This window comes from Amycolatopsis sp. ATCC 39116, from assembly GCF_000231075.2.
GTDB lineage: Bacteria > Actinomycetota > Actinomycetes > Mycobacteriales > Pseudonocardiaceae > Amycolatopsis_E > Amycolatopsis_E tucumanensis.
On sequence record NZ_AFWY03000005.1, the window covers coordinates 226087 to 281444 of the forward strand.

54 protein-coding genes and 1 pseudogene (1 of these 55 running past the window's edge) are annotated in these 55358 nt (G+C 71.4%); 27 read left to right on the forward strand and 28 right to left on the reverse strand.

Annotation, left to right across the window (positions count from 1 at the left end):
• The 3 genes in view from AMY39116_RS0308690 to AMY39116_RS0308700 are tightly spaced (at most 1 nt apart) and all read right to left on the reverse strand, a layout consistent with a single transcriptional unit that may run on beyond the window.
• A protein-coding gene (locus tag AMY39116_RS0308690) for a crotonase/enoyl-CoA hydratase family protein (protein WP_027935767.1) crosses the window boundary here: on the reverse strand, positions 1–141 show its start. It extends 624 nt beyond the left edge of the window; the window shows 141 of its 765 coding nt (coding positions 1–141); its start codon is at positions 139–141; its stop codon lies beyond the left edge, outside the window.
• On the reverse strand, positions 138–1307 hold the full coding sequence (locus tag AMY39116_RS0308695; protein ID WP_020417304.1) for an acyl-CoA dehydrogenase family protein: 1170 nt from the start codon (positions 1305–1307) through the stop codon (positions 138–140). The genes AMY39116_RS0308690 and AMY39116_RS0308695 overlap by 4 nt, the downstream gene beginning before the upstream one ends.
• Before the next feature lies 1 nt (position 1308).
• Positions 1309–2361, reverse strand: coding sequence for an alcohol dehydrogenase catalytic domain-containing protein (locus AMY39116_RS0308700; protein WP_193354341.1), 1053 nt, complete (start codon positions 2359–2361; stop codon positions 1309–1311).
• 115 nt (positions 2362–2476) lie between these two features.
• On the opposite strand from AMY39116_RS0308700, the gene AMY39116_RS0308705 reads away from it, so the two are divergent.
• Positions 2477–4447, forward strand: coding sequence for a pyruvate dehydrogenase complex E1 component subunit beta (locus AMY39116_RS0308705; RefSeq protein WP_020417306.1), 1971 nt, complete (start codon positions 2477–2479; stop codon positions 4445–4447).
• 24 nt (positions 4448–4471) lie between these two features.
• On the opposite strand, the gene AMY39116_RS0308710 is transcribed toward AMY39116_RS0308705, so the two are convergent.
• A complete protein-coding gene (locus AMY39116_RS0308710) occupies positions 4472–5131 on the reverse strand; it encodes a TetR/AcrR family transcriptional regulator (RefSeq protein ID WP_020417307.1) in 660 nt (219 codons plus the stop codon).
• A 232-nt stretch (positions 5132–5363) separates the two neighbouring features.
• On the opposite strand from AMY39116_RS0308710, the gene AMY39116_RS0308715 reads away from it, so the two are divergent.
• Genes AMY39116_RS0308715 through AMY39116_RS0308750 form a run of 8 tightly spaced genes read left to right on the forward strand, consistent with a single transcriptional unit; the run spans position 5364 to position 13765 of the window.
• Complete coding sequence (locus AMY39116_RS0308715; RefSeq protein ID WP_020417308.1) at positions 5364–5591, forward strand: hypothetical protein; 228 nt, start codon at positions 5364–5366, stop codon at positions 5589–5591.
• Positions 5592–5606: 15 nt separating this feature from the next.
• The gene (locus AMY39116_RS0308720; protein WP_020417309.1) at positions 5607–7637 is read left to right on the forward strand and encodes a hydantoinase/oxoprolinase family protein; all 2031 of its coding nucleotides are present in this window, start codon (positions 5607–5609) and stop codon (positions 7635–7637) included.
• Positions 7638–7647: 10 nt separating this feature from the next.
• A complete protein-coding gene (locus AMY39116_RS0308725; protein WP_020417310.1) occupies positions 7648–9579 on the forward strand; it encodes a hydantoinase B/oxoprolinase family protein in 1932 nt (643 codons plus the stop codon).
• 12 nt (positions 9580–9591) lie between these two features.
• Positions 9592–9993: a carboxymuconolactone decarboxylase family protein gene (locus AMY39116_RS0308730; protein WP_020417311.1), complete on the forward strand. Its 402-nt coding sequence runs from the start codon at positions 9592–9594 to the stop codon at positions 9991–9993.
• Complete coding sequence (locus tag AMY39116_RS0308735) at positions 9990–10733, forward strand: SDR family NAD(P)-dependent oxidoreductase (protein ID WP_157358486.1); 744 nt, start codon at positions 9990–9992, stop codon at positions 10731–10733. Before AMY39116_RS0308730 ends, AMY39116_RS0308735 begins: the two co-directional genes overlap by 4 nt.
• A 13-nt stretch (positions 10734–10746) precedes the next feature.
• Positions 10747–11520: an SDR family NAD(P)-dependent oxidoreductase gene (locus AMY39116_RS42515; RefSeq protein ID WP_020417313.1), complete on the forward strand. Its 774-nt coding sequence runs from the start codon at positions 10747–10749 to the stop codon at positions 11518–11520.
• Positions 11520–13031 carry a long-chain fatty acid--CoA ligase gene (locus tag AMY39116_RS0308745; RefSeq protein WP_020417314.1) on the forward strand — a complete coding sequence of 504 codons (1512 nt, stop codon included), beginning with the start codon at positions 11520–11522 and terminating at the stop codon, positions 13029–13031. The genes AMY39116_RS42515 and AMY39116_RS0308745 overlap by 1 nt, the downstream gene beginning before the upstream one ends.
• Before the next feature lie 2 nt (positions 13032–13033).
• Complete coding sequence (locus AMY39116_RS0308750; RefSeq protein WP_039791310.1) at positions 13034–13765, forward strand: SDR family NAD(P)-dependent oxidoreductase; 732 nt, start codon at positions 13034–13036, stop codon at positions 13763–13765.
• Positions 13766–13807: 42 nt separating this feature from the next.
• On the opposite strand, the gene AMY39116_RS0308755 is transcribed toward AMY39116_RS0308750, so the two are convergent.
• Positions 13808–14314, reverse strand: a complete 507-nt coding sequence (locus AMY39116_RS0308755; protein WP_020417316.1) for a MarR family transcriptional regulator — start codon at positions 14312–14314, stop codon at positions 13808–13810.
• An 88-nt stretch (positions 14315–14402) separates the two neighbouring features.
• Here AMY39116_RS0308755 and ctaD point away from each other — a divergent pair.
• Positions 14403–16159: pseudogene (ctaD, locus tag AMY39116_RS42520) on the forward strand (cytochrome c oxidase subunit I).
• Positions 16160–16244: 85 nt separating this feature from the next.
• On the opposite strand, the gene AMY39116_RS0308765 reads toward ctaD, so the two are convergent.
• The 11 genes from AMY39116_RS0308765 to AMY39116_RS42545 are packed head-to-tail and all read right to left on the reverse strand — an operon-like array spanning position 16245 to position 27220.
• Complete coding sequence (locus AMY39116_RS0308765; protein WP_020417317.1) at positions 16245–17213, reverse strand: NADPH:quinone oxidoreductase family protein; 969 nt, start codon at positions 17211–17213, stop codon at positions 16245–16247.
• Positions 17210–18079 carry a 2-dehydropantoate 2-reductase gene (locus AMY39116_RS42525; RefSeq protein ID WP_020417318.1) on the reverse strand — a complete coding sequence of 290 codons (870 nt, stop codon included), beginning with the start codon at positions 18077–18079 and terminating at the stop codon, positions 17210–17212. The genes AMY39116_RS0308765 and AMY39116_RS42525 overlap by 4 nt, the downstream gene beginning before the upstream one ends.
• On the reverse strand, positions 18076–19176 hold the full coding sequence (locus AMY39116_RS44635; protein WP_020417319.1) for a CaiB/BaiF CoA-transferase family protein: 1101 nt from the start codon (positions 19174–19176) through the stop codon (positions 18076–18078). The genes AMY39116_RS42525 and AMY39116_RS44635 overlap by 4 nt, the downstream gene beginning before the upstream one ends.
• On the reverse strand, positions 19173–20699 hold the full coding sequence (locus tag AMY39116_RS42535) for a class I adenylate-forming enzyme family protein (RefSeq protein ID WP_020417320.1): 1527 nt from the start codon (positions 20697–20699) through the stop codon (positions 19173–19175). Before AMY39116_RS42535 ends, AMY39116_RS44635 begins: the two co-directional genes overlap by 4 nt.
• A gap of 12 nt (positions 20700–20711) precedes the next feature.
• The gene (locus AMY39116_RS0308785; RefSeq protein WP_020417321.1) at positions 20712–21854 is read right to left on the reverse strand and encodes a thiolase family protein; all 1143 of its coding nucleotides are present in this window, start codon (positions 21852–21854) and stop codon (positions 20712–20714) included.
• Positions 21851–22120 (reverse strand): OB-fold domain-containing protein, encoded by a 270-nt coding sequence (locus AMY39116_RS42540; RefSeq protein ID WP_020417322.1) that lies wholly within the window; start codon positions 22118–22120, stop codon positions 21851–21853. The genes AMY39116_RS0308785 and AMY39116_RS42540 overlap by 4 nt, the downstream gene beginning before the upstream one ends.
• A 56-nt stretch (positions 22121–22176) precedes the next feature.
• A complete protein-coding gene (locus tag AMY39116_RS0308795; RefSeq protein ID WP_020417323.1) occupies positions 22177–22965 on the reverse strand; it encodes an SDR family NAD(P)-dependent oxidoreductase in 789 nt (262 codons plus the stop codon).
• A gap of 7 nt (positions 22966–22972) precedes the next feature.
• Positions 22973–24145 carry an acyl-CoA dehydrogenase family protein gene (locus AMY39116_RS0308800; protein WP_020417324.1) on the reverse strand — a complete coding sequence of 391 codons (1173 nt, stop codon included), beginning with the start codon at positions 24143–24145 and terminating at the stop codon, positions 22973–22975.
• A gap of 17 nt (positions 24146–24162) precedes the next feature.
• Positions 24163–24900 carry an SDR family NAD(P)-dependent oxidoreductase gene (locus AMY39116_RS0308805; RefSeq protein WP_020417325.1) on the reverse strand — a complete coding sequence of 246 codons (738 nt, stop codon included), beginning with the start codon at positions 24898–24900 and terminating at the stop codon, positions 24163–24165.
• The gene (locus tag AMY39116_RS0308810) at positions 24897–25685 is read right to left on the reverse strand and encodes an enoyl-CoA hydratase/isomerase family protein (protein ID WP_020417326.1); all 789 of its coding nucleotides are present in this window, start codon (positions 25683–25685) and stop codon (positions 24897–24899) included. The genes AMY39116_RS0308805 and AMY39116_RS0308810 overlap by 4 nt, the downstream gene beginning before the upstream one ends.
• Complete coding sequence (locus tag AMY39116_RS42545; RefSeq protein ID WP_020417327.1) at positions 25682–27220, reverse strand: class I adenylate-forming enzyme family protein; 1539 nt, start codon at positions 27218–27220, stop codon at positions 25682–25684. The genes AMY39116_RS0308810 and AMY39116_RS42545 overlap by 4 nt, the downstream gene beginning before the upstream one ends.
• A gap of 225 nt (positions 27221–27445) precedes the next feature.
• On the opposite strand from AMY39116_RS42545, the gene AMY39116_RS0308820 reads away from it, so the two are divergent.
• Together AMY39116_RS0308820 and AMY39116_RS0308825 are read left to right on the forward strand one after the other, a co-directional pair.
• A complete protein-coding gene (locus tag AMY39116_RS0308820) occupies positions 27446–27943 on the forward strand; it encodes a MarR family winged helix-turn-helix transcriptional regulator (protein WP_157358488.1) in 498 nt (165 codons plus the stop codon).
• Positions 27944–27947: 4 nt separating this feature from the next.
• A complete protein-coding gene (locus AMY39116_RS0308825) occupies positions 27948–29018 on the forward strand; it encodes an iron-containing alcohol dehydrogenase family protein (RefSeq protein WP_020417329.1) in 1071 nt (356 codons plus the stop codon).
• Positions 29019–29066: 48 nt separating this feature from the next.
• Here AMY39116_RS0308825 and AMY39116_RS0308830 read toward each other — a convergent pair whose 3' ends face one another.
• The 3 genes from AMY39116_RS0308830 to AMY39116_RS0308840 are packed head-to-tail and all read right to left on the reverse strand — an operon-like array spanning position 29067 to position 32026.
• The gene (locus AMY39116_RS0308830) at positions 29067–29855 is read right to left on the reverse strand and encodes a class II aldolase/adducin family protein (protein WP_020417330.1); all 789 of its coding nucleotides are present in this window, start codon (positions 29853–29855) and stop codon (positions 29067–29069) included.
• A complete protein-coding gene (locus AMY39116_RS0308835; protein ID WP_020417331.1) occupies positions 29852–31204 on the reverse strand; it encodes an MFS transporter in 1353 nt (450 codons plus the stop codon). The genes AMY39116_RS0308830 and AMY39116_RS0308835 overlap by 4 nt, the downstream gene beginning before the upstream one ends.
• A 27-nt stretch (positions 31205–31231) precedes the next feature.
• Positions 31232–32026, reverse strand: a complete 795-nt coding sequence (locus tag AMY39116_RS0308840; RefSeq protein ID WP_020417332.1) for an alpha/beta fold hydrolase — start codon at positions 32024–32026, stop codon at positions 31232–31234.
• Positions 32027–32137: 111 nt separating this feature from the next.
• Between AMY39116_RS0308840 and AMY39116_RS0308845 the strand changes: the two genes are divergently transcribed.
• Positions 32138–32854, forward strand: a complete 717-nt coding sequence (locus tag AMY39116_RS0308845; RefSeq protein ID WP_020417333.1) for an SDR family NAD(P)-dependent oxidoreductase — start codon at positions 32138–32140, stop codon at positions 32852–32854.
• Positions 32855–32990: 136 nt separating this feature from the next.
• Here the strand turns inward: AMY39116_RS0308845 and AMY39116_RS0308850 are convergent, their stop codons facing one another.
• Entirely contained in the window at positions 32991–33554 is a 564-nt protein-coding gene (locus AMY39116_RS0308850; RefSeq protein ID WP_020417334.1) for a TetR/AcrR family transcriptional regulator, read from the reverse strand.
• Positions 33555–33649: 95 nt separating this feature from the next.
• Between AMY39116_RS0308850 and AMY39116_RS0308855 the strand changes: the two genes are divergently transcribed.
• On the forward strand, positions 33650–34594 hold the full coding sequence (locus AMY39116_RS0308855) for an aldo/keto reductase (RefSeq protein ID WP_020417335.1): 945 nt from the start codon (positions 33650–33652) through the stop codon (positions 34592–34594).
• On the opposite strand, the gene AMY39116_RS44640 is transcribed toward AMY39116_RS0308855, so the two are convergent.
• Positions 34587–35789, reverse strand: coding sequence for a CdaR family transcriptional regulator (locus AMY39116_RS44640; RefSeq protein WP_020417336.1), 1203 nt, complete (start codon positions 35787–35789; stop codon positions 34587–34589). The two genes, AMY39116_RS0308855 and AMY39116_RS44640, sit on opposite strands and share 8 nt — an antisense overlap.
• Before the next feature lie 117 nt (positions 35790–35906).
• Here AMY39116_RS44640 and AMY39116_RS0308865 point away from each other — a divergent pair, with 117 nt between their 5' ends.
• From AMY39116_RS0308865 to AMY39116_RS0308875, 3 genes are read left to right on the forward strand one after another with little or no spacing between them, the layout of a single operon-like run.
• Positions 35907–36755: a mycofactocin-coupled SDR family oxidoreductase gene (locus AMY39116_RS0308865; RefSeq protein WP_020417337.1), complete on the forward strand. Its 849-nt coding sequence runs from the start codon at positions 35907–35909 to the stop codon at positions 36753–36755.
• Positions 36748–37722 carry a helix-turn-helix domain-containing protein gene (locus tag AMY39116_RS0308870; RefSeq protein ID WP_020417338.1) on the forward strand — a complete coding sequence of 325 codons (975 nt, stop codon included), beginning with the start codon at positions 36748–36750 and terminating at the stop codon, positions 37720–37722. The genes AMY39116_RS0308865 and AMY39116_RS0308870 overlap by 8 nt, the downstream gene beginning before the upstream one ends.
• A gap of 33 nt (positions 37723–37755) precedes the next feature.
• Positions 37756–38676 carry an alpha/beta hydrolase gene (locus AMY39116_RS0308875; RefSeq protein WP_020417339.1) on the forward strand — a complete coding sequence of 307 codons (921 nt, stop codon included), beginning with the start codon at positions 37756–37758 and terminating at the stop codon, positions 38674–38676.
• 85 nt (positions 38677–38761) lie between these two features.
• Here AMY39116_RS0308875 and AMY39116_RS0308880 read toward each other — a convergent pair whose 3' ends face one another.
• From AMY39116_RS0308880 to AMY39116_RS0308890, 3 genes are read right to left on the reverse strand one after another with little or no spacing between them, the layout of a single operon-like run.
• Positions 38762–39535: a cyclase family protein gene (locus AMY39116_RS0308880; RefSeq protein WP_020417340.1), complete on the reverse strand. Its 774-nt coding sequence runs from the start codon at positions 39533–39535 to the stop codon at positions 38762–38764.
• Positions 39535–40494 carry a fumarylacetoacetate hydrolase family protein gene (locus AMY39116_RS0308885; RefSeq protein WP_020417341.1) on the reverse strand — a complete coding sequence of 320 codons (960 nt, stop codon included), beginning with the start codon at positions 40492–40494 and terminating at the stop codon, positions 39535–39537. Before AMY39116_RS0308885 ends, AMY39116_RS0308880 begins: the two co-directional genes overlap by 1 nt.
• Positions 40491–41951: an amidohydrolase family protein gene (locus tag AMY39116_RS0308890; protein WP_020417342.1), complete on the reverse strand. Its 1461-nt coding sequence runs from the start codon at positions 41949–41951 to the stop codon at positions 40491–40493. The genes AMY39116_RS0308885 and AMY39116_RS0308890 overlap by 4 nt, the downstream gene beginning before the upstream one ends.
• Before the next feature lie 120 nt (positions 41952–42071).
• Between AMY39116_RS0308890 and AMY39116_RS0308895 the strand changes: the two genes are divergently transcribed.
• Entirely contained in the window at positions 42072–42950 is an 879-nt protein-coding gene (locus AMY39116_RS0308895; RefSeq protein WP_020417343.1) for a LysR family transcriptional regulator, read from the forward strand.
• Between the two features lie 56 nt (positions 42951–43006).
• Here the strand turns inward: AMY39116_RS0308895 and AMY39116_RS0308900 are convergent, their stop codons facing one another.
• On the reverse strand, positions 43007–43756 hold the full coding sequence (locus AMY39116_RS0308900) for an IclR family transcriptional regulator (RefSeq protein WP_027935772.1): 750 nt from the start codon (positions 43754–43756) through the stop codon (positions 43007–43009).
• Between the two features lie 159 nt (positions 43757–43915).
• On the opposite strand from AMY39116_RS0308900, the gene AMY39116_RS0308905 reads away from it, so the two are divergent.
• From AMY39116_RS0308905 to AMY39116_RS0308945, 9 genes are read left to right on the forward strand one after another with little or no spacing between them, the layout of a single operon-like run.
• On the forward strand, positions 43916–45181 hold the full coding sequence (locus AMY39116_RS0308905) for an MFS transporter (RefSeq protein WP_020417345.1): 1266 nt from the start codon (positions 43916–43918) through the stop codon (positions 45179–45181).
• The gene (locus tag AMY39116_RS44645) at positions 45178–45888 is read left to right on the forward strand and encodes an alpha/beta fold hydrolase (protein ID WP_020417346.1); all 711 of its coding nucleotides are present in this window, start codon (positions 45178–45180) and stop codon (positions 45886–45888) included. The genes AMY39116_RS0308905 and AMY39116_RS44645 overlap by 4 nt, the downstream gene beginning before the upstream one ends.
• Entirely contained in the window at positions 45885–46631 is a 747-nt protein-coding gene (locus tag AMY39116_RS0308915; protein WP_020417347.1) for an SDR family NAD(P)-dependent oxidoreductase, read from the forward strand. The genes AMY39116_RS44645 and AMY39116_RS0308915 overlap by 4 nt, the downstream gene beginning before the upstream one ends.
• A 17-nt stretch (positions 46632–46648) precedes the next feature.
• Complete coding sequence (locus AMY39116_RS0308920; RefSeq protein ID WP_020417348.1) at positions 46649–47272, forward strand: nuclear transport factor 2 family protein; 624 nt, start codon at positions 46649–46651, stop codon at positions 47270–47272.
• The gene (locus AMY39116_RS42560; protein ID WP_020417349.1) at positions 47269–48099 is read left to right on the forward strand and encodes a sugar phosphate isomerase/epimerase; all 831 of its coding nucleotides are present in this window, start codon (positions 47269–47271) and stop codon (positions 48097–48099) included. Before AMY39116_RS0308920 ends, AMY39116_RS42560 begins: the two co-directional genes overlap by 4 nt.
• Positions 48096–48965 (forward strand): intradiol ring-cleavage dioxygenase, encoded by an 870-nt coding sequence (locus AMY39116_RS0308930; RefSeq protein ID WP_020417350.1) that lies wholly within the window; start codon positions 48096–48098, stop codon positions 48963–48965. Before AMY39116_RS42560 ends, AMY39116_RS0308930 begins: the two co-directional genes overlap by 4 nt.
• A complete protein-coding gene (locus AMY39116_RS0308935; protein ID WP_020417351.1) occupies positions 48962–50032 on the forward strand; it encodes a maleylacetate reductase in 1071 nt (356 codons plus the stop codon). Before AMY39116_RS0308930 ends, AMY39116_RS0308935 begins: the two co-directional genes overlap by 4 nt.
• Positions 50029–51381 (forward strand): aromatic acid/H+ symport family MFS transporter, encoded by a 1353-nt coding sequence (locus AMY39116_RS42565; RefSeq protein WP_020417352.1) that lies wholly within the window; start codon positions 50029–50031, stop codon positions 51379–51381. Before AMY39116_RS0308935 ends, AMY39116_RS42565 begins: the two co-directional genes overlap by 4 nt.
• A 25-nt stretch (positions 51382–51406) precedes the next feature.
• Positions 51407–52159: an SDR family NAD(P)-dependent oxidoreductase gene (locus AMY39116_RS0308945; protein WP_020417353.1), complete on the forward strand. Its 753-nt coding sequence runs from the start codon at positions 51407–51409 to the stop codon at positions 52157–52159.
• Position 52160: 1 nt separating this feature from the next.
• Here AMY39116_RS0308945 and AMY39116_RS0308950 read toward each other — a convergent pair whose 3' ends face one another.
• The 3 genes from AMY39116_RS0308950 to AMY39116_RS0308960 are packed head-to-tail and all read right to left on the reverse strand — an operon-like array spanning position 52161 to position 55282.
• Entirely contained in the window at positions 52161–53030 is an 870-nt protein-coding gene (locus AMY39116_RS0308950) for an alpha/beta hydrolase (RefSeq protein ID WP_020417354.1), read from the reverse strand.
• 51 nt (positions 53031–53081) lie between these two features.
• The gene (locus tag AMY39116_RS42570; RefSeq protein WP_051123499.1) at positions 53082–54440 is read right to left on the reverse strand and encodes an MFS transporter; all 1359 of its coding nucleotides are present in this window, start codon (positions 54438–54440) and stop codon (positions 53082–53084) included.
• Positions 54437–55282, reverse strand: coding sequence for an alpha/beta hydrolase (locus AMY39116_RS0308960; RefSeq protein WP_020417356.1), 846 nt, complete (start codon positions 55280–55282; stop codon positions 54437–54439). Before AMY39116_RS0308960 ends, AMY39116_RS42570 begins: the two co-directional genes overlap by 4 nt.
• Positions 55283–55358: the final 76 nt, after the last annotated feature.

Genomic DNA, 55358 nt, shown 5'->3' on the forward strand with positions numbered 1-55358 from the left:
GTCCGCGCGCTCCTCCAGCTGATCCAGGGCAGCACTGACCGCCCGGGCGACAGCGGAGTCGATCGCGTTGCGCGCCTCCGGCCGGTTGATGGTGATGACCAGAACGTCGTCATGCTGGTCGACCAGCACGCAGTCTGTCACCGCGCCACACCCTTGCCCGACGGGACGAGGGTCCGCGCGATGACGTTGCGCTGCACCTCGCTGGTGCCTTCGCCGATCTCGAGGATCTTCGCGTCGGCGTAGAACCGGGAGATCGCCGATTCCCGGATGAACCCGTACCCGCCGTGGATCTGGACGCTCGCGCTGGCGACCCGGTTGGCGACCTCGGAGGCGTACAGCTTGGCCATGGCGGCGGCCTTGGCGTACGGACGTCCCTGGTCGCCCAGCCAGGCGGCGCGGTAGACCAGCCAGCGCGCGGCCTCCACCTCGGTGGCCATGTCGGCCAGTTTGTGCCCCACGGCCTGGAACTTGTTCAACGGGCGCCCGAACTGCTCGCGGTCCCCGGCATGGCGGATCGCGAGGTCCAGGGCGGCCTGCGCGAGCGACAGGGACAGCGCGGCGACGCTCACCCGCCCCGCGTCCAGCACCTCCAGGAACTGTCGCAGCCCGTTGCCCTCCTCCCCCAGCAGGTGGTCCTCCGGGACCCAGCAGTCGGTGAACACGAGCTCGCGGGTGTCCAGGGCGTGCCACCCCAGCTTGCTCAGCGGCCGCCCCTTCGCGTAGCCGGGAGTGCCGTCCGGCACGAAGAAGGTTCCGTACCTGTTCTTGCCGCTGGCATCCGTACCGGTGACCGCCAGCACCGTCACGCCGAGGCTCATCTCGGTGCCGGCGTTGCTGATGAACATCTTCGTGCCGTTGAGCACCCAGCCGTCTTCGGTCCGCCGCGCCCTGGTGCGGATGCCCGCCGCGTCCGAGCCCGCCGTGGGTTCGGTCAGGCCGAAGGCGCCGAGCTTCTCCCCGGTCGCGAGGGGGACCAGCCACCGCTTCTTCTGGTCATCAGTGCCGAACCGCGCCAGCGGCAGGGTCGCGATGGTGGAGTGGGCGTTCCACGCCGCCGCCACCGACTGATCGGCCTCGCCCAGGGCTTCCATCGCGGCCACATAGGACACCAACCCGGCATCGGCGCCGCCATAGGTCTCCTCGACGAGCATGCCCATCAGGCCGAGTTCGCCGAGACTTCGGAACACCTCCGCCGGGAAGTAGCACCGCTCGGACCAGTCCGCCGCGTACGGCGCGATCTCCCTGGCAGCGAAGTCCCGGCACATCCGTTGCAGGGCAACGGTTTCCGCGGGCAGGTCGAAGTCCATCTCAGCGCTCCTCCGGGGTCAGCAGGATCTTCAGGTGGGAACCCGAGCTGAGTTCGCCGAACGCGTCGAGCCCCTGAGCGAGCGGGTAGACACCCGTCAGCAGCGGAGTGGGGTCGAGCCGCGCGGTGGCGATCAGGTCCAGCACGCGGGGGATGTCGAAGTTGTACCCCAGCGATCCGAGCACGGTTCGCTCGAACGGCACGATCTGGGTGAGGGGGATCGACGCGGCGCCACCGCTGATGCCGGCGAGCACGGCCCGGCCGCCTCGCCGCACCGTCTTGACGGCGAGTTCGACCAGCTCGGGCCGCCCGGTGGCCTCGACGACGACGTCCGGCCCGACCCGCCCGGTTCGCAGGAACACCTCACGTCGCACGTCGCTGACGGCCGGGTCGTACACCTCGGTCGCGCCGAGCTCGGCGGCGCGCTTCGCCCGGCCGGGCACCGGCTCGCTGACGTAGATCCCCGCGGCGCCGGCGAGCTTGAGCGCCATGAGCGCCGCGATGCCGATCGGGCCGGCACCGAGGAGCAGCGCGGTGTCGCCGGGCCGAACTCCGGCCCGGCGGACCGCGTGCAGCCCCACCGCGAGGGGCTCGGCGAGCGCAGCCAGCTCGTCCGTCACCCCGTCGGGAACCGGCACCAGACCAACCGCGGGCACGGTGACGAACGGAGCGAACGCCCCCGGCGAGGCGACGCCGACCGAACCGCCCTTGGCGCAGATGTGGTACTCGCCGTGGCGGCACCAGCGACAGACCCCGCACCGCAGGCACGGATCGACCGCCACCCGCGTGCCGACCTCGATCCCCGGCACCGGCGAGCCCAGTGCGGCGACCCGGCCGCTGAACTCGTGCCCCAGCGTCATCGGGGGCGTGGCGCCGGTGAGCGGGTGGGGTGTGGTCCGGATGAGATTCGGACCCGCGGTGTACTCATGCAGGTCCGTTCCGCAGATGCCGGCGTAGGACACCGCCACCACCGCGTCGCCAGGCGCCGGGGCCGGTGGTTCCGGTACCTCGTCGAGCCGCAGATCACCTCTGCCGTGCCATCGCAACGCTCGCATCCGACCCACCTTCGCGTCAGAGTTGTTTTTTCGAACAATCGGTACAAGAATCGTGGTTCCCCGCCAGATGTCAAGGGGGCGGGCCGAAACCCCAGCAAGACAAGGGCAGAACAGGATGACTTCCACTCAGGCGAGCGACACCGCCCGCGAGGTCGGCGCGAAGACCGAGATGTACCGGCGGATGCGGCTCATCCGCCAGTTCGAAGACCGGGCGTCCCGGCTGTACCGCACCAACCAGATACCCGGTTTCCTGCACCTGTCGATCGGCCAGGAGGCCACGGCGGTCGGCGCGTGCTGGCCGCTCGACGACCGGGACGTCATCACCTCCACCCACCGAGGTCACGGCCACTGCATCGCCAAAGGCCTGGACGTGACCGGCATGTTCGCCGAGCTGATGGGCCGCAGCACCGGAACCTGCCAGGGGCGAGGTGGTTCGATGCACATCGCCGATCCCCGCAAGGGGATCTTCGGCGCCAACGGGATCGTCGCGGCGGGCCTGCCCATCGCCACCGGAGCCGCCACCGCGGCGCAACTGCGCGACCAGGGCGGCGTGGTGCTCGCGTTCTTCGGCGACGGCGCGGTCGCCCAGGGCATGTTCCACGAGGCGGTCAACCTCGCCGCGGTGTGGCGGCTGCCCATCATCTTCTGCTGCGAGAACAACCACTACGCCGAGTTCTCCGCCGCGAAGGACCAGCACCGTGCGACATTGGCCGACCGCGCCCGCGGGTACGGCACTGGCTACGCCCACGTCGACGGCAACGACGTCGTCGCGGTCGCCGAAACGACGACCGCACTGGTCCACGACCTCCGCCGTGGCGCCGGCCCCGTGCTGCTGGAAGCGGAGACCTACCGCTGGCACGGGCACTACGAGGGCGACCCGGAGCGCTACCGCGAGCCCGCCGAGCTCGAAGAGTGGAAGACGCGCGACCCGCTCGCACTGCTCGCCGCGCGGCTGGAGGCCGACCGCGTCGCGGAGATCGACCGCGAGGTGGACGAGATCATCGACAGGGCGGTCGAGCGGGCTCAGGCCGCCGACGAGCCCGCACCGGAGACGCTGCACCACTTCGTCGGCGTCCCCCGCGAGCCGGTGCCGGAACCGCCCGAACCCGACGGCGAGGTTTTCCGCACCATGGATGCCGTGCACGAGGCGCTCGAGCACGAACTGGCCGCCGACAAGGACGTGTTCCTCGCCGGCATCGACGTCGCCGCGGGCGGCAACGTCTTCGGGCTCATGCGAGGGCTGGCGGACAAGTACCCCGGACGCGTCCGCGACACGCCGATCTCGGAGAGCGCGATCGTCGGCGCGGCCGTGGGGTCGGCGATGGCGGGCCTGCGTCCCGTCGTGGAACTGATGTACCTGGACTTCCTCGGGGTGTGCCTGGACCAGCTGATGAACCAGGCGGCCAAGCTGCGGTTCATGACCGGCGGCGCGGTCAGCCTGCCGCTGGTGGTCCGCACCCAGTTCGGCGCGGGCAAGTCCTCCGGGAGCCAGCATTCGCAGAGCCTGGAGGCGCTGCTCGCGCACATCCCCGGGCTCACCGTGGTCATGCCGTCCACGCCGGCCGACACCTACGGCCTGCTCCGCGCGGCGATCCGGGACCCCAACCCGGTCGTGTTCATCGAGAACCGCCTGCTGTACGGGCGCAAGGGGCCGCGCCCGCGGCCAGGACACCTGGTGCCACTCGGCAAGGCCGCCATTCGCCGCGAGGGCACGGACGTCACCCTGGTGTCGTACTCGAAGCTGGTGCACGACTGCGTCGCGGTGGCCGGGGACCTGGCGCGGGAGGGCATCAGCGTCGAGGTCGTCGACCTGCGCACCATCGCGCCGCTGGACACCGGCACCGTGCTGCAGTCGCTGGCCAAGACGAACCGGCTCGTCGTCGCCCACCAGGCAGTCGAATCCTTCGGCGTCGGCGCCGAACTCGCCGCCGTCGCGGCCGAGCACGGGTTCTGGACGCTGGACGCGCCGGTTCTGCGCGTCGGCGCCGCCCACACCCCCGCGCCGTACGCGCCGTCACTGGAACGCGCGTGGCTCCCCGATCGGGACAGGATCGCCGCGGCCGTGCGGAAGTCCGTCCGTGGCTAGCGTGCGCGTGTCCGGGAGCCGGGGTCAGGCGCCCTCGCGCTCCCGGAACGAGCGCACCCGCTCCTCGAGGTCGTCGGCGTCGTAGGAGGGGCTCCGGAAGCCGGAGATCAACGTGGCGCAGTACTCGCGGGACAGGAACTCGGCGTCCCACCCCCCGCCGGGTTTGGCCCACTGGTAGGTGTGGTTGTGCATGTTGAGGAACTGCAGCATCGCCAGCCGCGCGTCCATCTCACGGAACGCTCCGGACTCCATGGCCTCCACCAGGAGGTCCTGCACGATCTTCTCGAACTCGTGGCGCTGGCGCAGAAGGCGCGTAAGGTTCGCACCGCGCAGGTGCCGGTAGTCGTGCTCGTAGACCCAGATGTGGTCCAGCCGAGCCAGGATGAGCTCCAGCAGCGTCTGCGACAGCAGGCGCAGCCGCAGCACCGGGTCCTCGTCCAGTGCCGCGATCCGCCGCGCGGCGGTCAGCAACGGGTTGAGAACGCGGTTCTGGATTTCGACCAGCAGGTTCTCCTTGGACCCGATGTAGTAGTACAACGCGCCCTTGGCCAGGCCGGCGACCTGACCGATCTCGGCGATGCCCGTCGCCGCGTAACCCTGCTTCGCGAACAGCTGCGCCGCCTGGTCGATGATCTCCTGCCGCTTGATCTCGTAGCCCGGCCCGTGTCCCGGTGGTCTTGGCATAAGCCCACAGCTTATTCCGCGTTCCCGGCGACGCGTGCGCCCGCCTGGGAGACCGCCCGCGCGCTTCCCCGGTCTCACCCGGTCCGGGCTTGTCAGGTCCCGGCCCGAGCCTTAGAGTGCTTCCCGTCACCGTTTCGTAGACCGACTGGTACACGAAACCCGCCACCGGCACAACACACTGGAGTGATGGCCCGTGAGTGATGAAAAATCTCCTGCTCAGCAAGGCCTTGCCGTGCCACGGGAGGAAGTCTCCGAAGAGGACCTACGCGCCCTGGGCGTCGACCTGGCCCGCGACTTCCCCGGCAGCACCGCCGCCGACTTCCGCCGGTACCCGGTCCTGTCCGAGGGCGGCTGGTTCATCGCCGTGAAGCACCAGAAGACGCTCGAGTCGGTCGCCCGCGAGCCGGGCCCGCTGCTCGGCCCGATCACCCTGGCCTCCGATGGCCTGGACGTGAACTGAGAGAGGAAGGTCATCATGATCGGAGTCGATGTCGGCGGCACCTTCACGGATGTCGTGGCGATTGAGGACGGGAAGATCAAGACCGTCAAGGTGTCCACGGATGTGCGGACCACCGAGCGGGGCGTGCTCAAGGGAGCCGAGGAGATCGGCGTCGAAGCCGCCGAGGTCTTCAACCACGCCAGTACCCACGGCCTCAACGCGGTGATCACCCGGCGCCTGCCCAAGATCGCCTTCCTCACCACCGACGGCCACCGCGACATCCTCGACATCGGACGGACGTGGCGCCCGGTCGAGGGCCTGATGAACCCCACCTGGCGACGCTCCTACGGCGACGCGAACCGTCCCCTGGTGCCCCGCTACCTCCGTCGCGGGATCCGCGAGCGCCTCACCGCCGACGGCGCCGTGCTGATCCCGCTCGACGAGGACCAGGCCCGCGCGCAGCTGTCGGTGCTGCGCCGCTGCGGCGTCGAAGGTGTGGCGATCTGCCTGCTCAACGCCTACGTCAACGACCACCACGAGGAACGCCTGCGGCAACTGGTGCACGAGGAGCTGGGCGACATCCCGGTCTCGATCTCCAGCGAGGTCTCACCGCTGGCCAAGGAGTTCGCCCGGGCCTCCACGACCGTGGTCGACGTGTTCATGCGCCTGATCTACGGCGACTACACCCGTCGCCTCGACGCGGGTCTGCGCGAGCTGAAGTTCACCGGCGACCTGAACTTCGCCGACTGCGCCGCTCAGTTGGTGCGCTCGGACGTCGCGATGGAGCACCCGTTCCGCATCGTGTTCGCCGGCCCCGCGGCGGGCACCGTCTCGAGTGCGCACTTCGGCAGCGTGATCGGCGCGCACAACCTGCTCTGCGCGGACGTGGGCGGAACTTCGTGCGACATCAGCATCGTCACCGACGGCAAGCCGTTCGTGAACACCACGTTCGAACTCGAACACGACCTCATCGTCAACGCGTTGTCGAACGAGATCTCCAGCATCGGAGCCGGTGGCGGCAGTCTGGTCACCATCAACGCGGCAGGCGAGCTGAAGGTCGGGCCGGGCAGCGCCGGCGCGGATCCGGGTCCCGCCTGCTACGGGATCGGCGGCACCCAGCCCGCCACGACCGACACCTGCCTGCTGATGGGGATCATCGACCCGGACGGCTTCGCCGGCGGCCGGATGAAGCTGGACCCGGAGCTGTCCCGGCAGGCGTTCGAGGCGCTCGACACGAAGCTTTCGTTCGAGCAGCGCGTGTCCTACGCGTTCAACATCGGGATCAACAACATCGCCGAGGGCGTCACCAACATCGCGATCCAGCACGGTGTCGACCCACGGGACTACAGCCTCGTCGCCTACGGTGCCGCGGGCCCGATGCTGCTGCCCGCCGTGCTCGATCTGGTGCACGCCGCCGAGGTGATCGTGCCGCCGCACCCGGGCCTGTTCTCCGCGCTGGGTCTGGTCAGCACCGACCTCGTCTACGCCGACAGCCGCAGCGCCTACACCCTGCTCACCGCCGAAGCCGCCGAGTCGATCGACAAGGTGTACCGCTCCATGGAGCAGCGCCTGTCGGAGCGACTCAAGGAGAAGGACCGCGGCAACGTCACGTTCGTCCGCAGCTTCGACGGACGCCTGGCGGGCCAGACGTGGGAGACGCCGTTCATCACGGTGCCCGACGGCGAGATCACCGCCGAAGGCGTCGAGCAGATGGTGGCCAACTTCCACGCGGCCTACGCCGAGCGCTCGGGCAACAAGTTCGAGGCGCTGCCGGTGCAGGGCGTGACCTACCGGGTCCAGGCCGTCGTGCACGCCGACAAGGTCGAGTACCCGGTGCTGCCCGAGCGGGCCGCGGGCGAACGCCCGGAACCGACCCGCACGCTGACCATCCGCTACCTCACCGACGAGGATCTGCCCGCCCACGAGTACCAGCGCGCCGACCTGCGCGCGGGCGACGCGATCGACGGTCCGGCGGTCATCCGCGAGCCGCTGTCCACGACGTTCCTGGTGCCCGGGCAGACCGGTCACGTCGGTACGCACGGCGAACTGCGCATCCGCAAGGCGTGAAGGGAAGACCATGACTGTTTCACTCAAGGACCTCGACGACGCGCAGTTCACCGAGCGGTACGGCGCCGACCGGTTCACCGCCACGGTCCTGTCCAGCCGGATGCGCTACATCGTGCAGCACATGTGCACGGGGCTGCTCAACAACGCGTTCTCGCTGATCCTGCGCGACTGGTACGACTTCGCCGCGACCATCTCCGGGCCGCCGGAGCAGAACTACCCGATGTCGTCGGTGAGCAACAGCCTCGCCATGTTCCTCGGCACCATGTCCGAGGCGGTGCGCAACACCATCGAGGAGTACGGTCCGGAGAACCTCCGCCCCGGTGACGTGGTGATCTGCAACGACCCGTACCGCGCCGGCAACCACGTGAACGACATCTGCTTCATCCGGCCGGTCTTCGCCGGCGACCGCATCATCTCGTTCGTGACCCTGCGGGCCCACCAGCTGGACATGGGCGGCGTGGTCCCGGCCGGGTTCAGCGGTACCAAGCGGAACGTGTACGAAAACGGCCTGGTGATCGCGCCGACCCTGCTCTACCGCGACGACAAGCCGGTCAAGTCGGCGTTCAACCTGATCTTCGACAACGCCCGGTACTGCGCCCTGCTGCTGCCCGACATCAAGACCATCTACGCGAACCTCCTGCTGGGCGAGCAGCTCATCCTGGAAAGCGTCGACCGGTACGGGACCGAGGCCTACCTGGGCGCGATCCGGTACAGCACCGACGTCTCCGCCGAGGCGATGCGCACCGCCCTGGCCGCACTGCCCGATGGCGTCTACGAGGCCGAAGAGGGCATCGACTGCGACGGCATCGACGACACCATCGACTACCGGATCAAGGTCAGGATCACCAAGACCGGTCCGCGCATGGAACTGGACTTCAGCGGCACCTCACCCCAGGCGCGCACCAGCATCAACGCCGGCATCCTGGACACCAAGACCGCCGTCGGCGTGGCGCTGAAGTTCCTCATCGACCCGGCCACGCCGTTCACCTCCGGCGCCTACCGCGACATCGACATCGTGCTGCCCGCGGGCACTTTCATCAGCGCCACCCCACCCGACGGCGCGGTCTTCCTCTACTGGGAGAGCACCGGCCCCGTCCTGCTGGCGGTGTTCCGCGCGCTGGAGAAAGCGCTGGGCCGCAAAGCGGTCGGCGGCGACTACGGCTCGCTCAACATCCACAACGCCAACGGCGTCCTCGAGGACGGCACACCGTGGGTCACCACCGCCCAGTGCGGCGGCGAGCACGGCCCGTGGGGCGCCACCGAAGCCGGCGACGCGGACAGCTACTCCGTGGTGTACCAGGCCAACAACCTCGACCCGGCGACCGAGGCGATCGAATCCGAGCTCCCGGCGGTCGTGCTGCGCAAGGAGTACACACCGGACAGCGGCGGCGCGGGAACCAACCGCGGCGGCGCGGCCGTCCTCAAGGACACGTTGTACCTGACAGCGGCCGAGCACTGGTCCAGCCCGCTGCACACCAAGAGCCCCAGCGGACTGGGGGTCTACGGCGGCCGGAACGGCGGGCTCGGCGCGACGTGGATCTTCCACCCCGAGGACGGGGATGTCGTGCGCCGCAAGGAGCTGATCGGGACCGCCGACGAGGTCTACGCCGGGGCGACCCCGGTCGCCGGCATGCTCGACCCCGCCACGAAATGCGTCGACCCGGACGGCGAGTACTTCTACTTCGCCAGCACGCCGGTCTGGCACACCAAACCCCACGCCGTGTTCCGCTACCTCACCAACGGCGGCGGGGGCTGGGGCGACCCGCTGCGACGCGACCCGGAGCGGGTCAAGAAGGACGTGCGCGACGAGTACGTGACCGTCGAGGGCGCCTACCGCGACTACGGGGTCGTCATCACCGGCGACCCGGTCAACGATCCGGAAGGGCTGCAGGTGGACGAAGCGGCCACCCGTCGGCGCCGCGCCGAGATGGCCGCCCGGTAAGGAGGAACCCGAATGACAGCCACCGAACTCACCGATCGGCAGCGCGAACTGCGCGAGCAGTTCCTCTCCGAACGCGGCTACTGGAACAAGTTCTGGGAAGGGCTGCTAACCCTCGATCCGGAGTTCTTCGAAGCCTACCTGAACTTCTCGGCCGTCCCCTGGCGCAAGGGGGTTCTCGAACCCAAGGTGCGGGAGCTGATCTACACCGCCATCGACGCCTCCACGACGCACCTGTACGAGCCGGGTCTGCGCCAGCACATCCGCAACGCACTCGGCTACGGGGCGACCAAGGAAGAGATCATGGAGGTCCTGGAGCTGACCAGCGTGCTCGGCATCCACACCTGCACCCTCGGCGTGCCGGTGCTGATGGAAGAACTCGAAGCCCACGAGCGGAAGAACGGCCAGGGTTCGTGAACGGAGTTCTCGCCGCGGGCGGTCCAGCCGGCATGCACGGACAGCAGGCCGTCGTGACCGGGGCCGCCCGCGGCATCGGCGCCCGGATCGCCAGGGAACTGGCGTGGGCCGGGGCTTCCGTGACCGTCCTGGACGTCAACGACCCCGCGGAGACCGTCGCCACGATCGCGGCGGACGGCGGTACCGCTTCCGGGCACGCCGTGGACGTCAGCGACCTCGCCGCCGTCCGGAGGGTCCTCGCGGGGTTGCCCCGGCTCGACGTCCTGGTCACCTCGGCCGCGGTGTACGGCGACACAGTGGCCCTCGACGACGTGGACGAGTCGGAAGTGGACCTCGTCCTCGGGGTCAACGTCAAGGGCACCCTGTGGACGATCAAGGCCGCGTTGCCGCTCCTGCGGCAACGCGGTGGCCGGGTGGTCTGCATCGGCTCCGTCGCGGGCAAGGTCGGCGGCGTGCTCGCCGGACCGCACTACGTGGCGAGCAAGGGAGCGGTGCACGCGGTGGTGAAGTGGCTGGCCAAGACCGAAGCGGCGCACGGGATCACCGCCAACGCGGTCGCTCCCGGCGTGGTCGACACCGAGATGGTCGCCGGGCGCGGGTACCGGCCCGACTACTGCCCGCTGGGCCGGCTCGCCCAGCCCGAGGAGATCGCGCGGGTGGCGGCGTTCCTCGCCTCCCCCGCGGCCAGCTACCTGACCGGCGCCGTCGTCGACGTCAACGGCGGATACGCGATGAGTTGAGCAAGGAGACACAATGGACTGCGCTGTCATCACGGGCGCCGCGTCCGGCATCGGACGAGCCTGTGCGCTACACCTGGCCACCACGGGGGCGACGGTAGCCCTCCTGGACCTCGACGGGGCGGCGGGGACCTGTCGCGAGATCGAGGAACGCGGTGGCAAGGCCGCGGAGTTCGCGGTCGACGTCACCGACGACGAGGCCGTGCGCGACGTCATAGGCCGGCTGCCCGCGGCCCCGCGGGTGCTCGTCAACGCCGCGGGCATCATCGTGCGCAAGAAGCTGCTGGAATGTTCCGTCGAGGAGTGGCGCCGGGTGGTCGACGTCAACCTCACCGGGTATTTCATCCTCCTCCGCAACGTGGTCCCGGCCATGTCCGCCGCGGGTGGCGGGTCCATCGTGCAGATCGCCTCGATCGCCGGGCACACCGGATACGGGTTCTCCTCCTACACCGCGGCCAAGGGCGGGGTACTGGCGCTGACCAAACAGCTCGCGGCGGAACTGGCCGAACACCGGATCCGCATCAACTCCGTCAGCCCCGGTGTGGTGGAAAGCGGCCTGAACCGGGACACCCTGGGAAACCAGGCGATCAGGACGGCCACTGTGGACAACATTCCACTCGGCCGGCTTGGCGAACCGGACGACATCGCCCGCGTCGTCGCCTTCCTCGCCGGCCCCGCAGCCGATTTCGTCACCGGCGCCGATCTCGTCGCCGACGGCGGCATGATCAGCACCATCCACTGGGGCAAGGCGGGCGCGGAACTGCACAGCTTCCACTCGGAGGATCGCTGATGTACAACTTCGCCGCCGTGCTCGAGCACAACGTGGGGCGGTACCCGGACAAGATCGTGCTCACCCAGGACGAGCGGCGGGTGACCAACCGTGAGTTGTCCGCCCGGGTGCACGCCCTCGCCGCCGGGTTGCGCGAACTGGGCATCGGACGCGGCGACATCGTGTCCCTGCTGCTGTACAACCACCTCGAGTTCGTCGAAACGGTGCTCGCGCTGAACCACATCGGCGCCGCCTTCCTGCCGCTGAACTACCGCCTCTCCCCCGCCGAGTGGGAGTTCATCCTCGGCGACTCGGAGGCGGCCGCGATCCTGACCGAACCCGAGTTCGCCGGCGCGGTACCCGAATCCGCGGTCCGGCACCGGTTTCTCCTCGGTGGAACACGGGACGGGTGGGTGTCCTACGACGAGCTCGTCGCCCGCCACCTCGGGGAGACGGTGCCGGTCGAGCCGGTCGGCCCGGACGCGCTCCAGCGCCTGATGTACACCTCCGGCACGACCTCCCGCCCCAAGGGCGTGTGCATCACCCACACCAACCTGCTGTACAAGAATCTGGGGCAGATCGTGGAGTTCGGGCTCACCAGCGCCGACACCACACTCGTGTGCGGCCCGCTCTACCACGTCGGTGGACTCGACCTGCCCGCGCTGGCCACCCTGCACGCCGGCGGCTCTCTGCTGCTGACCAGGAAGTTCGACGCCCGCGAGGTCGTCGACATCATCGAACGCGACCGTCCGACCAACGTCTGGCTCGCCCCGTCGATGATGAACGCCCTGCTGCACCTGCCGGGCATCACCGAACGCGACACCTCCTCGATCCGGTTCGTCATCGGCGGTGGCGAGAAGATGCCGGTCCCCCTCGTCGAACGCATCCGCGCCGTGTTCCCGTCGGCCTGGTTCGCCGACGCCTACGGGCTCACCGAAACGGTTTCGGGCGACACGTTCAACGACGCCGAACACATGCTGTCGAAGGTCGGGTCGGTGGGCCGGCCCGTCGTGCACCTGCGGGTGCGCATCGTGGACGAGTCGGGACGGGAAGTTCCGCGCGGGCAGCTCGGTGAGATCACGCTCTCCGGGCCCAAGGTGTTCGCCGGGTACTGGCGCGACCCCGATGCGACGGCGAAAGCCCTGCGCGACGGGTGGTTCCACACCGGGGACATCGGCCGGCTCGACGAGGACGGCTACCTCTACGTGGAGGACCGGAAGAAGGACATGATCGTCTCGGGCGGGGAGAACATCGCGACGCCTGAGGTCGAACGCGTCCTGTACGAACATCCGGACGTGGTCGAGGCCGCAGTGGTGGGCATGCCGCACGAGCGTTGGGGCGAGGTTCCCAAGGCGTTCGTCGTGTTGCGCCCCGGAGCCACGGTCGACGCCGCCGGCCTGGTGGCGTTCTGCCGCGACCGGCTCGCCAAGTTCAAGGTCCCCGCCGAAGTCCGGTTCCTCGACCAGTTGCCGCGCACGCCGTCGGGCAAGGTGCTCAAGCGCGACCTGCGGACCCTGCCGGTGATCGCGTGACGATGTTCGACCTCACCGGGAAGACAGCTTGGGTGACGGGGGCGGGCAAGGGTCTCGGCCGCACGATGGCCCTGGCCCTGGCCGCCGCGGGCGCGCGGCTCGCCGTGACCTCCAGGACTGAGCAGGACCTGCGCACGCTGGCGGACGAGACCGGCCCGGACACGATGGTGCTGCCGGGATCCGTCGACGACCCCGGCTTCGCCGACGAGTGCGTGGACCGCATCGGACGGGTGGACGTCCTGGTCAACTGCGCCGGGATCAGCCCGGTGTTCACCCGCAGTGAGTCGCTGGGCGACGAGGACTGGCACCGCGTGCTGCGGGTCAACCTCGACGGGACGTACCTCTGTTGCCGTGCCGCGGGGCGCCGCATGCTGGCACAGGGAGCGGGCAGCATCGTGAACGTGTCCTCGGTGCACGCCACAACCGGGTTCCCGCGGATAGCCGCCTACGCCGCGAGCAAGGGCGGCGTCGAAGCCCTCAGCCGCGTACTCGCCGTCGAGTGGGCCGACCGCGGCGTGCGGGTGAACACGCTCGCGCCCGGCTATTTCGCGACTGACCTGTCCGAGGGGCTGGTGAACAGCCACTGGGGTGAGGTCATCGTCAACGCCGTGCCGCAGGGCCGCATCGGCGACGCGAGCGAACTGGCCGGCGCGGCGGTTTTCCTGGCCAGCGACGCGTCGTCGTACGTGACCGGCAGCACCCTCCGCGTCGACGGTGGGTGGACCGCCCACTGAGGTCCGGTCCAGGTTCCTGAGCTGAGATCCCGGCCAACACCTTCAGCGGTCTTCGAAGCGCCGGAGCAGGAGCGTGAGCAAAGCGGCCAGGTCGCCCTTCTGCTTCTCGGTCAGAGGGGCGAGCAGGTCGTCCTCGAAGGCGAAGTGTTCGGCGATGTCCTGGTCCAGGTCCGCTACGGCCGCTGCGGTCAGCGTCACCAGGACGCTGCGCTGGTCGTCCGCCGAGGCTTCCCGGGTGATCCAGCCGTCACGCTCCAGCCGGTGCAGGCGGCCGGTCAGCCCGGAGGACGAGATCAGCATCTCCGCGCGCAGCTGGGACGGTGTCATCGCGTACGGCGGACCGATGCGCCGCAGCGCCCGCAGCACCTCGAAGTCGCCCACGTTGGCCACCATCCGTCCGCGCCGGCGGCGCAGCCGGGCGTTCTCCGCGCCCTCCACGTGCTGCGCGATCCGCAGGATCCGGGCCAGCACCTCCGACGCCGACACGTCCAGTTCGGGCATCTGCTCGGCCCACAGCGCCACCGAGCGGCCGACGACATCACCATCCATGTCGTGAAGTAGTACCTCGTGTGTCTCCGGACACTCGCATGACCCCTTGAGCAGATAGTTCGCTCGCGAGCGAGATAACCTGGCCTTCGTGACTGCCCCTACCTCGGCGCCCACCCGGCCGGTCGCGCGCCGCTCTCCCAAGGGCTCGGTGCTGCTGCGGTTGTTGCGCACGACGGACCACAAGCAGATCGGCATCATGTACCTGGTCACGTCGTTCGCCTTCTTCATGGTGGGCGGCGCGATGGCGATGCTGATCCGCACCGAGCTGGCGCACCCGGGACAGCAGTTCCTGTCGCAGGAGCAGTACAACCAGCTGTTCACCATGCACGGCACGATCATGCTGCTGCTGTACGCGACCCCGATCGTGTTCGGTTTCGCCAACTTCGTGCTGCCGCTTCAGATCGGCGCCCCGGACGTGGCGTTCCCCCGCCTCAACGCGCTGTCCTACTGGCTGTTTCTGTTCGGCGGCGTCATCACCGTTTCCGGCTTCCTCACCCCGGGCGGCGCCGCCGATTTCGGCTGGTTCGCCTACACACCCCTGTCGAGCGCGATCTATTCGCCCGGCGCGGGCGGCGACCTGTGGATCGCCGGGCTGACGGTGTCCGGTCTGGGCACCATCCTCGGCGCGGTCAACATGATTACCACGATCGTCTGCCTGCGCGCGCCGGGCGTGACCATGTTCCGGATGCCGATCTTCACCTGGAACACGTGCTGGTGACGAGCGTGATGACCCTGATCGCGTTCCCGATCCTGACCGCCGCACTGCTCGACCTGGCGGCCGACCGTCACCTCGGGGCGCACGTGTTCGACCCGGCCAACGGTGGTGTGATCCTCTGGCAGCACATGTTCTGGTTCTTCGGCCACCCCGAGGTCTACATCGTGATGCTGCCGTTCGTCGGGATCGTGTCGGAGATCGTGCCCGTGTTCAGTCGCAAACCGCTGTTCGGCTACAAGGGCCTGGTCTTCGCGACGCTGGGCATCGCGGCGCTGTCGGTCGCGGTGTGGGCGCACCACATGTACGCCACCGGCGCCGTGCTGCTGCCGTTCTTCTCCTTCATGACCTTCCTGATCGCGGTCCCGACCGGTGTCAAGTTCTTCAACTGGATCGGCACCATGTGGAAGGGCCAGCTGAGCTTCGAGACGCCGATGATCTTCTCGGTCGGCTTCCTCGTGACCTTCCTGTTCGGTGGTCTGACCGGCATCCTGCTGGCCGCCCCGGCCATCGACTTCCACGTGTCGGACAGCTACTTCGTGGTGGCGCACTTCCACTACGTGCTCTACGGCACGATCGTGTTCGCGACCTTCGCCGGGATCTACTTCTGGTTCCCGAAGATCACCGGGCGGATGCTGGACGAGAAGCTGGGCAAGCTGCACTTCTGGACCACGTTCCTCGGCTTCCACGCCACCTTCCTGGTACAGCACTGGCTGGGCGCCGAGGGCATGCCGCGCCGCTACGCCGACTACCTGGCCAGCGACGGCTTCACCACGCTGAACACGATCTCGACCATCGGCGCCTACATCCTGGGCGCGTCGACCCTGCCGTTCATCTACAACGTGTTCACCAGCTACCGCTACGGCGAGCTCGTCACGGTGGACGACCCGTGGGGCTACGGCAACTCGCTGGCGTGGGCCACCTCCTGCCCGCCGCCGCGGCACAACTTCACCGAGCTGCCCCGGATCCGTTCCGAGCGCCCGGCGTTCGAGCTGCACTACCCGCACATGGTCGAACGGCTGCACAACGAGGGCGAGATCACCTTGACCGGACGGGCGAAGGCCCCGTCGCAGGCCCTCACCGACGCGCTCATCCCGGGCGACCACGACAAGGACAACGCCTCCGAACAGTGACGGGCACGCCCAGAGCCTGAACCAATTCCCCTGTCCACGAGCAGCAACCGCCGCCTTAGAGCACCTCGCCGGGGTCCACGTCGTCTCAACTCTGGTGGAACGCGAGCACGATCTTGCCGGTCGCGGCCCGGTCTTCGAGGCGGCGCAGTGCGGCACCGGCCTCGGTGAACGGCAGCACCTCCGGCTCCGGGAAGACCAGTCGCCCACGCTCCAGCAGCGCCACCAGCTCCGTCCACTGTGTACCAGAGTAGTCGGGTTCGCGGACGGCGATCTCGCCCCAGCCGGCGCCCAGGACGGCGGTGTTGCGCAGCAGCAGGCGGTTCACCTTCGCCTCCGGGATGGCGCCCCCGGTGAAGCCGAGCACGACGAGGCGGCCTTCCGGTGCGAGGAGGCGCAGGCTTTCGGTGAACCGGTCGCCGCCGACCGGGTCCAGGACGACGTCCACGCCCCGTCCGGCCGTGTGGAAACGCACCTGGCCGGCCCAATCCGCACCGCACACCACCTCGGTCGCACCGGCCGTCCGGGCGAACGCGATCTTCGAGCCGGAGCTCACCACGGCGATCGCGCGCAGGTCCAGTGCGCGGCACAGGCCCAGCGCCGCGCTGCCCACCCCGCCCGCGGCGCCGTGCACCAGCACCGTCTCACCCGGCCGCGCCCGGGCCCGCCGGACGAGCGCGCAGTGAGCCGTGAAGTGGTTGAGCGGCAACCCGGCCGCGGTGGCCAGCGGAATCCCGTCGGGCAGCGGGAACACCATCGCCGGGTCCGCCGCGACCACCAACTGCCAGGTGCCCTCCGCGATCACCGCCACCCGCTGGCCGGGGTAGAACCCGCTCAACTCCGGCGCCGACCGGACGATGCCCGCCGCCTCGGCTCCGGGCACGAACGGCGGCGCCGACCGGACCTGGTAGCGGCCGCGGGTCCGCAGCAGGTCGGGGAACGCGACGCCCGCGTACCGCACGTCGACGACGACGCGGTCCCGCCCGTCCGGTTCCGCGATCTCCCCGGTCCGCAGTCCGTCCGGCCCGGTGAGCGTGGTCGCGAGGACGGCCCTCATCCGGGTTCGCCGGCGCCGAGCAGGGCGTAGACCGCCTGGTTGGCCGGGGTGGGGACACCGTGCTTGCGACCGAGCCGGGTCACGGCGCCGTTGAACAGCTCGTACTCGGTGGGCCGCCCGGCCAGGCGGTCGTAGAGCATCGAGGTGCCGTCCGCAGGCCCCAGCTGGTCGTAGAAGCTCACGGTGGCGGCCACGTCCGCCGGGCCGAGGTCCGCGCCCACCGCTTGCCCCACCGCGACCGCCTCGGTCAGCAGGGCGGTGACCAGTTCCCGGATCTCCGGCTCGGCGAGCACGTCCATGCGCCGAGCGGTCAGCGCCGTCACCGCGTTGGCGGCCACGTTGGTCAGCAGCTTGCGCCATGACGCGGTCCGGAAATCCGGCTCGGCGGTGACGTCGAGGCCAGGGGCGAGCCGGGCCAGCCGGACAGCGGCCTCCCCCTCCGGCACCACGAGCCGTGCGCCGCGGTGGTGGCGGACCCGCCCCGGCGCGATCCGTTCGGCCGCGATGTAGACCAGGGCGGGCAGCACCCGCGCGGGCCCGGTCAGGCCCGCGACCCGGTCGGCATGGCCGATCCCGTTCTGGCACACCACCACCGTCGTTCCCGCGGCGCACGAACCTGTCAGCCACGCGGCCGCCGCCGGTGTGTCGTGGGCCTTCGTGCACAGCAGCACCCAGTCCACAGGCGACAGTGCACCCGGTTCGGTCAGCACCCGCACGTCGAGCTTCGTCGACGTCCCGCCGCGTTCCAGGATCAGCGGCCCCGGCGTGGAACGGGCGCAGACGACCACGTCGTGCCCGGCGTCGGCGAACACCGACGCCAGCACGGTGCCGATGCCACCCGCCCCGACGACGGCCACGGACGTCATAGGACGACCACTCCCTCCGCCGCGAGCCGGGCGAGCTCGGCCGGGCCGAGTCCCAGCTCGGCGAACACCGCCGCGGTGTCCCGGCCGATCCTCGGCACGCCCCGCGCCGCGCCCGCGCGCCGCCCGTCGATCCGGAACGGCGCGGCGAGGTGATGCCCGTCGATGATGTGCCCGGCGAATTCCGCGGTGCGCACGACTTCCACGGGCTCGAGCACCGGTTCCGCCGGAACGCCCGCCGTGGCGAGGACCTTGCGGACATCCTCGGCGTGCCATTCCCGCATCCGGCCGGCGAGCGTCCCGTCGATCTCGTCGCGGCGCGCGACGCGTTCCTCGAACGGCAAGCCCGCCAGATCCGGCAGGTCGAGGGCTTCGCACAGCGCACGCCAGTGGTGCGCTTCGTAGGAGACCGCGAGGCACACCCGCGACCCGTCGCCGAGCCGGTAGACCCCGTACCCCGCGGGCGCGACCGGGGTGGCGTCCGCGGGCAACCCGGCGAGCTCGCGGGTCAGCGCGAAGGTGTTCAGGGCCAGTGCGCCGTCGAACATCGCGGTCTCGACCGTGCGCGCCCGCCCGTCCCGGTTGTGCCCCGCGATCGCGGCGAGGGCGGCGATCGCGGTGAGGAACCCGGACACCATGTCGACCACCGGCACCGCCCCCGGCGGCCCGTCGAGCAGTCCGGCGATGGCCTGGAAGACCAGGTCGTGGCCGGGCCGGGACGCGCCGGGACCGGTCAGCCCGAACGAGGACACGCTCACCACGGAGGCGTCCGGGAAACGGGCGCGCAACTGGTCCGGGTGAACGCCGAGCTTGCGTGCGGTCGCGGGCCGCTGGCCCACCAGGATCACGTCCGCGCGCTCGGCCAGGCGTGCGAAGAGCCCGAGCCCGCGTGGATCGGCCACGTCGAGCGACACCGCACGCTGGTTGCGCGACAGCGCGGCGAACACCGCGGGGAACCGCCGGGCCGGGTCCCCAGGCGGCGGGCGCTCGACGGTGATCACCTCGGCGCCCAGATCGGCCAGCAGCAGCGCCGCGAGCGGGCCGGGCACGGTTTCGCTGAGGTTGACCACCCGCACCCCGTCGAGCGGGCCGGCGGTCACGCCGGCACCTCGCGGAAGCGGGCCCGCAGGCCGCGCCGGTCGAGCTTGCCCGTCGCGTTGTAGGGCAGGTCGTCCAGCACGACCAGCCGCCGCGGAACCTTGAACCGGGCCAGCCGTGCACGGCAGAACTCCTGCACCTCCTCCAGCGCCGGGGCGGGACCGTCCACCGCGAGCGCGGCGCAGATGGTTTCGCCCCACCGCGGATCCGGCAACCCGAACACCGCGGCGTCCCGCACGCCGGGCATTGCGGCGAGCACGCGCTCCACTTCGGACGGCATCACGTTGAACCCGCCGGTGATGATCACGTCGCTGAGGCGGTCGACCAGGTGGAGGTGGCCGTAGGGGTCCAGGTAGCCGACGTCGCCGGTGTGCAGCCAGCCGTCCGGTTCCAGCGCCTTGGCCGTGGCCTCGGGGTTCTCGAAGTACTCGGTCATCACCGTGTCACCCCGCAACTGCACCTCGCCGGGTTCACCGGCGGGGCACGGTTTCCCGGTGGGGTCGGCGATGCGCAAGTCCAGGAACGGCACCGCCCGCCCCGCGGAACCGGCGAGTTCCGGTCTGGATCCGGCCGCGGCGCGGTGGTCGGCGGGGGTGAGCACCGTGACCGGCAGCAGGCTCTCGCTTTGCGCGTAGACCTGGTACAGCGCGTGCGGAAACGCCTCGACCGCGGTCGCGAGGTCGGCCCGCCCGATGGGCGACCCGCCGTACACGATCGCCGACAGCGCCGACACGTCGTGCCCGCCCGCCAGCGCCGCCCGGGCCAGCGGCCCCACGACGGTGGGCACCGCGGAGACCACCGACACCCGGTCCCGCACGATCCGCCGCAGCACCTCGTCGACCACGAAGGCGGGCAGCACCTCCTGGTCCGCGCCGTGGCAGGCGAAGGCAGGCACGAGGTGCCCGGCGGCGTGGCTCAGCGGAATGGCCTGCAGCACCCGGTCGCCGGGCTGGACCGGGAAGGCGACCAGCACGTTGCGGACCATCGACGCCATCGCCCGTTGGGTGGCGACCACCGCCTTCGGCTCCCCGGTGGTGCCGGAGGTGAACAGCAGGGCCGCCGGGGCGTCCGGCGGCGGCAGCGGGGCGGGCCCCGGGTCCGCGCGGTCGGTGAGCGCGGCGAAGTCCCGCTCCAGGTCGAGCACCGGCAGATCGCCCCGCACGGACGGCTCGGCGTCGAGGCGGGCGGCCCACTCCGCGTCGGCGCACAGCAGCGCGGGCTTCGCGGTGGCCAGGATCGACGGGAGTTCGTGGGGGTTCAGCCGGCGGTTGACGCCGACCCGGACGAACCCGCCGAGGAAGCAGGCCTGGTCGAGGACCGCGTACGCGAGGGAGTTCGCGGCGATCGTGACCACCCGGTCACCGGGCCGCAGTCCGCGCTCGGCGAGCCCGGCGATCGCGCGGCGCACGAGCGAGCCCAGCTCGCCGTAGGTCAGGGCGGTGGTTCCCTCGCGCAGGGCGGTCAGCTCGGCATATCGGTCGTGAGCGCGGCCGAGCAGACCGGCGAGGGTCGGCGTGACAGTCATCGCGGGCCCCGTTCACACACCGGCGATCACGACGCCGCTGGCGATCGCGTCGAGCGTCGCCACCCCGCCGCCGACCGTGTGGGACAGGCCGATCCGGGCGCCGCCGACCTGCCGCTCCCCCGCGCCGCCGCGCAGCTGGGTGGTCAGCTCGACGACCTGGCCGACCCCGGTCGCGCCGACCGGATGTCCCTTGGCGAGCAGCCCGCCGCTGGCGTTGACCGGCACGCGGCCGCCGGGGCTGAACTCACCGGCCACCACCGCGGCCAGCGCCTTGCCCTGGCTCGCCAGCCCGAGCGCCTCCACCGAGGTGATCTCGCCGATGGTGAAGGCGTCGTGCACCTCGGCGAAGTCGATGTCGGCCGCGGTGATCCCGGCCGCCGCGTACGCCTGCCCCGCGGCCAGCGCCGACGGACGCGAGGTGCCGAACTCCGTCTTCGGGCCCGTCGCGGTCCCCGAGGCGAGCCCGGATCCGAGCAGCCACACCGGATCGTGCCGGGACTCCACCACGTGCTCGGCGGCCAGCACCAGCGCCGCCGCGCCGTCGGCGTTGGCGCAGCACTGCAGGAGGGTCAGCGGATCGGCGACGGGACGGGAGCCGAGCACGTCCTCCCGTGTGACGGGTTGCCGGAACATCGCGTGCGGGTTGCGCGCCCCCGCGGCGCGGTTCTTCACGCTCACCTCGGCGAAGTCGTCGAGAGCGGCGCCGGTGTCGTGGGCGTAGCGCTGGGCGTTGAGCGCGTAGATGGCGGGCATGGTCAGGCCCAGCAGGGTGGGCCGGTCGGTCCGGTCCAGAGTGATCCCGCCCTGGAACTTCCCGGTCATCTTCTCCGCGCCGATCACGAGGACCACGTCGTGCCGGCCGGACTCGATCGCCAGGCGGGCCAGGTGCACGGCGGTCGTCCCGCTCGCGCAGGCGTTCTCGACGTTGACCACGGGCACGCCGGACACGCCCACACCGGCCAGGATGCGCTGCCCGGCGCCACCACCGCCGAGGACGTTCGACGAGAAGACCGCGCAGATCCGGCCGGGTTCGCACCCGGCTTCGGCGAGCGCGGCCTCGGCCGCCGTGATGCCCAGTTCTTCGAGGCCGGTGTCCTCGTGTTTGCCGAAGGGCACCAGACCGGTGCCGATCACGGCGACGCGCCTGTTCGTCATGGCTTCTCCTCCGGCTCGAAGACGTAGTGGTCGGGTTCCGGCGCGGGCACCAGCCGGACGGTCGAGCCGATCGGCGCGGCGCCGCGCACCCGCGCGAACAGCCGCGCACCGGGCGCGAAGTCGGCGTAGGCCAGCGTGTACGGCACCTCGGTGCCGGGTGGCGCGACGCGGACCACGGTGCTGGTCACGACCGTCCCGGTGGACGACAGCGTGGTGTCGGAGAGCCAGGTGTTGCCGCAGAACGGGCAGCGGCCGGGGCTCTCCACCGACGGGAATGCCGCTTCGCAACGCGCACAGCGGCGGGCGGGCAGGCCGGGCGCGCTCACAACGTCACCGAGTAGCCGCCGTTGACCGGGATCGTCTGCCCGGTCACCCACGAGCTCGCGTTGGAGCTGAGGAACAGGATCATGTTCGCGATGTCCTCCGGCTCGCCGAACCGGCGGATGACGTACCGCTTGAGCTGCGCCTTGGCTGCCGCCTCGTCGTTGAGGATGTCCTCGACGAAGGGTGTGCGGGTGGCGCCGATCGACACGGCGTTCGCGGTGATGCCGAACCGGCCGGTGCTGCGCGCCACGGCCCGGGTGAACCCGGCCGCCCCGGCCTTGGCGGCCGAGTACACCTCCAGCCCCGGCTCGCCCTGGCGTCCGGCGTCGGAGATCACGGTGACCACGCGGCCGGTGCCGTGCTCGCGCATCAGCGGCACCCCGTGCCGGACGCAGTTGAGCACGCCGTAGAGGTTGGTGCCCAGCCAGCGGTCCCAGTCCGCCGGTTCCTCGGACCAGAAGTCGGAGAACCCCGCCCGGCCGGCGGGTCCGGCGTTGCCGGCGTTGTTGACGAGCGCGTGCAGTTCGCCGTATTCCTTCTGCACGCGCGCGAACGCGTCGGCGACCTGGGCGTAGTCGGTGACGTCGAACGCCAGCGGGAGGGCCTCCACGCCTTGACCGCGAACCTCTTCGGCAACCTTCTCGGCGCGGTCTTCGTAGAAGTCGTTGATCACCACGGCGCGGGCGTCGTGGGCGGCGAAGTGCAGGGCGACGGCGCGGCCGACGCCTTGGCCTGCGCCGGTCACCAGGGCGACCCGGCCCCGCATGGACAACACGTTCTGGTTCATCAGTGCCTCACAGGTGCGTGGGTTCGAAGATGGACGGACCGCGCAGGGTGGCGCCGTCCAGGAGGTTGCGGGCGATCACGAACTGCTGGATGGTCGGCGGGCCTTCCTCGACGACGTTCGCGCGCGCGTCGCGCAGCATGCGTTCGATCGGGTACTTGCGGGTGAACCCGATCCCGCCGAACACGAGCAGGGCCCGGTCGGTGACGCGGCAGACGGCTTCGGAGCCGAACAGCTTGCAGGCCGAGGCCTCGATGGGGATGCGCAGCCCGGCGTCGAGCTTGGCCGCGGCGTCCTCCAGCATCGCGCGCAGGGCGTAGACGTCGGTGGCCATCTCGGCGAGGTAGCGCTGGACGGCCTGCCGGGTGCCGATGGGCTTGCCGAAGGTGACCCGCTCGTTGGCGCGGGCGACGCTGAGCGCGAGGGCCTCTTCGGCGGTGCCCAGGGACGAGGCGGCGACGAAGACGCGGCTGACCTCCATGCCGTGCTCGATCAGGCCGAGTCCCTGGCCCTCCTCGCCGAGCCGGTTGGTCACCGGCACGACCACGTCGTCGAAGGTGAGGTGGCCGTGCTGCAGCCCGCGGGTGCCCAGGGTGCCGGGCAGCGGCGCGATCGTCAGGCCGGGCCGGTCCCGCTCGACGAGGACGGCGCTCACCCCGCGGGCCCCGGCGGCGGGGTCGGTCTTGGCGAAGACGATGAAGTGGCTCACCCAGTCGGAGTTGGTGGTCAGCCACTTCTGCCCGTCGATCCGGTAGTTCTCGCCGTCGCGCAGGCAGCGGGTGCCGATGTCGGCGCCGGTGCCGTGGTCGGGTTCGGTGATGCCCATGCCGAAGGACGCGTGCCCGGTGGCCACGAGCGGCAGCAGCGCGTCCTTCTGCTCCTCGCCGGCGAGCATCTCGAAGACGTGCGCCGACGAGTTGTGCGCGTGCACGAAGCCGCGCAGGCCGCCGTGGATGCGGGAGAGGTCGGCGAGGATCGGCAGGTACTGCGACACGGTGAGGCCGGATCCGCCGTACCGCTCGGGCAGCAGCAGCCCGAACGCGTTCACCTCGCGTAGCGCGGGCACGAGGACGTCCTTCGGGATCCAGTCGGTGTCCTCGATCCGGTCCTCCATCGGCGGGATCAGCTCGGTCATCGCCCGCACGATGGCCTGGCGCAGTTTCTGGTGGTCGGTGTCGTCCATGTTCGTCCTTGTCGTTGTCAGGAACGCAAACTCTGTCCGCCGTCGAGCGGGATGACGGCCCCGGTGAGGTAGGCCGAGGCGTCGGAGGCCAGCAGCAGCACCAGCCCGGTGAGGTCGTCGAGCCGGCCGAGGCGGCCGAGCGGGATCCGCCGGGTGATCCGGTCCCGGAAGCGCTCGTCGGCGAGGAACTCCGCGTTGATCTCGGTCGGGAAGTGGCCGGGGCAGATTGCGTTGACCCGGATCCGCAGCGGCGCCCATTCCAGGGCGAGCTGCCGGGTCAGGTGGATCAACGCCGCCTTGCTCGTGCCGTAGGCCGCGGTGTCGGCCACCGGGTTCAGCCCGGCCGCGGAGGCGACGTTGACGATGCTCCCCGGCCGCCCGAGCCGCCGCAGGCCCTCGGTGACCACAGTGGACACCGTCCAGGCCCCGGTCAGGTTGACCGCCAGCGCGTGGTCCCAGTCGGCATCGGTGTGTTCCAGGGCGGGTTTGACGGCGCCGCCACCGGCGTTGTTCACCACGATGTCCGGCCAGCCGGTCGTCTCGGCGATCCGTGGAATCGCCTCGCGCACCGCGACACGGTCGGTGATGTCCAGTTCCAGTGGCACGATCCGGTCGCCGTGCCGGGGCACGCGGTCGGCGCGGCGTGCCGCGCCGATCACGGTGGCGCCGTGATCGGCGAAGATGCGGGCGGTGTGCGCGCCCAGTCCGGAGGAGGCGCCGGTGACCAGGGCGACTTTGCCGTCGAGGTTCGTCATCGCCCGGTGAACCTCGGTGCGCGGCGGGCGGCGAAGGCCCGCACCCCTTCGGCGTAGTCTGCCGACTTCTGGTGTGCCTGGGCGACCTCCAGCGCGTGCGCCAGTCCGGTCCGCCGGTCCTGCTCGAGCCCGTCGCGGACCAGTTCCTTCATGCGGCGCAGGCCGAGCGGGCTCTTCCGGCTCAGCCCGGCCGCCAGCCGCCCGGTCTCGGCGAGCAGCTCCTCCCCCGGCACGACGCGGTGGACCAGGCCCCAGCGCTGGAAGTCCTCGGCCGGTGCGGTGTCGCCGGTGAACAGCAGCCACAGCGCGGGATTGCGGCCGACCCGCCTGGGAAGGCGGTAGGTCCCGCCCGCGCCGGGCAGGAGCCCGGCGTTGGCGTGCAGGTCGCCGATGCGCGCGCCCGCGGCGGCGAGCACGATGTCGCAGCAGAGCAGCAATTCCAGCCCGCCCGCCGCGGCCGTGCCGTTGACCGCGGCGATCACCGGCTGCGGCTGGCGTTCCAGCAGGCCGAACACCGCGTCACTGCGGGCGAGGTCGACGTCGGGCAGCGCGTCCGGGTCGTCCGGGTCGACGGTGAGGTCGGCGCCGGCGCAGAAGGCGCTCCCGGCTCCGGTGACCACCAGCGCCCGGACTTCGCTGTCCTCGGCCGTGTCCTTCAGGACGGCTTCCAGTTCGTCGAGCATCAGCGGGGAGATCGCGTTGCGCCGCTCCGGCCGGTTCAGCGTGATCCAGCGGACCTGGTCGCGATCGGCGACGAGGATGGTGTTGAAATCCGGCACGGTCACACCGCCTCGGCCCGCGCGCCGAGCTGATCCCGGAGGGCGCGTTTGAGCACCTTGCCGGAGGCGTTGCGCGGCAACTGGTCCACCAGGCGCCACCGCGTCGGCCGCTTGTAGCGGGCGATCCGTTCCGCGACGTGCACGCCCAGGTCCTCGGCCGTCGCCTCCGCTCCCGGGACCAGGACGACGGCCGCGGCCACGCACTCGCCGTACACCTCGTCGGGCACGCCGAACACCGACGCCTCGGCGACCGCGGGGTGGCTGTGCAGCGCTTCCTCCACCTCGCGCGGGTAGATGTTCTCCCCACCGGAGATGATCACGTCGCTGATGCGGTCGACGATGGTGAAGTACCCATCCGTGCCGCGCACGGCGAGGTCGCCGGTGTGCAGCCACCCGTCGCGGATCGCCTCGGCGGTCGCCTCGGGCTGGTGGTGGTAGCCGACCATGCAGGTCCCTGCCGCGCTGACGACGACCTCACCGGTCTGTCCCACCGCCACTTCGGTGCCCGACGGATCGACGATGCGGGCGTCGACCCCGTAGACCTCGCGGCCGGTCTGGTCGGCGCGATCCCGGTGGTCCTCGGGGCGCAGCACCGCGATCGTGGTGGCTTCGGTGGTGCCGTACCACTGGTAGAACCCCGCCTGCGGGAAGGCTTCTCGCGCCCGCTCCAGGGTGGTCGCCGCGATCGACGAGGAGCCGTACCAGATCTTGGTGAGCGAACCGGTGTCGTGGGCCGTCACGTCGGCGTCACGCAGGATCATCGCGAGCATCGTCGGCGACCACAGCGTCACGGTCACCCGCTCGCGCTCGACGAGTTCCAGCACGCCGTCGGCGGAGAACCCGCGGCCGGTGAGCACGACCGTGGCGCCCAGCGCGAGCGCCGGCAGGAGCTGGATCACCAGCCCGCCGCCGTGGAACAACGGCATCGAGATCAGCATGACGTCACCGGCGCCCAGGTCGCCTTCGATCGCGTAGACCGGCAGCAGCCGCACGGTCGCGTCGTGCGTGGCGAGCACGCCCTTGGGAAAACCCGTGGTGCCGCTGGTGTAGAGGACCGTGGCGATGTCGCCCGGTTCGCTGAGGTCCTCCGGTGCGGCGCCGGTGTGCGCCGCCAGGAGGTCGCGATAGGGCAGCCGCCCGGTCACCGCCTCGCCGTCGTCGACCACGACGAGCGCCGGACGCTCGGCCGGCAGCGCGGCGTCCAGGGCTCCCGCGTAACCCGGTCCCGCCACGACCACGCGGGGCGTGGTGTCGGCCAGGACGTAGGACAGCTCCTCCGGGCCGTACCGGAAGTTGAGCGGGACGAACCAGGCGCCCGCCTTCATCGCGGCGAAGGCCACCACGACGAGTTCGACGCAGTTCTCCGCCAGGATCGCGACGCGGTCGCCGCGCCGGACGCCCAGTTCCCGGAACGCCGCCGACAGCCGGTCGGCGTCGCGGTCGAGTTCGGCGTAGGTGAGGGCGGACCCGCCCGTCGACACCGCCGTCCGGTCCGCGAACCGCCTCGCTCCCCGGCGCGTGACATCGGTCAGTGTGCGCACGCCAGCATTCACTTCCTTCCCGGCACCGTTGCACGTGGTCGGCGCCCGGGCTGCGGCCCGGACTCCTCTACGGTCCCCCATCGACCCCAAACTCGTCAAGAATCAAATCATCTCAATTCTGATGATCTCGATTTGCTCGATCCCGTACGATGGCGTGGACCCGGATGAAGTGGGTGCTGATGGTCAGATCTCGACCGGTGCGCCCGAGCGACGACAGGGGTGTCCGTGAACCACATCCACGCCAAGGAGTACGAGGAGCTCATGGTGGAGCGCGCCGAGCGCTCCGGCGTCGAGGTCGACCTCGACGTGCTCGCCGTGACGTTCAACCTCGTGCGCGCGGCGAACAAGCTCGTCGCGGACCTGGAGCAGAACGTCTACCGGGCGCGCGGCGTGAGCTACGCGGGCTTCCGCGTGTTGTTCGCGTTGTGGGTCGTGGGCGAGAGCGAGCCGCGGCAGCTCGCCCAGCTCGCCGCCGTCACCAGGTCGAGCGTGTCCAGCGTGCTCAACACGCTGGAGGACGCCGAGCTCGTCGAACGGCGCCGGGACTCCACCGACCGCCGCATCGTGACGGTGGAGCTGACCAAGCGCGGCCTGGAGACGGTGCTGGAGACCTTCGGCAGCCACCACGACCGCGAACGGGAGTGGACGAGCGGGCTGTCGCCGGCCGAGCGCCGCACGCTGGCCGACCTCCTCCGCCGCGTCGTCGAGCACCACGCCGGATAGCGCCGTGGACGCCTACGACTGGTCGCCGCCCGCGCCCGGGCGGATCGTCTCGGGTCCGTCCGCGCTGGACTCGCTGCCCGGCCTGCTGTCCGAACTGGACCTGGCCCGGGTCGTGCTGGTGACCAGCCCGTCCATGGCGCGCAGCCCGGTGTTCGCGATGGCGCGGGAGCGGGCCGGGGACCACGTCGTGCACGCCACGGTCGCGCCTCATTCGCCGATGGCCGACGTGCGGACGCTGCGGGACCTCGCGGTCGCGACCGGGGCGGACGGCTACGTCGCGCTCGGCGGGTCCAGCGTGATCGACACCGTCAAGGCGGCTGTGTGGCTCGATCTCGGCACCACGCGCCGCCGGTCGGTCGCGGTCCCCGCGATGTTCGGCGGCGCGGAGGTCACCTCGCGCGCCGGGGTGACCGACGAGGGCCGCAAGGTCGGGATCGGCGACGAGCGGATCGTGCCGGACGTCGTCGTGCTCGATCCGCGGGTGCCGGCGGCGTTGCCGTCGCGGCTCACGCGCGTCTCCGTCGCCAACGCGCTGGCGCATTGCGTCGAGGGTCTGGTCGGCACGGGCCGCTCGCCGCTGTCGGACGCGTTCTACCTGCGTTCACTGGCGCTGATCCGCGACGGGGTGGACCGGCTGGACGATCCGCACGGAGCGTTGAGCGCGTTCCAGTCCGCGGCGGTGCTCGCCGCCCTCCCCCGCGTCCGGATGGCCGCCGCGCACGCCATCGTGCACGTGCTCGCCCCGGTCCTCGGAGTTCCGCACGCCGTGGCCCACGGGGTGGTGTGCCGGACGGTGATGAGCTACACCGCCCCGGCGGTGCCGGACCGGCACGCGCTGATCGCCGAGGCGCTGCGCGCCCCGGCCGCGCTCGACGGCGTCACCGCGGTGCTCGACCGGCTCGGCGTGCCGCGGGGCCTGTGCGCGGCCGGGGTGGATCGCGGGCAGCTGCCCCTGGTCGCGGACGCGCTCCTGAAATCCGGCCCGCCCGGCAACCCCCGTCCGATCGGCGGGCGGGACGATCTGCTGCGCATCCTCGACCGCGCCTGGACCGGCGAGCTACCGCTGACCTGGTGACGCGAACGGGCCGGGCGCGCGCACGCCCCCGGCCCGCTCCCTCCCCCGTCAGTCCAGGAGATCCGGTTCCAGCTTGAGGATCTTCTGGTGCAGCGGCTGGAAGTTGAACCACCCGAACCCGGGCGTGCCGGTCACGCTCGACACCTGACGCGCCTCCGCCTCGTCGATGAGGATCGGGTCACCGGCGGCCATCGCGAGCAGCTGCGACTGGCAGGACCGCTCCATCGAGATGAACCACCACGCGGTCTCGGCCACCGTCCGCCCGACGGTGAGCAGGCCGTGGTTCTGCAGGATGACGGCCTTGTGGTCGCCCAGGGCCTTGGCGATGCGGTTGCCCTCCTCGGGGTCGAACACCAGGCCGCCGAACCCGTCGTAGACGCTGTGATCGTCGTAGAATGCCAGCGAGTCCTGGGTGATCGGGTCGAGCAGCCGGCCGAACGCGGAGAACGTCTTGCCGTGCAGGGAATGCGCGTGGGCGACCGCCTGCACGTCCAGGCGGGCGGCGTGCACGCGCGAGTGGATGTAGAAGCCGGCCAGGTTCACCAGCCCCGCACCCTCCACCAGGCGCCCGTTCTCGTTGACCAGCAGCAGATCCGACACGCGGATGTGCTCGAACGGCACGCCGAACGGGTTCACCCAGAAGCAGGTGGGGTGGATCGGGTCGCGGGCGGTGACGTGACCACCCACCCCTTCCCCGAAGCCGAACTTCCCGAACAGCCGGAAGGTGGCGGCCAGTTCGCGCTTGCGGCGGAGGCGTTCCTCCTCCGGTGAGGCCGCCACGGGCGGCGCCGGGACCCGGTAGGCGGGGTCGTCGAACGTCGGCAGGGCCGTGCTCATACTGTTTCCTTCCTCTCCTGCGACTGCGCTGGGGATTCGGTGTTCATCCGCTCGATCCGGGGCCCGACGGCCAGCACGGTCACCACACCCAGCACCATGACGAGCGCGATGAGCAGCAGTGCGTAGCGGAAGCTGCCGGTGGCCTGCTGGATGCTGCCGGTCAGCAGGGGGCTGACGATGCCGGTCAGGTTGCCCGACGAGTTGATGACGGCGATGCCGGCCGCCGCGGCGGCGCCGGTCAGGCCGAGCACCGGGATGCGCCAGAACTGCGACAGCGACGTGTAGATACCGGCGAAGCTCAGGCAGGTGCCGACGAGGAACGCGATGCGGTTGTCGGTCATCGCCGCCAGCACCACGCCGGCCGTGCCCACGCACAACGGGAGCGTCGTGGAGAAGACGGCGCTGCGCCGGGCGAACACCTTCGGCCACACCAGCATGACCAGCAACGCGAAGGCGGACGGGATGGCCGACAGCAGCACGCTGGTGACGTCGGTCGGGGACGCGCCGCGTTTGTTGGTGAGCAGCTGCAGCATCTGCGGCAGGAAGTAGCTGAACGCGTAGATGCCGAAGGTGAGCGCGAAGAACGCGAACGCCAGGGCCCACACGCGACCGCTCTTGAGCGCGTCGGTGATGCGGGCAGGCACCGCGCTGTTCCGCTTGAGCGCCGCCTCGGCGTCCAGCTGTTCCTGGATGTATCGGCGCTCCGAAGTGGACAGCCACTTCGCCGTGGCCGGGCTCTTGGCGAGGCGGGCCATCAGCAGGATCCCGACGACCACCGTGATCACGCCCTCGACGAGGAAGACCGATCGCCAGCCGACCATGCCCGTCAGGTGCTGCCCCCATTTGAGCAGCCCGGCGGACAGCGGCGCGCCGACGATGCCGGACACGGCGATCACCGACACGAACACCGGGTAGGCCCAGGCGCGTTGTTTCGCCGGGAACCAGTAGGTGATGTAGAGCAGGACGCCGGGAGCCAGGCCGGCTTCGGCGAGTCCGAGCAGGACGCGCAGGACGTACAGGGCCCCGGCCGAGTCGACGGCCGCCATCACCGCGGTGACCGTGCCCCAGGCCAGCAGGGTGCAGCCGATCCAGGTCGGTGCGCCGAAGCGCCGCAATGCCAGGTTGCTCGGGACCGTCGCGATGATGTAGCCGATGAAGAACAGCGTCGAGGTCAGTCCGATCTGGACGTTGGTCAGGCCGAGGTCGCGGGACATCGGGGCGGCGACGAAGCCGATGTTGACCCGGTCGATGTAGCCCAGCACGTAAGCGGCGCCGAGCAGGGGGAACGTGCGGAGGGCGACCTTGCGCCACAGTTTCGTGCGGTCGGGCGCCGAGCCGGTCTCGGTCATGGTTGTCTTCCGTTCGCAGAGCAGGGGTCAGAACGCGGGCACGCGCTTGGACAGGAAGCGGCCGAGTGCGGCCGCGACTTCCCGGGGATGGGTGGCCGGGCTGGCGTGCGGTGCGCCGTCGATCACGGCGACCGGATCCGCGTGCGGCAGGAGCGCGGCCCACTGCCGCGCCTCGGCCACGGTGATGGCCGAGTCCGCGCCGCCGTGCACCACCAGCGCCGGTGCGGTGATCTCGCGCAGCCGGGGCGACAGGTCGTCTCGCTCCATCACCGCGCGGAACGGGGTGGCGAACTCCGCGGGGCGCTGCTTCATCCACTTCTCGATCCAGGGTCCGACGTCACCGTCGCCGAAGACCATCGCGCCGAGGACCTGGCACAACTCCGGAGTGGGCCCGTCGGCCTGCCAGGCGTCGGCGAACGCGGTCAGCTCACCGAGGGCGCTGCCGTCCTGGCCGGCGGGCGTGGTGTCGATGAGCACGAGGCCGGCGACGCGGTCGGGGGCCAGCAGGGCGGCCGACAGGGCGACGAAGCCGCCCTGGCTGTGCCCGCCCACAACGGCCCGGTCGATGCCGAGCGCGTCGAGGAGGGCGAGGAGGTCGCGGGCGCTGTCCCACAGCGTGAAGGGTGCTCCGTCGTAGGTGGTGCGTCCGTGGCCGCGGGCGTCCCACGTGACGAGGCGGCACCGGTCGGACAGCGGCGCGGCCACCTCGTCGAACAGGCCGGAATCCAGCATGAACCCGTGCCCGAGCACGAGCGGGATCCCCTGCCCGGTGTCCCGGTAGGCGATCCGGGGCCCCGTGGCGACGGGGGCGAAGCGCGTCATCTCTGACCTCCAGCCAGGTCGACGTTGACCAGCGACCTGCTGAACGGTAGGAAGTGTCACCTGAGATTGTCAAGGATCACATCATTTGATCTATGATGAATGGAGCTTCGCGTGAGCGGTGAGTTCGAGGGCAGGATCGGCGTGGTGACTGGCGCGGCGAGCGGACTGGGGGCCGCGGTGGCACGCCGGCTGCACGACCAGGGCGCGACGGTGGTGGCCGCGGACCGGAGCGAGATCCCCGGCGCCGACTGGGTTCCCGCGCGGTGCGACGTCAGCGACGAGGGGGACGTCCGGCAACTGTTCGAGCTGTGCCGGGAGCGGTTCGGGCGGGTCGACGTGCTGTTCAACAACGCCGGCATCAGCGGCGCCCCGGCCCGCCGCGTGCACGAGTACGAGGCGGCCGAGTGGGACCGCGTGCTGGCAGTCAACCTGCGGGGCGCGTTCCTGGTGCTGCGGGCCGCGCTGCCGCTGATGCTCGCCGGCGGGGGCGCGGTGGTGAACACCGCGTCGGTGGGGGCGGTCCGGGCGCGGCCGGGGTTCGCCGCGTACACCGCCTCGAAGGCCGCGGTGAGCATGCTGACGCGCCAGGCCGCGCTGGAGTACGCCGGCGACGGGATCCGGGTGAACGCGGTGGCGCCGGGTTTGATCGACACCCCGCTGGCCGGCGACCTGACGCCTCAGATGCGAGCCGAAACCGCGGCGCGGACGCCACTGGGCCGGCTCGGCACGCCGGAGGAGGTGGCCGACCTGGTGACGTTCCTGCTCTCAGGCGCCGCGTCCTACATCACCGGCCAGACCTACCTGATCGACGGAGGCCGGTGCGCATGACCTCCTGAGCGCGCTGCGGGCGGCGCCGTGAATACACGGGTGGCGATCCACGATTCCACCGCACTCGCGGGCGATACCGCCGGGAGATCAGCGCACCGCACCGCGCCCGCCAAGTCGCGCCGCGCCCCTGCAGCGATCATCGCGCGGCCAGCCCGGCGATCAGCAACTCGATGATCCCCTCGGCCTGCCCGGCCCACTCGCCGTCCGGGTCGAGCTGCCACAGGCTGCCCAGCGCCAGCAGCACGATCTCCGGATCCAGACCCGGCCGCACGGTGCCGGCCGCCTCGTTCGCCGCCAGCAGTTCGTCCAGCGCGTCGCTCATCGCCTGGTAGGTGTCGGCCAGCTGGGCTCGGTCCGGGCCCGTCGCCAGGCGCAAGGCGTCGCCGAGGCCGCGGCGCGTCAGCACGCACCGGGCGAGTTCGCGCATCCACTCCCGCAGCGCCTCCATCGGGAACCGCTCGGCCAGCAGCCGCGTCGCCACCTCGCGGATCTCCGCCACGTCGCGCCCGTACACCGCCAGCACGAGAGCCTCGCGCGTCGGGAAATGCCGGTACAGCGTCGCGTTGCCGACGCCGGCCCGCTTGGCGATCGCGTTCAGGGAGATCTCCGGCGATTCGGCGAGGGCCTGCCGCGCCACGGCCAGGATGGCGCCCCGGTTCTCGCGCGCGTCGGCACGCCGCTTCGGTGTGCTCGCGGTCACCCTCACCCCTCGCAGGTTGCGAAACGGGGAACTCCCCGCTTACTGTCGGAGTAACGGGGAGTTCCCCGTTTAGTTCATCCTACAAGGAGCACACCATGCCCGTTCTGGGATCGTCCGGCCTGGACGTCTTTCCGCTCGCCCTGGGAACCAACACGTTCCGGTGGACCGCGAGCACCGCGGAGTCGCACCGCATCCTGGACGCCTTCACCGACCGCGGCGGCAACTTCATCGACACCGCGGACGTGTACTCGGTCTGGGCGCCTGGCAACAGCGGCGGCGAGGCGGAGAGCGTGATCGGCGAGTGGCTCGCCGCGGGCGCCGACCGCGAGCGGGTGATCATCGCGACCAAGGTCTCCGGCCACCCCGCCCACCCCGGCCTGAGCGCGGACAACATCACCGCGGGCGCCGAACGATCGCTGAAGCGGCTGCGCACCGACCACCTCGACGTCTACTACGCCCACGTCGACGACCCGGCCACCCCGCTGGAGGAGACGGTCGCCGCGTTCGACCGCCTCGTCCAGCGCGGCCTCGTGCGCCACGTGGCGCTGTCGAACTACTCCGCCGAACGGGTCCAGGAGTGGGTGGACGTCGCCGAGGACCTGGGCGCCGCGCCGCCGGTGTCGCTCCAGCCGCACTACAACCTGCTCACCCGCACCGCGTTCGAGCGCGACCTGCGGCCGGTCGCCGAGCGCAACAACCTCGGCGTGGTCCCCTACTACGGCCTGGCCTCGGGCTTTCTCACCGGCAAGTACCGCTCGGCGGCGGACGCGGCGGGAACCGCCCGTGGCGCGCTGATCGGCGACTACCTCACCGACGCCGGGTTCGCCGTGGTGCGGGAACTCGAAGCGGTCGCGTCCGAAGTGGACGCCGCGCCGGCCACCGTGGCCCTGGCGTGGCTGCGCGCCCAGCCCACGGTCGTCGCGCCGATCGCCAGCGTCAGCGCGGCCGGCCAGCTCGACGCCCTGCTCGCCTCGGCCACCCTGGACCTGTCCCCCGAGCAGCACAAGCGGCTGACCACGGCATCCGACGCGGTCAGCTGACCAGGCCAAGCTGGTCGGCCAGGTGGAGCGCCAGTTCGAGTCGCAGGCGGTGCTCCCCGGGCGCCTGACCGAGCAGGGCGGCCGCCTGGTCCACCCGGTACCGCACGGTGTTGTGGTGCACGCCGAGCCGCGCGCCCGCCGCCCGGAAATTGCCACCGGCGTCGAAGAACACCGCGAGCGTGGCGCGCAGGCGGCGGGCGTCCTCAGTGCCGGCGGCCAGCGGCCCCAGCGTCTCGGCCACGAACGTGCGGCAGACGCCGGGATCGGTGCTGCACAGCGCCGCCACCTCGACGTCCGCGAAGTGGGTGACGGTTCCCGCCGGACGGCCCGCGAGCTGCGCGACCCGCAGCGCTTCGCGGGCCTGCCGGTGGCTGCGCCGGAACCCCTCCGGCCCCGCCGCGGGCAACCCCTGCCCGGCCAGCACCGGCGCGCCCGCGGACGGCAGCCGGGCGGCGTCGCGCGTCGGCACCCAGCACCACGTGGTGTCCACATCCACCCGCACCACCAGCGGCGCCGCCGCGGTCAGTGAGGCCGCCAGCGCCCGCGCGGTCGATTCCAGCGGCTGGCGCTTGCCCTCCCGCGGGTTCTTCAAAACCAGCGCGACGTGGCTTCCGGTGAGGTCGTACCCCAGCCGCAGCCGGACCTCCGCGACGTCGGTCTCCCCCGCGAGCACGCGGCGCACGAACTCCGCGCGTTCCAGCGAACCCTCCCTGGCCAGCCGCTCGGCCTCGTCGCGGTACTCGGCGCTGAGCCGGTCGCTGACCAGTTCCAGCCAGGACAACAGGAACGTCGTGCCCTGGTTGACGACCGGCACCGCCAGCGCCACGTCGGGACAGTGCTCCTCGACCGCCCGCCCCCACCGCGTGCACCAGTAGGTGATGCCGAGCCGGTAGCCGCGCATCACCGCGTCGTGGCTGAGCCCGTGCTGCACCATCGACCGTGTCGAGCGCACCACCTCGGGCGAGGTGGTCACGTCCTTCGGCTGGTCACCGCGGACGAGGGCGTGCAGCAGCGCCTCGCTGTTGGCGAAGGCGGTCGCGCGGGCCAGGTCCAGCGCGTCGCGCTCGGCCAGCTCGGGCATGCCCGCCGCGATGTGAGCGACCGTGCCGTCGGCGATCGCGGTCAGGTCGGGCAGCATCGCCGCCGCCACATGCCTGGTGGCCGCGCGGATCGCGTCGTCGGTCGCCGCGGACATGGCCTCAGCGTATCCGCCAGATGGTCAACCGGGCGCCCCGCGGTTGACCGGTTGACCGAAGACACCGCGCGGCGTCGCGGTCACGCTGACGGTCACCCCGATCCGTGGAGGACACCCATGAAGCGAGCCGAAGGCAAAGTCGCCTTCATCACCGGAGCCGCCCGCGGCCAGGGACGCGCGCACGCGCTGCGCCTGGCCGGGGAAGGCGCGGACATCATCGCCGTCGACCTGTGTGAGAGCGTCGGCACCACGCCCTACGACGGGGCGACCGACGCGGACCTGGCCGAAACCGCCAAGCGCGTCGAGGAACTCGGCGGGCGGGTGCTGGCGCGGCAGGCCGACGTCCGGGATCTCGCCGCCCTGCAACGGGTCGTCGAGGAAGGGCTGTCCCGCTTCGGCGGCATCGACGTCGTCTGCGCCAACGCCGGCATCGCGAGCTTCGGGTCCGCACTGGACCTCAGCGAGCAGATGTGGCACGACGTCCTCGACATCAACCTCACCGGCGTGTGGACGACGGTCCGGGCCACGGCACCGTCCATGGTGGAGCGCGGCCGCGGCGGCTCGATCATCCTGACCAGCTCGATCGCCGGCCTGATCGGCTTCCCCAACCTGGCCCACTACACCGCCGCCAAACACGGCGTCACCGGGCTGATGCGGGTGCTCGCGATCGAGCTGGCGCCGCACCACATCCGCGTCAACTCCATCCACCCGGCCACTGTGGACACCCCGATGGTGGCGAACGAGGCGTCCTGGAAGCTGTTCCTCGGCGGCATCGACGGCGCGACCCGGGAGCAGGCCGCCGTCGGCATGAAGGCGCTCAACGCGCTGCCGATCCCGTGGCTCGACGTGGACGACATCAGCAACGCCGTCCTGTACCTGGCCTCCGACGAGTCCCGCCACGTCACCGGCACCACCATGGTGCTCGACGCCGGCGCCACCCAGCCGTTCAAGATCCCGCATGGCTGACTTCCACGACCTCACCGCGGTGCCCGCCGCCGAACGCGAGACCCGGTTCGAGGAGCTGGTCGCCGAGACGCACGTCGACATGGCGGTGCGGCTCGGCAGGCCGGCGGAGTCGTTCCGGGCCTCGATCCGGCGGCGGCGCATCGACGACGTCGTCCTCGTGGAGACCGCCTGCGACCCGTGCAGCGGCCGCCGGGGGCCGCGCCGCGCCGCCCGCACCGGACGCCCGTACCTGGGGGTGATGGTCGTCCGGCGCGGGCGGGAAACGGTCGCGCTCGGCGACACCACCGCCGACCTCCGGCCGGGCGACGTGGTGGTGTGGCGCAGCGACCGCCCGGCCCGGTTCGAAGTGCACGCGCCGCAGCGGAAGCAGACCCTCATCGTCCCGCTGGCCGCGCTCGCCGACGTGCCCGGCGGGCACCGTCTGTTCCGGACAGTCGTGCTCGACGGGTCGGCACCCGCGGTCCGGCTGTTCACCGGCTACCTCGGCGTCCTGTCCCGCACGCTGGACCGGCTGGGTCCTGCGGAACTAGCCACAGCCCGGTCCGCGGCGCTGGACCTGTTCTCGGCGGCGGCCCAGCACGACTCGGCGCCCGCCCCGCTGGCGTTGATGGAGGCATGGATCGAACGGCACCTGGCGTCGGGCGAGGTCACCCCGGCGGCGATCGCCGCCGCACACGGCATGTCGGTGCGCAGCGTGTACCGGGTCTTCGCCGAAGCCGGGACGACGGTGGCGGCGTTCGTCCGCGACCGCCGCCTCGCCCGCGCGCGCCGGGACCTCGCCACCGGCGCGGACCCGATCGCCGACATCGCCCTGCGCTGGGGTTTCGCCGACGCCAGCCACTTCACGCGCGCCTTCCGCGCGCGCTACGGGTGCACCCCACGCGACCACCGGGCCGGGGCCGGCACGAATGGGCCACCGGCTGGCAGGCAGATGCAGGCGCTGGCGGCGGCGCCCGGGCCAGGCTGATCGGCGTAGCCGCTGTGGATCGAGGAGGATTTCGTGGCACGTGAGGACATCGAGTTCACCGCGCAGGGCGCGACGCTGCGCGGCTGGTTCTACCCGGCGGAGGGAGCGACCGGCGAGGCGCCGTGTGTGGTGCTGCAGCACGGGTTCTCCGGCGTCAAGGAGATGTACCTGGACAGCTACGCCGAGTTGTTCCAGGCGGCCGGGCTGGCGTGCCTGGTGTACGACCACCCCGGATTCGGCGCCAGTGACGCCGTGCCCGGGTGCCCGCGGCTGGAGATCGACCCGTGGCAGCAGGTCCGGTTCGTGCAGCACGCGATCACCTACGCGCAGTCGCGGCCGGAGGTGGACGCCGAGCGGATCGGCCTGTGGGGTTCCAGCTACGCCGGCGGGCACGCCCTCGTCGTGGCCGGCATCGACCGCCGGGTGAAGGCCGTGGTGAGCCAGGTTCCGCCGGTGTCGGGGTCGATGGCGTTCAAGGAGCTGATCCGGATCGACCGCTGGGCCGAGATGGACGCGGTGTTCGCGGCCGAGCGCCGGGCCCGGCTGGCCGGCGCGGAGCCGTCGATGCTGCCGGTGGTGACGACCGATCCGGCCGGTGCGGCCGCCCTGCCGACCCCGGACGCCTACGAGTGGTGCACGACCACCGCGCGGCAGCGGGCTCCGGAGTGGCGCAACGAGGTCACGCTGCTGTCGATGGAGTTCCTGCGCGGGTACGAGCCAGGACGCTGGGCGCCGCTGATCGCGCCGACGCCGCTGCTCATGATCGTCGCACCGCTGGACCGGCTGGCCGACGGGCAGCTGGCCACGCAGGTCTACGAGGAGGCCCTGCACCCGAAGAAGCTGGTCCTGATCCCGGGCGGCCACTTCGACGCCTACCACGGACCCGGATTCGAGTGCTCGGCGCCGCCGGCCCGGGACTGGTTCGTCGAACACCTGCTGGCCAAGCGCGTGTGACCGGCCGCGCGCCCCGCCGAGCACCCGCGGGGCGCGCGTCCAGACCTTCGCCGGGCGCACGCCCCTGGCGAACCGGGTGAGCGGCTCAGGAGTCGAAGATGGCCACCGCGCGGGTCCAGCCGGCGGAGGCGGCGTGCACCTTGACCGGGAAGCACGAAATCTCGAACCCCGTGGCGGGCAACTGCTCGAGGTCGTGCAGTTTCTCGAGGTGGCAATAACCGATCTCCCGGCCTGCCCGGTGTCCCTCCCAGATGATCGAGGCGTCCTGCTCGGCCGCGTACCGGGCGGCGGTGTGCACGAAGGGGGCGTCCCAGCTCCACGCGTCGGTTCCGGTGAGACGCACGCCCCGTTCGAGCAGGTACAGCGTCGCGTCCCGGCCCATGCCGCAGCCGGAGGACACGTAGTCGTCCTGGCCGTAGCGCTCACCGGCGCTCGTGTTGACCACGACGATCTCCAGGGGCGAGAGCTCGTGCCCGATGCGCTCGAGCTCGGCCTCGACGTCGGCCGCGGTCGCCACGTAACCGTCGGGGAAGTGACGGAAATCGAGCTTCACACCCGGTTGCAGGCACCACTCCAGGGGAACCTCGTCAATGGTCATCGCGCGATCGCCGCCGTTCATGGTGGCCGAATAGTGATAAGGCGCGTCGAGATGCGTGCCGTTGTGGGTGGTCAGCCGCACCCATTCGGACGCCCAGCCCTCGCCGTCGGGCAGGTCGTCGACGGTCGCGCCGGGAAAGAATGCCAGGAGGTCCTTGGCGGTCTGCGCGTGTGACTGGTACTCGATCTCCGGTGTGAGCCCCGGGGGGTCGGACGCGATTCCGGCCCGCAGGGGCGCGGAAATGTCGACGAATCTGCGCATCAAACTTCTCCTTCCGGCCGGCACGGCCGCAACGGAATGACACCGGTCCCCTCGACGACGGTCTGCCGGGTCGAGCCGAGTCCCTGCCCGTGCAGGGACACGACGTCGCCGGGCCGCAGCCAGCCGGTGAAACCGGCCAGGTCCGGGGTGTCGACATGCTCGAGCAGGCAACCGCCGGGCACGGTCCCGGAACCGATCACGTCCCCCGGCGCGAGATCCACGCCGCGGGAGACGTAGGCGAGCAGCTCGCCGAACGTCCAGTCCATCCGGTCGAGGCGGCCGCGGGTGATCTCCTGGTCGTTGACCGTGGCCCACAGCTCGATGGCGAGCCGTCCGTCCACGCGGTACTCCGCCAGCTCGTCCACGGTGACCAGCGCGGGCCCGAGCGTGAGGGCACTGTCCTTGCTCTTGCCCATGCCGATGCCCGTCGCCAGGTCGTGCAGCTGGTGATCACGAGCGGTCCAGTCGTTGAACAGCGTGTACCCCAGGATGTGGTCCTCCGCGCCGGCCGGGTGCAGGTCCCGCCCGCCGCGCCCAATCACCACACCCACCTCGAGCTCCAGGTCGAACATGCGGGAGCCGGGCGCGACCGGGACCGGGTCGTGCGGCCCGACGACCGAGGCTGCGTTGCCGAAGTAGAACGCCGGCGCCTCGGACCACGCCGGGTGCAGTTCCTCGCTGCGCCCGAGCGCGCGGTAACAGCCGCGCAGGTGGTCCAGGAAGCACAACCCGTCACGCACCGACGGCGGACGCGGCAGCGGCGCGAGCAACCGAACCTCGTCGAGCGGACGGACCTCCTCCGGGGCACGACGAGCGGCCTCCCCCGCCTCCGCCAGCGCCTCGGAGCCGCTCTGAACGAGCGTCAGCAGGTCGATGCCGGGGCGAAGCCCGCGAACCGCATCACCGTCGAGCACACCGGTGCGCGCACCGGCGCCGGCCTCGTAGGTCACCCATTTCACAGGTGCCGTCCTCCCTTGTTCTTCGCTTCCCGCACCGCCTGCTCGTGGAACTCGCGGGCCGCCGGCTCGACCGCGGCCCACGCCCCCTCCGGGGTACCGGGAAGAGCGCGTCCGGCGTCACGGAGCCTGCCGAGGATCCGGTCGGCCGCCGAGTCGGCCTGCGCGGTGACCGCGGCCAGATCGGCCACCTCCAGCACACCGTCGCGCTTGACGACCCGGCCGTCCACGAGCACGGTACGCACGTCGGCGGCCGTGGTCTGGAAAACGAGCGTCGCGTAGGGGTCCACGCGCGGGTGCTGCTCGAGCGCGGGGCCGCCGACCAGCATCAGGTCGGCCCGCTTGCCCGGCGTCAGCGAGCCGATCTTGTCCCCGAGTCCGAGGGCCTCCGCGGCGTTGACGGTGCTCCAGTCCAGCGCCTCCCGCGCCGTGTAGGTGACGGAGCCGGGCATCGCGCCCGCGGTGTTGACCGGCAGGTCGGCCTCCGCGCGGGCGAAGCCGAGGCCGTAGCGCAGCTCGTGCCACAGGTCGCCGCTGTTGAGCGAGACGACGTCGGCGGACAGGGTCGGCCGCACCCCGTGCCGGCGGCAGCGGTCGAAGACGGGACGGCCGAAGCCCATGTTCAGCTCGGTCTCCACCGAGATCGACACCTTCCCGCCGGTGCGGGCGATCGCCTCCCACTCGGCGTCGCCGAAGCTGCAGCAGTGCACGTGGACCATGTCCGGCCCGAGCAGCCCGAGTGCCTCCATCTCGGTGATCCCGGTGGCCAGCACGCTGCCGAACACGCAGCCGGCGTGATTGACCAGCAGCGCCCGGCGCTCACGGGCCGCGGCCAGCTCGGCGACGGTGTGCTCCCACGGCAACCCGAAGATCTCCGACAGCGACACGCCCAGGGTGAGCAAACCGTCCGAGGCGAAGTAGGTGTCGGCGATGCGGTGGAAGTCCGCCACCCGCGCCTCGTGCTCGCCGAACCGGCTCGCCTCCGGCGAACTCTCGAAGAACCCGTAGCAGAACGCCGCGCGGATCCCGGCCTCCTGAAGCCCGCGCACCGCACCGTCGGAGTGGTCGGGAGTGTTGTTGCAGTGCGAGAAGTCCAGCAGGGTGGTGACCCCGGCGTTCAGGGCGTCGATCCCGCCGTAGAAGTTGCCGAGCCGGACGTCGCCAGCGGTGTAGGCGGGTGACACGCCGAGCCGGATGCCGAAGTAGTAGTCGGCGAGAGTCCAGTCCCCGCAGATGCCGCGGACCAGGGACTGCCAGGTGTGCCGGTGCGTGTCGATCAGGCCCGGCAGCACCAGGTGCCCGGTCGCGTCCAGGATCTCGGCGTCGGTCACCGGCAGCGAGGGCCCGACGGCCACGATCGCGCCGTCCTCGATCAGCACGTCACCCGCCGGGAAATCCCCGAGCGCGGGATCCATCGTGAGGATGTGACCGTTGCGGACGAGGGTGCGATGTGAGCTCATAATGTCCTCCGAGCGTCGTTGCTTGGCAGCAGCATGGCTGGCCCGGCGCGCAGGAACATGTGCCGAATCGGTTGTGATCCCGGCGAGCGGGTCGCGTCGATCTGGAAGAGGTGCTGGGACATGGACGTCCGGTCGTTGCGGTACGCCCTCACCTTGGCCGAGGAACTGCACTTCGGCCGCGCCGCGCGTGCCCACTACATCGCGGCGCAGCCGTTCGGCAGGCGCATCCAGGAGCTGGAGCGCGAGCTCGGCGTGAAGCTGTTCGAGCGCACGAGCCGCCGCGTCGCACTCACCCCGGCGGGGGAACGGTTCCTGCCCCGTGCGCGCCGGGTGCTGGCGGAGATGGACGAGCTCATGCGCACCGCCGAAGGGGATCACGCGGAGCCGGTCCTGCGCGTCGGGGTGCTCGGGTTCGGTCTGGCCGACCGGTGGGCCGCCACGCGCACCCTGCTGGCCGCGCACCACCCGGAACTCGAACTGTCCTACCGGGAACTGGACTGGACGACGCAGTACGACGCCGTGCGCACCGGGGAGGTCGACGTCGCGGTCCTGCACGACGTCGGCGGAGCCGACGACCTCCTCGTCGAGCCGGTGATGAACACCGCACGCTGCGCGGTCGTGCCGGCCGAATCGGAACTCGCCGGCGCCGGGCGCCTCAGCGCGGCCGACATCGCCGACCTGCCCCGCGTGAAGCTGGTCGGCCAGCCAGGACTGGCGGACTGGAACGGCGCACCCACCCGGCGCGACGTCGAGGTCCGCTCCCCCGCCCACGTCGCGGCCGCGGTCGCCACCACCGGCCGGATCGGGTTCCACGGCGAACCCGCCACCCGCTTCTACCCCCACCCCGGGGTGCGTTACCTGCCACTCGAAGGACCCGACCCCGTCGTGGCCATCGCCAGCCGGCGAAACGACCACCGAGACACCGTCACCGCATTCCGCGCCGCGACGCTCGCAAGTCCCGCCACCGACTCACTCGCCGCCGCGCAGCCGGAATCGTGACCCGCCGTCGGCGGCGATGATCACCCTTCCACTCTGGACAGAGGTTCGGCCCGGGCTCACCCGGCCCAGCGGGCGATGCCGAGCGCGGCGGTGCGCACGGCGGGGGCGAGCCGGTCGACGGCCGCCCTTGAATGCGCCACGATGCCGAGCGCGGCGCGGACTTGGCCGTCCAGGCCGAGGATCGGCGCGGCGACCGACACCGCGCCCAGCGTCATCTCCTCGTAGGAGTAGGCGACCCCGGTCTTGCGGACCTCCTCCAGCGTGGCCGCGAGCCGTCCGGGCTGGGTGATGGTGTGCGGGGTCATCCGCGCCAGGCCCGCCTCGACGACCGACCGGAGCAGGTCTTTTCCGGAGAAGGCCAGGAAGACCTTGCCGACGCCGGTCGCGTGCAGCGGCAGGCGGCCACCGACTTCCGTCCGGGTCGGCACGGCCTTGGTGCTGGAGATCTTCTCGATGCACAGCGCCTGCGTGCCCTCCAGGACCGTGAGCTGGAGGTTCTCCTGGGTCGCCTGGAAGAGGTCGTGCATGTAGGGCAGGGCGGCCTCCCGCAGCCCGCGCTGCTGGGGGGCAAGGGTGCCGATCGTCCACAAGCGCATCCCGATGCGGTACCGGCCGTCGTCGAGGCGTTCCAGCCCGCCCCACTCGCGGAGCTCGGTGATGAGCCGGCGCGCGGTCGAGATGGGCAGACCGCTGCGGGTGGCCACCTCGGTGAGCGTGAGCGCCGGATGTGCCACGTCGAAGCAGTCGAGCACGGTCAGCAGCCGCCGGGACACCGACTGACCGGGCGTGTTCGTTCGGCCCGCCATGCCGTCAATGTACGGGCGATTGCCACTGGGCGGCAATCACGTCTGGCGCCGGAGGACGCACGGGCCGCAGGATCCCTACGTTCCCGCCACACCGGAGCAGAACGAGGAGGTTCTGAGCATGAGGAACACCGACCGGGCGTGTGCCCGCCGTGTCACTGGGTGGACGAACCGGTGAGCGGGTTCTGGACACGCCAGGGCATCGTCCCGCACCTGCGCTGGGGGTTCGTGGCGCTCACGTTGTTCATGATCGGCGACGGGATCGAATCCGGATTCCTGTCCCCCTACCTCGCCGAGCACGGCTTCGGCCCGGGCCAGACCTCGCTGCTGTGGAGCGTCTACGGGTTCGTCGTCGCCGTCGCCGCCTGGTTGTCCGGTGCGCTGGCCGAGGCGTTCGGCCCCCGGCGGGTGATGTTCGCCGGGTTCGCAATCTGGGTGGTCTTCGAGGTCGCCTTCCTGGTCGCGCTGGCCCAGGGCGACTTCACGTTCATGCTGATCAGCTTCGGCGTCCGCGGCCTGGGCTATCCGCTGTTCTCCTACGGCTTCCTCGTCTGGGTGGCGATGGACACGCCGGAGTCGGTGATGGGCAAGGCCGTGGGCTGGTACTGGTTCTTCTTCGTGCTCGGCCTCGGCGTGATCAGCTCCTACTACGCGGGCGCCGTCATCCCGCTGATCGGCGAGTTCGCCACCCTGGTCACCTCGCTCGCGTTCATCGGCGCCGGCGGGATCCTGCTCGCGTTCCTGGTCAAGGCCCGCCCGCAACAGCCCGCCGGCGTCAGGGCCAGCCTGCGCACCGTCCTCGGCGCCGTCACCGTCGTCGTCGAACGGCCCAAGGTGGGCATCGGCGGGATCGTCCGGATGATCAACACCCTCGGGTTCTACGCCTTCGTCGTGTTCCTGGGCACGTTCATGGTCCGCGACGTGGGACTGTCCACTCCGGAATGGCAGACGGTGTGGGGCACCATGCTGCTGACCAACATCCTCGCCAACGTGCTCTTCGGCTATGTCGGGGACAAGATCGGGCGCGTCCGGACGGTGGCGTGGTTCGGCGGTTTCCTGTGCGCCCTCAGCGTGCCCGCCTTCTACTACGTGCCGGCGCTGCTGGGCCCGAACTTCTGGGCCATTCTCGTGATCGCGATCGTCTACGGCGCCGCGCTCTCCGGATTCGTTCCCCTCTCGGCGATCCTGCCCGCCCTGGCCCCGCACCGGGTGGGCGGCGCCGTCGCGATCCTCAACCTCGGCGCGGGGGTCAGCCAGTTCATGGGACCCGTCTTCGCCGGGCTGGTGGCGCCGATCGGCGTCTCCGGGACGCTCTGGGTGATCGCCGGCATCTACGTCGCCGGGATCGCGCTCACCTACGCCCTCCGCACCCGGGACACCACGGTGTCCACAGCAGACAAAGAACTGACCGGAAGGACCGCGTCATGACCGACCGACCCACGATCGTCCTCGTGCACGGGATGTGGCACGGCGGCTGGGCCTGGGACCGCGTCGCGCCCCTGCTCGAAGCCGACGGCTACCCCTGCGTCACTGTCACGCTGCCCGGCAAGGACCGGACCCCGGGTGATCCGACGTTCCGCGGGCACTGCGACCACCTCGTCCGCGTGCTCGCCGGCATCCCCGGCGACATCGTGCTCGTCGGCCACTCCTACTCCGGCGCCCTGCTCACCGAGGTCGGCGACGCCGCGGGCGTGCGCGCCCTGATCTACCTGAGCGCGTTCTGCCTGGAACCCGGGGAGTCGGTCGCCTCCGTCAACGACGCCGAAGCCGGTTCCCAGGCGGGCAAGGACGACATCCGCCAGATCGGCGACTACCTGGTCATCGACCCGGACACCGCACGCCACGCCTTCTACCACGACTGCACGCCGTCCGACGCGGCAGACGCGGCCGCACGCCTCACCCCCGAGCACGCCGACGCCAGAACCGCGGTCGTCTCCCGCGCGGCCTGGCGCACGGTCCCCGCCCACTTCGTCGTCTGCACGCTCGACCGGGCCTGCACGCCGGAGGTCCAGCGCAAGATGGCCGCCAGGGTGGGTTCGGTGAGCGAGCTCGAATCGAGCCACTCCCCGATGCTGTCGATGCCCGGCGCCGTGGCCGACACGATCGTCAAGGTCGCGGCGGAGCACGCGTCGTGACCGCGCCCGTCGCGATCGTGACCGGTGGCGCCGGCGGCATGGGCACGGCCATCGCCACGGCCCTGCTCGCCGACGGCTTCCGGGTCGCGCTGCTGGACCGCCGCGGCGCGAAGGAAGCCGCGGATCAGTACACCGGCGAGGTCCTGGGCATCGAGGCCGACGTCACCGACGAAGGATCCGTCCAGGCCGCCGTCGAGCAGGTCGACGCCACCTGGGGCCGGGTCGACGCGCTGGTGAACAACGCCGGGATCGAACCGCCGCACACCGTGGCGGACCTGGACCTCGAAACCTGGCAGGCGACCTTGCAGGTCAACCTGACCGGGCCGGTGCTGCTGATGAAGCACTGCGTTCCGCTGTGGCGGCGGCAGGGCGGCGGCCGGGTGGTGTCGATCGGCTCACGCGTGTGGCTCGGCGGCGGCTGGACCCCGGCGTACTCCGCGTCGAAGGCGGGACTCGTCGGGCTGACCCGGGTGGCCTGCCGCGAGCTGGGCCCGCTCGGGGTGACGGTCAACGTGGTCGCGCCGAGCTTCGTGCACACCGCGTTCAACGTCCAGAAGGCCGATCCGGAGTTCCTCGACGACTACACCGGCCGGTTCGCCGCCGCCTCCCCGCTGGGCAGGCTCGTGGAACCGGCGGACGTCGCGAACGCCGTGGCCTTTCTGGTGTCCGACCGCGCCCGCGCCATCACGGGCGAAGTGATCCACGTCGCCGCCGGCACTCAGCTGGCGCCGACGATCCGATGACAAGGGGGTTGCAAGACGTGCCGACAAGCCTCGAAGACAGGCTGGAACTGCGCGAACTGGTCGACAACTGGGTCGTCTGGCGCGACGCCGGGGACTGGGACCGCTTCGCGACGGTCTGGCACCCGACGCAGGGGTGGATGACCGCCACCTGGTTCCAGGGCCCGGCCGCGGAGTTCATCGCGGTCAGCCGCGAAGGGTTCGACCGTGGCGTGAACATCCTGCACTTCCTCGGCGGGCACAGCGCCGACGTGCACGGCGACCGGGCCGTCGTCCAGACGAAGATGACCATCAGCCAGCGCGCGAGCGTCGACGGGGTCGAGGCCGACGTGGTGTGCACCGGCCGGTTCTACGACTTCTGCTGCCGCCACGAGGGCCAGTGGACGATCGTGCGCAGGCAGCCGATCTACGAAAAGGACCGGCTCGACCCCGTCGACCCGGCCGCGCGCCTGGAGCTCGACACCGCACTGTTGAACCGGTTCCCCTCCGGGTACCGCCACCTGGCGTACCTGCAGACCAAGGCCGGGTTCACGGTCAAGACCGGGCTGCCCGGACTCACCGGCGAAGCGGTGCTCCGCCTCTACGACGAGGGCGCCAAGTGGCTCGCGGGCTCGGCCACCGCGGGCGAAGTGAGCAAGGGATGAGCATGAAACACCTCAACTGCAGCGCCAGCACGCTGCGCACGGCGGACCTGCCCACCCGCGTGGCAGCCGCCGCCCAGGCCGGGTTCACCGGCATCGGGCTGCGGGTGAGCGACTACCTCGGCACGGACCTGTCCGACGGGCAGATCCGCGACCTGCTGGACCGGCACGGTCTGCGGGTGCTCGAAGTGGAGCACAACTGGGACTGGGCGCTGGGCGCGGATCCGGCGGAGGAGGCCATGTTCCGGCTCGCCGACCGGATCGGGATACGGCACCTCAACGTGCCGATGTTCCAGGCGCACCCGCTCGCGGACCTGGTGAAGCCGTTCGGAGCGCTGTGCGACCGCGCCGCCGAGCACGGCGTGCTGGTCGGTTTCGAGTTCCTGCCCTACAGCCACGTCCGCACGCTCGCCCAGGTGTGGGAGGTGGTCGCCGCCGCGGACCGGCGCAACGGCGGGATCACGCTCGACCTGTGGCACTGGTTCCGTTCCGGTGCCACGCCCGGCGATCTCGACGGCATTCCCGCCAGCAAGATCATCACGGTGCAGCTGTGCGACGTGCGGCCCGAACCGGATCGCGACATGACCGAGGAGGCCCGCCACCGGCGGCTGCTCCCCGGCCGCGGCGCCGGGGACACGCTCGCCGTGCTCGGCGCCCTGCGCGACCGTGGCGTCACCGCGCCGGTGTCGGTGGAGGTCTTCTCCGACGACCTCGACGCCCGCCCCGCCGAGGAGTCGGCCCGGCTCGCCTTCGCCGCGGGCGCCGAGGTCCTCGGCCGCGCCGGTCTGGACGCGCCGGAGTGGACGACCAATCTCGAGGAGAGCCGATGACCGGGTTTTCCGAGGAAACGTCGGCGGAGGTCGTCGCGGAGAGCTTCGCCGACACTCCGGATCCGCGGGTGAAGCAGGTCCTGACGAGCCTCGTGGAGCACCTGCACGCGTTCGTCAAGGACGTCGAGCTCACCGACGCGGAGTGGCAGCAGGCGATCGATTTCCTCACCGCGACCGGCCACATGTGCGACGACACCCGGCAGGAGTTCGTCCTGCTCTCCGACGTGCTCGGCGTGTCGATGCTGGTCGACGCGATCAACAACCGGAAATCCGCCGCCGCTACCGACACGACGGTCCTCGGCCCGTTCCACATGGTCGACTCCCCGCCACGCGAGCTCGGCGCGAACATCTCGCTCGACGGCAACGGTGAGCCGTGCGTGTTCGCCGGGCAGGTCCGCTCCGCCGACGGCACCCCGCTGCCGGGCGCGCGGGTCGACGTGTGGCAGGCCAACGGCGCCGGGTACTACGACGTGCAGCAACCCGGCGTGCAGCCCGACCGGAACCTGCGGGGGCTGTTCGTCACGGACGACGACGGCCGGTTCTGGCTGCGCACCGTGGTGCCCCGCTACTACCCGATCCCGGACGACGGACCGGTCGGGCGGCTGCTCACCGCCACCAAACGGCACCCGAACCGGCCCGCGCACATCCATGTCATCGCCGACGCCCCCGGCCATGCCCCGCTCACCACCCACGTGTTCGTCGAGGGCAGCCCGTACCTGGACTCCGACACGGTGTTCGGGGTCAAGGAGTCGCTGATCCGGCCCGTCACCGACGTCGACGACCCGGATCGCGCCCGGCGCTACGGGGTCGCGAACCCGTTCCGGCTGATCGAGTTCGACATCATCCTGGACCGGGTGCGGTCATGACCCGCGACTTCGTGCACGAGAGCCGTCCCGGCCGGGTCGTCTTCGCGGTGGGTGCGGCGAGCCGGCTGGCCGGAGAGGTCGAGCGGCTGGGCCTGCGCCGGCTGATCGTGGTGTGCACCCCGGAACAGGCGGAACTGGCCGCCGAGCTCACCTCCCCGTTCGACGGCCGTGTCGCGGCACTGCACCCGCACGCGACCTCGCACGTGCCGGTCGCGGTCGCGGCGACGGCGGTCGCCCGCAGCCGGGAGATCGATGCCGACGGCTGTCTCGCCATCGGTGGCGGCTCCGCGATCGGCCTGGCCAAGGCGATCGCGAAAGACACCGGCCTGCCCGTCGTCGCGGTGCCCACCACCTACGCCGGGTCGGAGATGACGCCGATCTGGGGCCTGACCGACGGCGGCCGCAAGACCACCGGCCGCGATCCCCGTGTCCTGCCGTCCACTGTGGTCTACGACCCGCGGCTGACCCTCACCCTGCCGACGTCCCTGTCGGTCACCAGCGGCGTCAACGCCCTCGCCCACGCCGCCGAAGCGCTCTACGCGCCCGACGGCTCACCGATCACGGCGTTGATGGCGGCGGAGTCGGCACGCGCCCTCGCCGCCGCACTCCCCCGGGTCGTCGCCGATCCGCACGATCTCGACGCCCGGTCCGAGGCCCTCTACGGCGCGTGGCTCGCCGGCAGCGTGCTGGGCGCGACCACGATGTCGTTGCACCACAAGCTGTGCCACATCCTCGGCGGCACCTTCGACCTCCCGCACGCCGAAACCCACACCGCGGTGCTCCCGCACGTTCTCGCGTTCAACCTCCCGGCCGCACCCCGCGCACGGGCCGCACTGCGGAACGCGTTCGGCGCCGGCGATCCGGCCGCGCACCTGTTCCGCCTCGCCGACGACCTCGGCGCCGACATGTCCCTGAAGTCGCTCGGGATGCCGGAGGACGGTGTGGACACCGTGGTGACACAGGCGTTGTCCGCGCCCTACGCCAATCCCCGGCCGGTGACGGAACACGACCTGCGGGTCCTGCTCGGCAACGCACTCACCGGCTCCTGTCCAACGGAGGACACGTGACCAGTCTCGACCTGCAACACGTCATCGACCGCAACAAAGTCGGGCCCCTGCAACGCAAAGTCCTGCTGCTCTGCCTGGGCGTGGTGGTCCTCGACGGCCTGGACCTCGCCGTCGTCGCCTACATCGGCCCGCCGCTGCTCGCCGATTGGGGCCTGTCCAAGGCCCAGCTCGGACCGGTGATCACCAGCGGGCTGCTCGGCATGGCGCTGGGGTCACTGGTCGCCGGGCCGATCGCGGACCGCATCGGCCGGCGCAAGATCATCCTCGCCTCGATGGTGTTCTTCGGGGTGATGTGCGCGGCGACCGCGCTGGCCCCGAACGTGGTGTGGTTCTCGATCCTCCGGCTGCTCACCGGCTTCGGTCTCGGCGCCGCGCTGCCCAACGCGACGACGCTGGTGTCCGAGTACGCTCCCGTGCGGCGCCGCGGCACGATGATGGCGCTCACCTACTGCGGCCACACCCTCGGCGGCGCGATCGCCGGGTTCCTCACCAGCCTCGTCGTGGAGGTCGCGAGCTGGCACTGGGCCCTGGTCCTCGCCGGTGTCCTGCCCATCGCCTACGCCGTGGTCGTCTACTTCGCGCTGCCGGAGTCGCCGAAGTACCTCGCCCGCCAGGCCGGGCGGGAGGCCGAGCTGCTGGGCCTGGTGAACCGGATCGTGCCGGAGAACTTCCCGCCCGGCACCCGGTTCGCCCTCAACGAGCCTGCCGTCGACGCGAAGGTCCGGGTCGCCGGGCTGGTGGCCCGCCGGTTCCGGCTGGGGACCGCCATGATCTGGATCGGCTTCAGCGCAGCGTTCTTCATCGTGTACCTGACGAACAGCTGGATGCCCATTCTGATGACCGACATCGGTTTCTCCCTGACCGCGGCCGCCACGATGGGCCTGCTGCTGCAGGCGGGGGGCACGCTGGGCAACCTCGGGATCGGGTCGGCGATGGACCGCTTCGGCATGCACCGCACGGTCGTCGCCGCCATGGGGTGCGCTTCGGTGATGTTCGTGCTCGTGGCCGTCGCGCCGCCGAACGTGCTGGTGCTCGGGACGCTGATGTTCGTGATGGGCATGTTCACCAACACCTGCGGCACCGCCTTCCCGATCATCGGCGCCGCCTTCTACCCCACGAGCATCCGCGCCACCGGAACCAGCTGGGCGACCGGCGTCGCCCGGTTCGGCGCCATCGGCGGAGCGGCCATCGGCACGGTGCTCGTGGCCGCCGGCCTCAACTACCACCAGGTGTTCCTCTCGCTGCTCATCCCGGGCGCCGTGTGCATCCTGGCCGTCATCGTCAAGGGCAGGCGGGCGCGCACACCGGCAGGCGAGCCCGTCTCCGGACGCGTCTCCGCCCGCAGCTGAGCAGCCTCACGAAGGGACCCCGATCATGCGACTGCGCAACAAGACCGCGCTGATCACCGGCGCCTCCAGCGGCATGGGCCGCGCCACCGCCACGACCTTCGCCCGGGAGGGCGCCGCCGTGGTGGTCGCCGACATCAACGACGACGACGGCGCGGCCGTGGTCAAGGAGATCGAGGCCGGCGGCGGGCGGGCGCGTTACCTGCACCTGGACGTCACCGACGAGGATTCATGGACCACCGGGATCGACGAGATCGTCGCGGAGTTCGGCCGGCTCGACGTGCTGGTCAACAACGCCGGGATCAGCGGCACCTTCGATCCCGACCTCACCAGCACTGCGTTCTTCGACCAGCTCATGCTGGTCAACGCCAAGGGTGTGTTCCTCGGCATCAAGCACGGCGCCGCCGCGATGGCCCGCTCCGGCGGCGGCTCGATCGTCAACCTGTCCTCGATCTCGGCCTCGATCGGCCAGCTCGGCGTGCACCTCGGCTACGGGGCGTCCAAGGCCGCCGTGAAGTCGATGACCCGGACCGCCGCCGTGCACTACGCCGACGACGGGATCCGGGTCAACGCGGTCGCTCCGGGGATGCTCCCGCCGATGCGGACCTCCCGCGGCTCGGCCGACCCGGTGTGGCGGGCCAGGCAACTCGACGGGGTGCCGATGAAGCGGGCCGGCGAGGTGCGGGAGGTCGCCGACGTCGTCCTCTTCCTCGCCAGTGACGAGGCCTCCTACGTGACCGGCGTGGAGGTCCTGGTCGACGGCGGGCTGACCGCGGTGTGACTCACCGCCGGGCGAGGAACGCCTCCACGGCGGCCACCACGTCCCCGGGCGCTTCCTCGGGGACGTAGTGGCCGCCCGGGACGGCGTGGCCGCGCACGGCGGCGGGATCGGCGTGGTGCTCCTGCCAGACGCGCACCACGTCGGTCCCGCCGAGGCCGCCCTCGGCGCCCCACAGCAGGAGCAGCGGAGCCCGCACCCGCAATCCCCGCGCGTGATCGGCCTGGTCGCGGTCGAGATCGGTCGAGAAGCCGGTGCGGTAGTCCTCGAAGGACGCCCGCAGGTGGCCCGGGTCGCTGAACGCGGCGACATAGTGGTGGAACGTCTCCGCGTCCACGGCGCCGGATTCGAGGACGCGGGCGAAGAAGTGCCGCAGATACGCCTCCACGTTCCCGGCGACCAGCGTCGCCGCCAGCTCCGGGTTCCGGTGGAAGAACCAGTGCCACATCGCGCTCGCCGAGTCGCGGTCGAAGGTGTCCATGACGACCCTGGTCGGCAGGATGTCCAGCAGCACCAGGGCGTTGATGTCCGACGGGTGGTCCAGGGCCCAGCGGTGCGCGACGCGGGCGCCGCGATCGTGGCCGATCACCACCGCCGAGGAGAACCCGAGGTGGTGGATCAGGGCACTCAGGTCTGCGGCGGTGGCGCGCTTGTCGTACTCCCCCGACCGCGCCAGACCCGAGTCCCCGTACCCACGCAGGTCCGGGACGATGAGGGTGCGCCCCCGGCTGAGCGGCTCCACCACGTGCCGCCAGCAGGCGTGCGTCTGCGGCCAGCCGTGCACCAGCACGGCGGGCTCGGGCCCGTCACCGACGACGCGGTAGGCCAGCTCGACATCGTCCAGGCGCACCGACTCGCGGATGTCCCACGGCATGATTTCCCCTTGCTCTCACGAAGTTTCCGCCGACCACAGTGCACACTCCGCTCAGCCCACACCAAGCGGCGGTTGCCGCTCAGTGGCAGCCGGGCGCCGCGAACCCAGCCGTGCGGTGGCCAGGGCGGCGAGCAGGAACACGACGGCCTCGTAGACCATCGCCGAGCCCATCGCCCCCGCGGTGTAGACGACTCCGGCCAGCGCCACCCCGACCGTGCCGCCGAGCTGCTGCGCGGTGGGCAACAGCCCGGACACCGAACTGGCCGCGCCCGCCGGGACCCGGTGCAGCACCAGGGAAAACGCCGAGGCGGTGAAGACGCCGAACGCGAAACCTCCCGCGGCCAGCACTACCCACAGCACCGGCGCCGGCGCCGGCAGCGCCGGGATGACGAGCAGCGACACCACGGCGAGCCCGGCGGACGCGGCGGCCAGCGCGACGGCGCCGAACCGGCGCGCCGCGGCTTCGGCGACCCCGCTGCCCAGCAGCGCGCCGACCGCGTACGGCGCGACCGTCAACGCTGTCACCAGCGGGTCCCGGTGCAGCTCGCCCTGCAGGTACAGGGAGAGCAGCAGGCTGAACGACGGAATCCCGGCGTTGAACAGCAGCACCGCCCCGATGCCCCAGCGGGTCGTCGTCGCCGCCAGCGCGTCCGGGTGCACCAACGGGTGCCGCACTCGCCGTTGTGACGCGGCGAAGGCGCCGAGCAAGCCCAGCGCCACCACCAGGCTGACCCACGTCCACACCGGCCAGGCCGCGTCCTCGCCGAGGGTCAGCGGCAGCACGAGCAGGACCAGTCCCGCCAGGGACAACACCGCGCCGACCGGGTCCACCCGGCTCGCGCCCACCGGCCCGCGCCCCGCGGGCAGCACCCGGAACAAGGCCAGCGCGGCGATCCCGACCGGAACCGGCAGCGCCAGCGCGACCCGCCAGCCGGCCCCGAACGGGTCGAAGTGCAGCAGGACGCCGCAGCACAACGGCCCGGCCAGCGAGGCGATCGCCATCGTCGCCCCGTACCGGCCCAGCACTGCCGCCCGCCGGTCCGCGGGCACCGCGTTCTGGATCAGCGACAGGATCTGCGGCGCCACCAGACCGCTGCCCGCCCCTTGCACCAGCCTGGCGGCCACCAGCCACTCCACGTCCGGCGCGGCGGCCGCGGCCAGCGACGCCAGCGTGAACACGGCCGTGCCGGCGACGAACAGCCGCCGGTAGCCGAACCGGTCGCCGAGCCGCGCCGCGGTGATCAGCGCGCAGGCGTAGGTGAGCGTGTAGCCGGCCAGGGCGAGCTGCCCCGCGCCCGAGCCGGCGGCGAGGTCGTGGCGGATGCGCGGCACGGCCAGCTGCATGACGGTGACGCTCATCAGCTGGACGAACGTCCCCGACAGCAGCACGGCCTGAGCGGCGGGCCTCATGCCTGCTTCGCGATCCGGCCGAGGAGTTCGGCGAGCTCGCCGGGCCGGGTCAGGAACGGCGAGTGCCCGCCGGGCAGGGAATGCACCGTGAACCGGTTGTCCGGTGTCACGCGGTCGGCTTCGGCGATCATCAGGTCCTGCGTGACCGGCGGCAACGCGAGGTCGCCGGTCAGCCGGATGTAGCTGCGCGGCACGCGGCCCCACCGTGCGGCGGTGACCGGGAACTCCCCGGCCAGCGACACCAGGGGTTCGTCGGGGTGCAGCGTGAGGCGCCAGCCGGGGCGGTCCGCGGGCCAGTCGTTGAGGAACGCCCGCCGGATCACCTCCACTTCGGACGGATCCGGGGAGAGCGGGTTGATCCGGAACGCGCCGATCACCTCGGGGTCACCGGCCCGCGGCACCTGGACAGCATCGGCGTTCTCCGGCGCGGCGACGTAGTCCACGAAGCGTGGCCGGCCCGCGGGCACGAACGCCGACAGGTACACCACGTGGTCGGCCAGCTCCGGGTGCCGCTCGATCGCGGCCGAAGCCGGGCCGCCGCCCGCGCTGTGCGCGACGAGGACCACCCGCGCGAACCGGCGGCGCACCTCGGCGAGGTCGGCGATCAGCGCGTCGACGAGCACGCCGGTGGTGAGCCCGGTGAGCGCGGACGGTTCGCTGGTCAGGCCCGGCTGGCCCGGCTGCAGGTACCCGGACGGTGTCGGCGCGGTGATGCCGTGCCCGGGCAGGTCCACGGCCACGCTGGGCACGCCGGAGGCGGCCAGCGCGCGCTGGGTCGCGGCCCAGTGCAGCGAGGAGTGCCAGGCACCGTGGACGAACACGCAGGCGGTGGTCTCGTTCATGACGTCCTTTCGACGGAAGTGGGAACGAGGTCCACTCCACCGCGTCGCCGTGACGGTCATCCACTTTCATATCTGG

Bases quoted from the DNA above. Each gene is read 5' to 3' on its own strand.
- AMY39116_RS0308795 (WP_020417323.1), bottom strand. From the start codon at position 22,965: ATGAACCAGAACGTGTTGTCCATGCGGGGCCGGGTCGCCCTGGTGACC.
- AMY39116_RS0308700 (WP_193354341.1), bottom strand. From the start codon at position 2,361: ATGCGAGCGTTGCGATGGCACGGCAGAGGTGATCTGCGGCTCGACGAG.
- AMY39116_RS0308695 (WP_020417304.1), bottom strand. From the start codon at position 1,307: ATGGACTTCGACCTGCCCGCGGAAACCGTTGCCCTGCAACGGATGTGC.
- AMY39116_RS0308785 (WP_020417321.1), bottom strand. From the start codon at position 21,854: ATGACGAACAGGCGCGTCGCCGTGATCGGCACCGGTCTGGTGCCCTTC.
- AMY39116_RS0308705 (WP_020417306.1), top strand. From the start codon at position 2,477: ATGACTTCCACTCAGGCGAGCGACACCGCCCGCGAGGTCGGCGCGAAG.
- AMY39116_RS0308765 (WP_020417317.1), bottom strand. From the start codon at position 17,213: ATGAGGGCCGTCCTCGCGACCACGCTCACCGGGCCGGACGGACTGCGG.
- AMY39116_RS0308880 (WP_020417340.1), bottom strand. From the start codon at position 39,535: ATGCGCAGATTCGTCGACATTTCCGCGCCCCTGCGGGCCGGAATCGCG.
- AMY39116_RS0308720 (WP_020417309.1), top strand. From the start codon at position 5,607: ATGATCGGAGTCGATGTCGGCGGCACCTTCACGGATGTCGTGGCGATT.
- AMY39116_RS42525 (WP_020417318.1), bottom strand. From the start codon at position 18,079: ATGACGTCCGTGGCCGTCGTCGGGGCGGGTGGCATCGGCACCGTGCTG.
- AMY39116_RS0308730 (WP_020417311.1), top strand. From the start codon at position 9,592: ATGACAGCCACCGAACTCACCGATCGGCAGCGCGAACTGCGCGAGCAG.
- AMY39116_RS0308870 (WP_020417338.1), top strand. From the start codon at position 36,748: ATGGCTGACTTCCACGACCTCACCGCGGTGCCCGCCGCCGAACGCGAG.
- AMY39116_RS0308890 (WP_020417342.1), bottom strand. From the start codon at position 41,951: ATGAGCTCACATCGCACCCTCGTCCGCAACGGTCACATCCTCACGATG.
- AMY39116_RS0308725 (WP_020417310.1), top strand. From the start codon at position 7,648: ATGACTGTTTCACTCAAGGACCTCGACGACGCGCAGTTCACCGAGCGG.
- AMY39116_RS0308960 (WP_020417356.1), bottom strand. From the start codon at position 55,282: ATGAACGAGACCACCGCCTGCGTGTTCGTCCACGGTGCCTGGCACTCC.
- AMY39116_RS0308745 (WP_020417314.1), top strand. From the start codon at position 11,520: ATGTACAACTTCGCCGCCGTGCTCGAGCACAACGTGGGGCGGTACCCG.
- AMY39116_RS0308950 (WP_020417354.1), bottom strand. From the start codon at position 53,030: ATGCCGTGGGACATCCGCGAGTCGGTGCGCCTGGACGATGTCGAGCTG.
- AMY39116_RS0308935 (WP_020417351.1), top strand. From the start codon at position 48,962: ATGACCCGCGACTTCGTGCACGAGAGCCGTCCCGGCCGGGTCGTCTTC.
- AMY39116_RS0308710 (WP_020417307.1), bottom strand. From the start codon at position 5,131: ATGCCAAGACCACCGGGACACGGGCCGGGCTACGAGATCAAGCGGCAG.
- AMY39116_RS44640 (WP_020417336.1), bottom strand. From the start codon at position 35,789: ATGTCCGCGGCGACCGACGACGCGATCCGCGCGGCCACCAGGCATGTG.
- AMY39116_RS0308865 (WP_020417337.1), top strand. From the start codon at position 35,907: ATGAAGCGAGCCGAAGGCAAAGTCGCCTTCATCACCGGAGCCGCCCGC.
- AMY39116_RS44645 (WP_020417346.1), top strand. From the start codon at position 45,178: ATGACCGACCGACCCACGATCGTCCTCGTGCACGGGATGTGGCACGGC.
- AMY39116_RS0308835 (WP_020417331.1), bottom strand. From the start codon at position 31,204: ATGACCGAGACCGGCTCGGCGCCCGACCGCACGAAACTGTGGCGCAAG.
- AMY39116_RS42535 (WP_020417320.1), bottom strand. From the start codon at position 20,699: ATGACTGTCACGCCGACCCTCGCCGGTCTGCTCGGCCGCGCTCACGAC.
- AMY39116_RS42515 (WP_020417313.1), top strand. From the start codon at position 10,747: ATGGACTGCGCTGTCATCACGGGCGCCGCGTCCGGCATCGGACGAGCC.
- AMY39116_RS0308840 (WP_020417332.1), bottom strand. From the start codon at position 32,026: ATGACGCGCTTCGCCCCCGTCGCCACGGGGCCCCGGATCGCCTACCGG.
- AMY39116_RS42570 (WP_051123499.1), bottom strand. From the start codon at position 54,440: ATGAGGCCCGCCGCTCAGGCCGTGCTGCTGTCGGGGACGTTCGTCCAG.
- AMY39116_RS0308750 (WP_039791310.1), top strand. From the start codon at position 13,034: ATGTTCGACCTCACCGGGAAGACAGCTTGGGTGACGGGGGCGGGCAAG.
- AMY39116_RS0308895 (WP_020417343.1), top strand. From the start codon at position 42,072: ATGGACGTCCGGTCGTTGCGGTACGCCCTCACCTTGGCCGAGGAACTG.
- AMY39116_RS0308830 (WP_020417330.1), bottom strand. From the start codon at position 29,855: ATGAGCACGGCCCTGCCGACGTTCGACGACCCCGCCTACCGGGTCCCG.
- AMY39116_RS0308930 (WP_020417350.1), top strand. From the start codon at position 48,096: ATGACCGGGTTTTCCGAGGAAACGTCGGCGGAGGTCGTCGCGGAGAGC.
- AMY39116_RS0308805 (WP_020417325.1), bottom strand. From the start codon at position 24,900: ATGACGAACCTCGACGGCAAAGTCGCCCTGGTCACCGGCGCCTCCTCC.
- AMY39116_RS0308945 (WP_020417353.1), top strand. From the start codon at position 51,407: ATGCGACTGCGCAACAAGACCGCGCTGATCACCGGCGCCTCCAGCGGC.
- AMY39116_RS0308800 (WP_020417324.1), bottom strand. From the start codon at position 24,145: ATGGACGACACCGACCACCAGAAACTGCGCCAGGCCATCGTGCGGGCG.
- AMY39116_RS0308900 (WP_027935772.1), bottom strand. From the start codon at position 43,756: ATGGCGGGCCGAACGAACACGCCCGGTCAGTCGGTGTCCCGGCGGCTG.
- AMY39116_RS0308855 (WP_020417335.1), top strand. From the start codon at position 33,650: ATGCCCGTTCTGGGATCGTCCGGCCTGGACGTCTTTCCGCTCGCCCTG.
- AMY39116_RS42560 (WP_020417349.1), top strand. From the start codon at position 47,269: ATGAGCATGAAACACCTCAACTGCAGCGCCAGCACGCTGCGCACGGCG.
- AMY39116_RS0308755 (WP_020417316.1), bottom strand. From the start codon at position 14,314: ATGGATGGTGATGTCGTCGGCCGCTCGGTGGCGCTGTGGGCCGAGCAG.